Below are 57671 nucleotides of genomic sequence, written 5' to 3' on the forward strand. Positions count from 1 at the left end.
TGCGCAACGCTCTCATGCGGGTAAAATAGCGTGGCAAAACCAGGGAATTCCCGTGGCAATACCAAGGAATTTGCTTTGGCAAAACCAGGGATTTTTACTTGACAGAATACATATTTGGTATGCCGGGCATTGGTGGTCAAAAACCAACGTCCGCAGATGGGGCATTTCTTCGGCGCATGGCCTACACAAAGCCCTTCAAAGAGGTCGGAGCGGAACATCCCCACAAAGGACACATAGTGCATCCGCTTGACCAGTTGCGGCGTGTTGCTGCCGGGCTGTATCGCAGGTACATACTGCACGGAAGCGTTAGTCAGGGACATCCAGCTTCCATCCTCTTCCGACAAGCTGGGATTACTGGAGAAAAAGTCCCCAAAGGAAGCAGCATATCCGCTGGGCGACCGTTCCTGTTCTGCGGTATTGAGCGACTCCGCAAACTGGAGCATAGTATCCTGGAACTGTTCCAGAGAATAGCCCAAATGTGCCAGCACAGGGACAACTCGCAGAAGTGTCAGCGCCTTTTGATATTGAGGGTCTAGAGCATTCATCAAATTTCCGGAAGCAAGAGATTGGGCATACGCCATGGCATTTTCCAGATATTCATTCGAAAACACCTTCTGGATATGTGCTGTTATCCGCTTTTCCTCCAGATAGGAAAAGGGAGGAATATCTTTTAGTTTATGGACAATTTGCAAAGCACTTTCTCTGGCTGACGTAAACAATTCTGCATTGGCCATACCAAGCTGCATAGCTCCCATAAATAGATTCAAACTCCCACATAATTCCGTAATCTGTTTAATCAGAGCAGCGGGAATATTGAGAGCATCACATCCTATGGTACCGGACGGAAAGTTTTTTCCCTCATAGCTCACAGTGTCCTGCCAGAAATCTAGCGACAGTATCTGATGTTGTACCACGTCCATCCTTATGCCCTCCTCACTTTATTGTTCTAAAGTCTATTATAGCACGTTGTCCTGTTTTTTGAAATCGGTCTGTCCTGCCATTAGCCTGTTTTTTTGAAAATCCAACATAACCATGTCAGAGGGTAAAGAAAAGCCCTCTCTAATTGTAGGTGTAGGAGGGTACGAGGAGCTAAAACCCCTTCAAGAAAAACTAAATACTTTCAAATTCAAAAAACGTCGGGAGCTGTTCAAGCAAGAGCATGAAAGTGACTTCCGGCGTTTTTATTTGGCCAAACGCAAGCTCAAAGAAGCTGTGCCTGACGGCGAACCACCGGTAGATGTTTGGAAGAATGAAATGAGTCAATTGGAACAGGAATACCGCCAGCAATCAGCACAGGCCAGCCTGATTTGGAAAGAGAGCAAGAAACTACGGGAATTGCAGGTCCTGGTAAATGCGTTTGCAGCGTCATTCATCAAGGGCGTTTTGGATAATCCAGTTTATTGCGGAAAACTTGCTTATGGCAGACGGAAAAATGAGAAAATCCCCGGCAAACGCAATGCTTACCATATCGTCAAGCAGGATTCCTATATGCTGTATGATGGTATTCATGAAGCGATTGTGTCAGAAGAAATCTGGAACACTGCACACGACAGGCGATTAAGAACTGGGGTATGCTCGTTATAAACCTGAATTTCGTGATTCTTCAGGTCTACAAGGAACTTCACCTGAACGACCGGTGAGTATGTAATTGCCAGTTTGCTATCATCACCAGCCTCTATATCTGTCATCATCCGGAGATAAACCTGCGGATTCGGAATGTTCGGAGAGGCGAAGATAAAGTGTGGCTTAGGTGGCTTTTATCTTTGCTGCGTAGCAAACTTTGATGCAGCGCGGGCAGAAGTCGTATTTGGCAGAGGCAATAAGCAAGAAAACAAGGATGCCTTCGATAGCTTGTATACACATAAAGCAGAAATAGAATCTGCACTGGGTACGACGCTTCAGTGGAATCGTGGCGACGACATTAAATCGTCCAAGGTATTCATTCAGCTGAATAACGTCAGCATCGAGAATGAGACCGATTGGCTCCAGATGGCTAACTTTCACGCTGATTGGACGAAGAAGTTCTACGATGTGATTGTGCCGTTTATAAAACAATAAAGAAGGGGCGCATGATGAAAATAGGAAGAAATGATCCGTGTCCATGTGGAAGCGGAAAGAAATATAAGAATTGCTGTCTCCGAAAGGAAACAATGAGTATTCCTGACCGCATAAGAGAAGCTGTTAGGGAGAGGGGATACAAAGAAGACATCGGAGATGTGCTGTCGAGCATGTATCGGTATATGGAGAGGAAACAATGGTGGGGTGCTTGCCACGCCACATGCGCGGCATTATATGTCTGCCTAACAGAAATTGGATATACACCAGATCTGTGCATAGGTGAGGTTCTTGGGCAAGGTTTGTACTTTGATCACTCATGGATTAGCCTTGATGATAAAATGATTGATCTTGCGATAAGCATGACCTTGCTTGGAGGCGCACCGGCATCAGGAGTTATTGTTTTTGGTAAAGACATCAAAACAGGGTTGCCTCCTATATTGGATTATGGTGTTCCGGGCAGAGGCATCGAGGATCAGGCAAAGTTTGTGATGGAACTCCCGTTTAACCAGTATATGGATAGCTTCCCGGATGAAAAAGATGGTCTATGGGGCGTCGTTCGTGAAGTATTAGGTACTGATATCAACATCCCATCATTGCGTGAAAAATACAAGGACACTAAGAGAGTTCTTGTAAGACATGAATAATGGTAATGGTGTTGTATTTGAAGAAGGAGGCTTAGTTGTCCGTGAGTAATGATATAAAAGCAATTGAAACAGAATATGACGGACACCGATTTCGTAGTCGACTTGAAGCTCGCTGGGCAGTCTTTTTCAATGCAGTCGGTCTAACTTACGAATATGAAATCGAAGGATTCGAAATGGATGGAACCAGATATCTTCCGGACTTTTATATTCCAAACTTAAATAGGTGGTTTGAAATCAAGGGCAAACCGTTGAGCTTGGGCGAAATAAAAAAGTGTGAAGAATTCTGTCGTAGGCTTGATAATGAGAACATCAAGTTTTCAGTCCTTATTGGATCACCGAACTTATGCGCCGTTCGTACTGGAGATTTTTCTGGAATTTTGGAGTATGTATGGGAATGGCCTTCAGATAAGTATCCAGATAATTATCGCATTCAGGCACCTAAAGAACTCATTGAAGAAGAATACTATTCTCGGTTTATGAAGGGATTATGGGTTGTTCCAGATAGGACAGAAGAGGAAGTCGCTGTTGCTGCTATTGCAGCAGGAAAAGCAAGATTTGAATTTGGCGAAAAACCAGATGTATAAAATCTCTAAGGTCGAGTGGATAGGATTTCGGACTTGTTCCCTCAGAGCGTAGTCTTGAGACGGTCGGCAAATTTGCCCGGTTCTATATTATAAGTAGGGACAACCACATCGACCTGTTTCCGCATACGAGCGTGGTCGAAAAATGGCTATTTTGAGGTCAAAAAAGTCTTTGATATATTCCCGCGAACGAACGGCTCAATCCGGCGGACTTTTGACATCAATCTGGAGCAATCGAGCCACGTAGAGACGGTTGTTTTGCTCAGACGAGAGGGATAAAAAGATGAGCTTGTTCCAGGGATATGTGCTCCGGCGGATGGGTGTAGCCGGCGGCACATCCGCTTCCCGACTGGACAGAAGTATGGGATTGTGCTAAAATAAACTGATTTACTATGGATACTTGCGTATCTGGAATGTGAGAATGGAGAGAGATTGTCTATGGCGAACCAAAAGAAAACCCCCGGCGTGCATCGAAACGGGGGTTTTAGCTCCTCGGTGGGCTTTATCATTGCCTGTGTAGGCTCTGCGGTGGGGTTGGGAAATATCTGGATGTTCCCCTACCGCCTGGGAGAATATGGCGGCGCGGCGTTTTTCATTCCCTACCTTTTATTTGTATTCCTGTTTGGCTGGGTGGGCCTTTCCGCCGAGTTTGGCATTGGACGTTTGGCTGGAACAGGTACCATCGGCGCCTATGAGCGCTGCTTTCAGGAGCGCGATCCGAAGCTGAAGCGCCTGGGCGGCATCATCAGCTGGGTCCCTTTGATGGGCTCGCTGGGCATTGCCATTGGTTACGCCGTCATCATGGGCTGGGTGCTCAACAGTCTGGCGGGTTCTTTGTCTGGAGTGCTGCTCCAGTCTGACCCTTCGGAATTTTTCCAGGCGGCTGCTGTGGATTTTGGTAACCCCCTGTGGCATACGGTGGTAGTGCTCCTGGTCTGTCTGGTGCTGATGTTCGGCGTGACCGCCGGCATTGAAAAGGTGAGCAAAGTGCTCATGCCGCTGTTCTATGTGCTGTTTCTGCTCCTGGCTGTTTGGGTGGCTACCCTGTCTGGAGCGGGGGAGGGGTACCGCTTTTTGCTGATCCCCGACTGGTCAAAGCTGCTGGAGCCCTACACCTGGGTCATGGCTATGGGGCAGGCGTTCTTCTCCCTATCCATCACTGGTTCGGGCATGATTGTCTATGGGGCGTATTTGGACAAAAACGCAGATATTCCCAAGGCATCTATCCGTACCGCTATTTTTGATACCATGGCGGCTGTATTGGCGGCGCTTGCCATTATGCCCGCGGTCTTTGCATATGACCTGGATGTGGCTCGGGGCCCCTCTTTGATGTTCGTTACGCTGCCCACGGTGTTCCAGCAGATGCCTATGGGCCAGCTCTTTGCGGTATTTTTCTTTGTTTCGGTGATGTTTGCCGGCCTTACCTCCCTCATCAATATGTTTGAGGCAGTGGCGGAGAGTTGGCAGAGCCACTTTAAGCTGGGGCGGAAGGCGGCTGTGCTGATCTGCTCCGCACTGACCCTGGGCGTTGGCATCTTTATGGAAGCGGAGGCCCGTGTGGGAGCGTGGATGGACTTTATTACCATTGTGGTGGTGCCCATCGGAGCTGTGCTGGGTGCAATTTCCATTTACTATGTCCTGGGTTGGAAGAAGCTGCGGGGCGAACTGGAGTGCGGCAGGGATAAGCCTTTAAGCAAATGGTTTGGCCCGGTGGGCAAATATATCTATGTTCCTTTGACCATTCTGGTGGTTATTCTGGGGTTTGTGTTTAAGGGAATCGGCTGATTTGGCATAGCTTTGAGCCTGCATGGAAGGGAGAGATGAGGGTGAAGAAGCAATATCACATTGATATGTGCAGCGGCCCGCTGGCCAGTAAAATCCTGCTGTTCGCGGTACCGTTGATTGCATCCAGTCTGCTGCAGCTTTTGTTTAACGCCGCGGATGTGGTGGTGGTAGGTAAATTTGCCGGAAAAGAAGCGCTGGCGGCAGTGGGGTCCAATACGTCCCTCATCAATCTGCTCATTAACCTGTTTGTGGGCTTGTCGGTGGGCGCCAATGTAGTAGTGGCTCGGGACCTGGGTGCCGGGCGCAATGACCGGGTCCAAAAGGATGTGCACACGACCATTACCCTGGCGCTGATCAGCGGCGTGGCCATGATGGTTTTTGGCGTCATCATGGTCCGGCAGCTGCTGGAGTGGATGTCCTCTCCCACTGACGTGATTGATTTGGCCACCATCTACCTGCGGATTTATTTCTTCGGAATGCCGGCCAATATGGTTTATAACTTCGGCGCGGCGGTCTTGCGGGCTCAGGGAGATACCCAACGGCCCCTCTACTATCTGCTGTTTGCCGGAATCGTCAATGTGATCCTGAACCTGATCCTGGTCATTGTCTTTAACATGGATGTGGCTGGTGTGGCCCTGGCCACCATCATCTCCCAGTATATTTCCGCTATTTTGGTAATGCGGTGCCTTATGCGGGAGCAGGGGCCGCTCCATCTGGAGCTGAAGGAGCTGAGGCTGCAAAAGCTGGTGGTCATGCGGATTTTCCAGGTTGGCTTGCCCGCAGGATTTCAGGGTGTGGTCTTTGCCCTGTCCAATGTGGTGATCCAGTCTTCTCTGAATTCCTTTGACGATCCGGTGCTGGTGGCGGGGTCGTCGGCGGCAGCGAATATTGAGAGTTTTGTCTACGCCGCTATGAACGCCTTTTACCAGTCGGCCATCACCTTTGTGGGACAAAACTACGGCGCGGGCAAATGTGACCGGGTGGACCGGGTGGCGAAACAGTGCCTGATCTTTGTGGTGGCCACTGGGCTGGTGCTGGGAAACCTGGCCTATTACTTCGGTGATGTTTTGGCGGGTTTTTACGTTCAGGCGGGCGAGGATGATGTCATTGCCCAGGCAGTGATCCGACTTGGCTTTATTGCACGCTTTTACTTCATCTGCGGTATTATGGATACGCTGGTGGGTGTGCTGAGAGGTCTGGGCTATTCGGTGATCCCCATGATCGCTTCCCTGGTAGGGGCGTGCGGGCTGCGCCTTGTGTGGGTAGCCACGGTGTTCCCCATTTACACCACCCCTGCCAGCCTGTACATTTCTTACCCCATTACCTGGGCGATTACCGGGGCGGTTCACCTTGGATTCTTCCTATATGTAAGGAAGCGCGCTTACGCTAAGGTGAAGGGAAGCGGAAGCGCCGCTTATCTCAACACCGAGGGTGCACATCCTGAAATCAAGAAATAAGGCATAGGCGGGTGAGGGAAAACCTCACCCGCCTATTTCTTTGGGGTCATCGGGGATAAAGAACAAGCTCCTGAAGCAACTGCTTCAGGAGCTTGTTTTTTACTTATGTCACACAATGCGCCGGGCACCCACGTAACCGGAGGAAATGTAGGGATCGTTCAGATCGCTGATGATCACACCTACGCCGGGAGTGGAGGCATGCACGTACTGGTTGTTGCCGATGTAAACACCTACATGGGAAGCGGCCTTGGTGGAGCCGTTCTGACGGAAGAATACCAGATCGCCAGGCTGAAGCTGGCTCTTTTCCACAGACATCCCGTTGCTGAGCTGGTTAGAAGCGGTGCGGTTAATGCTGTAGCCGAACTGGGAATATACATAGCTGGTCAGGCCGGAGCAGTCAAAGCCCTTGGGGGAGCTGCCGCCGTATACGTAGGGATAACCCACAAACTGGAGGGCGTAGTTTGCAATTTCCTGTCCCTTGCCGGCCTGGGAAGCCGCGGAGGCGTCTACCTCTTTGACATACTCAGCGCTGACGTAACCGGAGTCAACCTTGTACCACCCGTTTTCCTCCACAGCCTGGAGGACCTGGCCGGAGCGGACGGTGCCGACCTTATCATAGTCGGTGCCGGGGCCGGAACGGACATTCAGGACGGAGACGGTGACCTGAATATAGGTGGGCTCGGCCTCTACGGGGAGGGAGGCGGCTTCGGCGGCGTCCACCAGCAGATAATCACCGGAGACATAGCCGGTGGTGTTATCCACATGGATCTGATACCAGCCGTTCTCCACACTGCTCAGGACCTCAACCGTGGTGCCGTGGGGCAGCTGGGCGAGAACGGAGCCGGTGGTATCGGCCTGAGAGCGGACGCGGAGGCTGGAGCCTTCGGTGTTGACAGTACCGGAAACGGCAAAAGCCGGGGTGATCATAGTACCGGCCAGAAGCAGACTGACGGCCATACGAGCGGCACAGCAAGGAACGTGCATGGTGGGTTGTCCTCCTTTTATCTCTGTATAGGTGGGGTGGATGGTGTGGGAGCGGCTTACTTTCCGCTCAAAGCCCGTTCCAGCCAGACGGAGGCCACATCCATGGCGGCGTACAGGCTGTCCTTTTCACTTTTCTTAACGACCCGGTCCCGGCTCTTCAGGTCGGGATCAGTGAGCTGGAGCTGTACGGAAACCTTGTCGGCGACAGGAAGGTCGCCCTGCTGCTTGGTGGAGAGCACCTGAAGCATGATAATATACTTTTCGGCCATGGTCCCGTAATAGATGAGGTTTCCCTTGCGGCGCAGGGGATGACCCTTATAGGAAAGAGGAATGTTTTCTGCTGACATGGGAGTCCTCCTAACGAAGTGATTACAAAACTTGTAACCGAATTGTAACATATCTGCCCGGAGATGTCAAATCATTTTGTAAAGAAAATGTAATATAAATTTAAGGAAAATTTTAGGAAGCAGCACATGAAAAAATGGGATGGGCCTTGACAACCCATCCCATACATGTTAAAATAAAATGCTTTCGTATCCGCAAAGAGAGTGAATACTCTCCCATGATTTGTATCGCTAGTCTAACATGTCCCCGGCGAAAAGGCAAGACAAGAGCCGAATAAAACGCCCACATGGCCGGGTGTGCGGAAAGACGAGGAACCGCCGAAATTGTGCACAATGACGGCAAATCCCCCGTTTTTCCTGACATCCGGCGAGGAAACGTAAGAACCAACCGTGAATTCAGAAGAAAGCGAGTGGATTTTTTAGCATGGTCGTTAAGGATGTAATGTATGGCAAGACCCCGCGAAAGAGTTTTGCCCGGTACCAGGAGATTCTGGAGATGCCCAACCTGCTGGAGGTCCAGAAAACTTCCTATCAGTGGTTTTTGGAGACCGGCCTGCGGGAGGTCTTCAAGGACGTCGGCGCCATTGTGGACTACGCCGGCAACCTGGAGCTGACCTTTGAAGACTTCTCCATGGATGAGAAGCCCAAGTACGATGTGGAGGAGTGCAAGGCCAGAGACGCCACCTACGCCGCCCCCATCAAGGTAAAGGTGCAGCTGCGCAACACCCAGAACAACCAGATCAACGAGCAGGAGATCTTCATGGGAGATTTCCCCATTATGACCCAGGCCGGCACCTTTGTCATTAACGGCGCTGAGCGTGTCATCGTCTCCCAGATCGTCCGTTCCCCCGGTATGTACTACTCCCGTACCGCGGATAAGGCGGACAACCTGACCTTTGCCACCACCGTGATCCCCTACCGGGGCGCCTGGCTGGAGTATGAGACCGACCTCAGCGACATCTTCTATGTGCGCATTGATAAGAACCGTAAGCTGCCCATCACCTGCCTGATCCGTGCCCTGGGTCCCCGCACCGATGCGGAGATCATCGAGCTGTTCGGCGAGGATGAGCGCATCCTGGCCACCCTGGAGAAGGACGCCTGCAAGAGCTATGAGGAAGCCCTGCTGGAGATCTACCGCAAGCTGCGTCCCGGCGAGCCCCCCACGGTGGATTCCTCCAAGACCCTGCTGGAGGCTACCTTCTTTGATCCCCGCCGGTACGACCTGAGCATGGTGGGCCGCTATAAGTTCAACAAGAAGATGGCCCTGTGGAACCGCCTGTCCGGCCACAAGCTGGCCCAGCCCGTGGCTGACCCCCGCACCGGCGAGATCATCGCCGAGGCCGGCGAGACCCTCACCCGTGAGCGCGCCAAAGAGCTGGACAACCGGGGTGTCAATGAGGCGATCCTGGATGTGGACGGCAAGCTCGTCAAGGTATTCTCCAACAACATGGTCCATCTGGAGGACTTTGTGGACTTTGATCCCGCCGAGGTGGGCGTGGATGAGATGGTGTTCTTCCCGGCCCTGTGCTCCCTGCTGGACCAGTTCTCCGGGGAGGAGCTGAAGGACGCCATCCGGGAGCACCTGGATGACCTCATTCCCAAGCACATCACCGTGGAGGACATCATGGCCTCCATCAACTACCTCAACTGCCTGGCTCACGGCGTGGGCACCCCCGATGACATTGACCACCTGGGCAACCGCCGCCTGCGCTGTGTGGGCGAGCTGATCCAGAACCAGTTCCGCATCGGCTTTTCCCGTATGGAGCGTGTCATTCGGGAGCGTATGACCACCCAGGACCTGGATGTGGTCACCCCCCAGAGCCTCATCAATATCCGTCCTGTCACCGCTGCCATCAAGGAGTTCTTCGGCTCCAGCCCTCTGAGCCAGTTCATGGACCAGACCAACCCGCTGGCTGAGCTGACCCACAAGCGCCGTCTGTCCGCTCTGGGCCCCGGCGGTCTGAGCCGTGACCGGGCTTCCTTCGATGTCCGTGACGTACACTACTCTCACTATGGCCGTCTGTGTCCCATTGAGACCCCTGAAGGTCCCAACATCGGCCTGATTTCCTACCTGGCCTCCTATGCCCGCATCAACCGCTTCGGCTTTATCGAGGCCCCCTACCGGAAGGTGGACAAGGAGACCGGCAAGGTCACCGACCAGATTGAGTATATGACCGCCGATGTGGAGGACGAGTACACCATCGGCCAGGCCACTGAGCCTCTGGACGAGAACGGCTGCTTTGTCAACGAGCGTATCACCTGCCGCCACCGCAATGAGACCATTTCCGTGGACCGCCGTCAGGTGGACTATGTGGACGTTTCTCCCAAGATGATGGTGTCCGTGGCTACCGCCATGATCCCCTTCCTCCAGAACGACGACGCTAACCGTGCTCTGATGGGCGCCAACATGCAGCGTCAGGCCGTGCCTCTGCTGCGGCCCGAGGCCCCCATCGTGGCCACCGGCCAGGAGCACAAGAACTGCATCGACTCCGAGGTCGCCATTCTGGCCGAGGGTCCCGGTACCGTCACCCGTGTGTCCGCCCGGTACATCACCGTGGCCTATGACAACGGCGAGACCAAGGAGTACCGCCTGACCAAGTACCTGCGTTCCAACCATACCACCTGTATCAACCAGCGTCCCATTGTGGAGGCCGGACAGCGGGTGGAGTTCCAGGACGTGCTGGCTGACGGCCCCTCCACCGACCATGGCGAGATCGCCCTGGGCCGGAACATTCTCATGGGCTTTATGACCTGGGAAGGTTACAACTACGAGGACGCCATCCTGCTCAACGAGCGCATCGTCCGGGATGACGTGTTTACCTCCATCCACATCGAGGAGTATGAGACCGAGGCCCGCGACACCAAGCTGGGCCCCGAGACCATCACCCGCGACATCCCCAACGTGGGCGAGGATGCTCTGAAGGATCTGGACGAGCACGGCATCATCCGTGTAGGCGCCGAGATCCGCGCCGGTGATTACCTGGTTGGTAAGGTCACCCCCAAGGGCGAGGCCGAGGCCACCGCGGAGGAGAAGCTGCTGCGGGCCATCTTCGGTGAGAAGGCCCGTGAGGTCCGTGACACCTCCCTGAAGGTGCCCCACGGCGAGGCCGGTATCGTGGTGGACGTGAAGGTCTTCACCCGCGAGGACGGCGACGAGCTGGGTCCGGGCGTCAACCAGGTGGTTCGCGTCTATATCGCCCAGAAGCGTAAGATCTCCGTGGGCGACAAGATGGCCGGCCGCCACGGTAACAAGGGTGTTGTGTCCCGCATTCTGCCCCAGGAGGATATGCCCTTCCTGCCCGATGGTACTCCCCTGGACATCGTGCTGAACCCCCTGGGCGTGCCTTCCCGTATGAACATCGGTCAGGTGCTGGAGGTCCACTTGGGCTACGCTGCCAAGACCCTGGGCTGGAAGGTGGCTACCCCCATCTTCAACGGCGCCACCGAGGAAGACATCCAGGAGTGCCTGAAGATGGCCGGCCTTGCCCGTGAAGTAGGCCGGGATGAGCCCCTCATCGGCAAGCAGCTCTATCTGGCCGACGAGAGCCAGGAGGGCGGTATGCGCGCCCTCACGGCCGAGGAGATGGCCGACGACAAGCAGGTTTCCGCCTGGCAGCAGGAGGGACTGCTGCGCCTGGTGGACGGCAAGAACTGGCTCTATGACGGCCGCACCGGCCGGCGCTTTGATAACCCGGTCACTGTGGGTTATGTGTACTTCCTGAAGCTGCACCACCTGGTGGATGATAAGATCCACGCCCGTGCCACCGGCCCCTACTCCCTGGTCACCCAGCAGCCTCTGGGTGGCAAGGCTCAGTTCGGCGGCCAGCGTTTCGGTGAGATGGAGGTGTGGGCTCTGGAGGCCTACGGCGCCGCCTATACCCTGCAGGAGATTCTGACCGTCAAGTCCGACGACGTCACCGGCCGTGTGAAGACCTACGAGGCCATTGTCAAGGGCCTGAATGTGCCTAAGCCCGGCGTGCCCGAGTCCTTTAAGGTTTTGATCAAGGAGCTGCAGTCTCTGTGTCTGGACATCCGGGTGCTGGATGAGCAGGGCAACGAGATCGAGCTGAAGGACGACGACGATGACGGTTACCAGCCCGTCCGGGACGACTACTACGACCGGGACGACGACTTCGGCTACCAGAGCGATGCCGATTTCGCTTCCGCCGGCGGTTTCACCTTCAAGGGCGAGAGCGACGACGACGATCTGACCATCGAGGCAACCGAAGAAGACTCCGACGAGACCATGTTTGCCTCGGAAGACGATTATAACTAAGAAAGGGAGGAGATTTTACAATGAGTTACGCTGAGTTTGACGCCATCCGAATTGGCATCGCCTCCCCCGAGCAGATCCGCGAGTGGTCCTTCGGCGAGGTCAAGCGCCCTGAGACCATTAACTACCGCACTCTGAAGCCCGAGAAGGACGGCCTGTTCTGCGAAAAGATCTTTGGCCCCACCAAGGACTGGGAGTGTAACTGCGGCAAGTACAAGAAGATCCGCTACAAGGGCAAGGTGTGTGACCGCTGCGGCGTGGAGATCACCAAGGCCAAGGTCCGCCGCGAGCGCATGGGCCACATCGAGCTGGCCGCTCCGGTTTCTCACATCTGGTACTTCAAGGGCATTCCCTCTCGCATGGGTCTGCTGCTGGACATCAGCCCCCGGATCCTGGAGAAGGTCCTCTACTTTGCCGCCTATATCGTCATTGACCCCGGCTTTACCCCCCTGTCCCGCAACCAGATCCTCTCGGAGAAGGAATACCGGGACATGCGGGAGAAGTATGAGGACGACTTTGACGCCGGCATGGGCGCCGAGGCTGTGAAGAAGCTGCTGCAGCAGATCGACCTGGAGGAGCTGAGCGAGCAGCTGCGCCGTGAGCTGAAGGATGCCTCCGGCCAGAAGAAGGCCCGCATCGTCAAGCGTCTGGAGGTCGTGGATGCCTTCCGTCTCTCCGGCAACAAGCCTGAGTGGATGATCATTGACGTGCTGCCGGTCATTCCTCCTGAGATCCGGCCCATGGTTCCCCTGGACGGCGGCCGTTACGCCTCCTCCGACCTCAACGACCTCTACCGCCGGGTCATCAACCGCAACAACCGTCTTAAGCGCCTCATCCAGCTGAAGGCTCCTGATATCATTGTCCGCAACGAGAAGCGCATGCTCCAGGAGGCTGTGGACGCCCTCATCGACAACGGCCGCCGGGGCCGCGCCGTCACCGGCGCCAACAACCGGGCGCTGAAGTCCCTGTCCGACATGCTCAAGGGTAAGCAGGGCCGCTTCCGTCAGAACCTGCTGGGTAAGCGTGTTGACTACTCCGGCCGCAGCGTTATCGTGGTTGGCCCCTCCCTGAAGATCTATCAGTGTGGTCTGCCCAAGGAGATGGCCATCGAGCTGTTCCGCCCCTTTGTCATGAAGAAGCTGGTGGACGACGGCCTGGCTAACAACATCAAGGCTGCCAAGAAGATGGTAGAGAAGGGCGAGGGTGCCGTTTGGGACGCTCTGGAGTTTGTCATCAAGGATCACCCCGTTATGCTCAACCGCGCGCCTACCCTGCACCGTCTGGGTATCCAGGCCTTCGAGCCCGTGCTGGTGGAAGGCCGCGCTATCAAGCTGCACCCCCTGGTGTGTACCGCTTTTAACGCCGACTTCGACGGCGACCAGATGGCCGTTCACGTCCCCCTGTCCGCCGAGGCGCAGACCGAGGCCCGTGTGCTCATGCTCTCCGCCAACAACCTGCTGCGTCCTCAGGACGGCGGTCCTGTCACCATCCCCTCTCAGGATATGATCCTGGGTGCCTACTACCTCACCTATGTCCGTGAGGAGCGGGATGTGAACCACGCCTTTGCCGACAAGGACGAGGCCATGCTGGCCTATGATGCCGGCGTGGTCACCCTCCACACCCCCATCCGGGTGCGGATGTTCCGGGAGATCGACGGTGTCATGCAGCACAAGCTGGTGGAGACCACCGTGGGCCGCCTCATTTACAATGAGGCCATTCCCCAGGACCTGGGCTTTGTGGACCGCACCAACCCTGAGACCATGTTCGACCCCGAAATCAACTTCGTAGTGGGTAAGAAGCAGCTGGGCAAGATCATCGACAAGTGTATCACCCGCCACGGCTTCACCATTGCCGCCGGTGTGCTGGACGCCATCAAGGACCTGGGTTATCACTACTCCACCCTGGGCTCCCTGACCGTCGCCATCGCCGACATGACCGTGCCTGCCAAGAAGTATGACCTGATCCGCGCCACTGAGCAGGAGATCATTAAGATTGACCGGCAGTACCGCCGCGGTCTCATTACCAACGACGAGCGCTACCGCCTGTCCGTCTCCGCCTGGGAAAAGACCACCAAGGACGTGACCGACGCCCTCCAGGAATCCATGGACCAGTACAACCCCATCTTCATGATGGCGGACTCCGGCGCCCGTGGTTCTATGGCTCAGATCCGTCAGCTGGCTGGTATGCGTGGCCTGATGGCCGATACCGCCGGCCGTACCATCGAGATCCCCATCAAGGCCAACTTCCGTGAAGGTCTGTCCGTTCTGGAGTACTTCATCTCCTCCAGAGGTGCCCGAAAGGGCATGGCCGATACCGCTCTGCGTACCGCCGACTCTGGTTACCTGACCCGCCGTCTGGTGGACGTGTCCCAGGAGGTCATCATCCGCGAGGACGACTGCGGCACCGACGACGGCATCGAGGTCAGCGAGATCGAAGAGCACGGCCAGGTCATCGAGACCTTCGCCGAGCGTGTCCATGGCCGTTATCCCACTGCCGACATTGTGGATCCCGCCACCGGCGAGGTTCTCTTCACCCGCGACACCATGCTGCGCAAGGATGACGCCGCCACGCTGGAGGCCCATGGCATCCACGCGGTGAAGATCCGCTCCGTGCTCACCTGCCGCGCCCGCAGCGGTGTGTGCGCCAAGTGCTACGGCATCAACCTGGCCATCGGCGAGCCTGTGGGCGCCGGCGAGGCCGTTGGTATCATTGCCGCCCAGTCCATCGGCGAGCCTGGTACCCAGCTGACCATGCGTACCTTCCACACCGGCGGCGTGGCCGGCGGCGACATCACCCAGGGTCTTCCCCGTGTTGAAGAGCTGTTCGAGGCCCGCAAGCCCAAGAAGATGGCCCAGCTGGCCGAGATCGGCGGCCGGGTGACCATCGAGGAGACCAAGCGCAACGTCATGTGCAACCTGACCATCACCGCCGACGACGGCGAAGTGGTCACCTATGCCCTGCCTTACTCCGCGGGCATCAAGGTCAAGCACGGCGATATGGTGGAAAAGGGCTTCCAGCTCACTGAAGGTGCCCTGTCTCCCCACGAGGTGCTGCGTATCCGCGGCCTGTCCGACTGTCACAACTACCTGATCCGCGAGGTTCAGAAGGTGTACCGTCAGCAGGGCGTTGATACCAACGATAAGCACATCGAGGTCATTGTCCGTCAGATGATGCGCAAGGTCCGCGTGGAGGATGCCGGGGATTCCACCCTGCTGTCCGGTTCCACCGTTGACATCATCGAGTTCCTGGATGCCGAGCAGGCCGTCAAGGACCGTATTGCGGCCGGTGAGAAGAGTGAGATGGGCGAGGAGCTGCGCCTGCCCACCTGCACCCGTCTGCTCATGGGTATCACCAAGGCCTCTCTGGCCACCGAGTCCTTCCTGTCCGCCGCCTCCTTCCAGGAGACCACCAAGGTGCTCACCGAGGCCGCGATCAAGGGCAAGGTGGACCACCTCCAGGGCCTGAAGGAGAACGTCATCATCGGTAAGCTGATCCCCGCCGGTTCCGGCCTTGCCCAGTACCGCAAGGAGGACATGATCGACGATGAGGGCAACCTTGTGGGCCAGCAGTCCGCTGCTGCCGAGTCCGCTCCCCGGATGGACCGGGATGAGGAGGACGAGGACGAGCTGGGCGGCCTGGAGCTGGACCTGTCCGACCTGGGAGAGATGGTGCTGGAGAGCAGCAACCAGGAGCAGGAAGTCTAAACAGAACGTGTTTTCTCCAACTGTAAAATCAGAAGCGGCCCGCCAGACGGCGGGCCGCTTTGTTTTTTCTTAGCTGAGTTCAATGGCGTGGACAGGGCAGCTCTCCGCCGCCTCCTGCACCTGGGGCTCCTGCTCCGGGAAGATTTCATCGCGGGCGGCGGCCACCCCCTCGTCGGTCATGGTGAACACTCCGCCGCACATGTTGGCGCACAGGCCGCAGCCAATGCAGCTCCCATTTACATGGGCAGTCATAGGGATCCCTCCTTTAAAATAGAGTTCTCCTAGTATGCCGTGGCAAAGGAGAGACTATTCAAAGGTACCCAGAAACAGCGGGATGCCGTTTTGCAGATCCACGATGCCGTAGAGGAAGGGGCGGTCAAACACCAGGATGATCCCGTCCTCAGGCGGAGCGGCCGAGCCGCTTCCTGCGGCGGCTACCGTGGCCGCCGCTGCCTCGGTGCCTTTTTCATTGACTTCCATTTTGGCGGCGTGGATGACCTGGGAGAGATAATATCCGTAGGGGTTGTCTCCCAGCAGGGAGAAATCGGCGGTATCCGGGTCAAAGGCACATTCCAGCCCCATACCGGGCAATATGTCCTGGAGTTCCCCGCTCCATTCCTGCTCAAATTTAGGCAGGCTCAGACGGAGAAATTTTGCGTCCTCCCCAGATAGAATGAGGGAAGCAAGTTCTGTGCCCTTCAGCTCTGCCAGCCACGTATCAAAGTCCGGCGCATCGGGGGAGAGCTTTGGCATCAGGGCAAAAAAGCCCAGCCGTCCGTCGTCATAGGGGAGGATAGCGCCTTCACAGGTTTCGTTGGAGAGATAGGGGAAGGACAGGGAGAAGTGATTCAGGTAGTGCAGCCGCTCTGTGGAGCCGTCCCCGTGGGTAAAGTCCCGAGGAGCGGTGTCCTGAGGGTCAAATTCAGTGGCCCAGGTGTTCTTCAGATACAGGGCATTGACCAGAAGAGCGGCGGTGTTTTTGTCAAAGGGCTGTGAAATAATCTGGGGGATCATTTTATTTGTATGCTGTGACACCCAGCCGTTGAGGTCTTTGACAATACCGGGGGCGGACAGGTCACCCTGAAAGATCTGGGCCTCAAAGAGACCTGCACACTTGCCGATAAAATCCTCCCGAACCTGCCCCTCCGGGTCTACCCAGAGACTGTTGGCAATGGAGCACTTGGTGGAGCCTCCCAGGCCATCGGAATAAACCCACATGAGTGATGCGAAGGCCGCGTTGATAGATTCCAGGGGCAGGCCGTCTCCCAGCACCTGCTGGAATTCTTCCAAAGTATCTCCATCCGCTCCATTTGCCGCCATGGCCAGAGCTATGGAGATAGACAGGGGAGAGACCAGGGTGCTTTCCTTCTGGCGCGTATTCTTGAGAAGATCCAGGCCAAAATCAGACAGAGCGGCGTGGGACTTTGGTGCGTCCGGATCATAGCGGGACAGGTCCTGGGTGGTGAGCTTCACCGGCTGGGCGGATAGTTCTTTCGCGGCAGAGGCAGCGGCGCAGCCTCCCAGCAGAGACAGGCACAGACCAGAGAGCAGGAACAGGGCAACAAGACGTTTCATGGAAATTCCTCCTTATGTCAACAAGTCGGGTGAAGAAAGGGGCTCTTTACCTATCAAGACGCAGAATTATCCCTGCGGTTGCGAAATAAACTTGAAAATTTAAAAGATTTTCTGGGAATTTTCCTTGACGCAAGGGCATGAAGATGCTATAATTTCAACTTGCGGTGGTAGGGGCAGTGTGCCCTTTTACCCGATGATGACTCTATTGGACGAGGAGGAGGGCGCCGAAATGATCCAGGAACTCAGCACACCCAATAAGGTGGTGGGGGCCAAGCAGGTGCGCCGCGCCTTAAAGGACGGACGTGCAGCACGGCTCTACATGGCCATGGACGCCGATCCCAGGCTCTTGCAGCCCCTGGTCCAGGCGGCAGTCAATCAACAGGTACCTGTGGAGCAGGTGCCCACCATGAAGGACCTGGGCGGTGCCTGCGGCATTGCCGTAGGAAGCGCTGTGGCAGCGCTGCTGAAATAATCCGCCGATTTTTTCCGGTTTTAGCAGAATCAGGAATAAATGTTCCTGATCTTGTTAAAATATATTACGCCCCCATGGGGCAGAAATTGAGAAAGGAGGAAATTTAATGCCTACTTTTAACCAGCTGGTACGCAAGGGCCGCGCTCAGGTGGCCTACAAGTCCACTTCCCCCGCTCTTCAGCACGGTCTGAACACTCTGAAGAACAAGAGCACCGATCTGCCCTCTCCCCAGAAGAGAGGTGTCTGCACCGCTGTTCGTACTTCCACTCCTAAGAAGCCGAACTCCGCTCTGCGTAAGATCGCCCGTGTGAAGCTGACCAACGGCATGGAAGTCACTGCCTATATCCCCGGTGTGGGCCACAACCTGCAGGAGCACTCTGTGGTCATGATCCGCGGCGGCCGTGTCAAGGACCTGCCCGGCGTGCGTTACCACATCATCCGCGGCACTCTGGATGCCCAGGGCGTCAACGGCCGTATGCAGGCCCGTTCCAAGTACGGTGCCAAGCGTCCCAAGGCCGGCAAGAAGTAATTTTACCCCGTAAGATTATTTCACACTGAATTGCATTGTGCGTTTGCGCAAGGCAAACCCGCCTTGCCGAGCGTTTACCTATATATTATATGGGCAGACCTCGGACAGGCATTACACGGAACAAAACTGTTTCGAGTACCTATGATTTCTAATTTTATAAGAAGGAGGGAAGCAAAGTGCCCAGAAGAGGAAATGTACCCAAGCGGGAGGTTCTGCCCGATCCGCTTTACAACTCCGTCCTGGTTACCAAGCTCACCAACAGCATCATGCTGGATGGTAAGAAGGGCGTGGCGCAGAAGGTTGTCTACGGCGCCTTTGACATCATCAAGGAGAAGACTGAGAAGGACCCCATGGAGGTCTACACTCAGGCTCTGGAGAACATCATGCCTTCCCTGGAGGTTAAGGCTCGCCGTGTGGGCGGCGCCACCTACCAGGTGCCTATCGAGGTCCGTCCCGAGCGCCGTCAGACCCTGGGTCTGCGCTGGCTGACCACTTACGCCCGTGCCCGCGGTGAGAAGACCATGAAGGAGCGTCTGGCTGGCGAGATCATGGACGCCGCCAACAACACCGGTTCCGCCGTGAAGAAGCGTGAGGACACCCATAAGATGGCTGAGTCCAACAAGGCGTTCGCACACTACCGCTGGTAATCCAGAAGGAGACGAAGTATGCCTAGAAAAGTTTCTTTGGAGAATACCCGTAACATTGGTATCATGGCCCACATTGACGCGGGCAAGACTACCACGACCGAGCGTATTCTGTACTACACCGGCGTCAACTACAAGATCGGCGAGACCCACGAGGGTACCGCTACCATGGACTGGATGGCTCAGGAGCAGGAGCGCGGCATCACCATCACTTCCGCTGCTACCACCTGTTACTGGCAGGGAACCAAGAAGCAGTTCCCCCAGACCCGTCTGAACATCATTGACACTCCGGGCCACGTGGACTTTACCGTTGAGGTCCAGCGTTCCCTGCGCGTGCTGGACGGTTCTGTCACCGTCATGTGCGCCAAGGGTGGCGTGGAGCCCCAGTCCGAGACTGTGTGGCGTCAGGCTGACGACTACAAGGTCCCCCGCATGATCTACGTCAACAAGATGGACATCATGGGCGCCGACTTCTATCATGTTCTGGACATGATCCACGACCGTCTGAAGTGTAATGCAGTGCCCATCCAGCTGCCCATCGGCAAGGAAGAGACCTTTAAGGGAATCATCGACCTGGTGGAGATGGACGCCGACATTTACTACGACGACCTGGGCCAGGACATGCGTGTGGAGCCCATTCCCGAGGATATGATGGAACTGGCTCAGGAGTACCGCACCAAGCTGCTGGACGCCTGCGCCGACATCGATGAGGAGATCATGGAGCTGGTTCTGGAGGAGCAGGAAGTTCCCCAGGATATGATCCGCCGGGCCATCCGCCGGGCCACCATCGACAACCTGATGGTTCCCGTGGTCTGCGGCACCTCTTACAAGAATAAGGGCGTGCAGAAGCTGCTGGATGCCATCGTGGACTATATGCCCTCTCCCATTGATATCCCCGCAATCAAGGGTGTCAACCCCGATACCGAGGAAGAGGAGGAGCGTCACTCTCAGGATGATGGCCCCTTCGCCGCTCTGGCCTTCAAGATCGCTACCGATCCCTATGTGGGCCGTCTGTCCTTCGTGCGTGTTTACTCCGGCGTGCTGAGCACCGGCACCTCCGTGCTGAACTCCACCAAGAAGCAGAAGGAGCGCATTGGCCGCATTCTGCAGATGCATGCCAACCACCGCGAGGACATCGAGTGCTGCTATTCCGGCGACATCTGTGCCGTCATCGGCCTGAAGAACTCCACCACCGGCGATACCCTGTGTGATGAGAAGCACCCCATCATCCTGGAGTCCATGGACTTCCCCGAGCCCGTAATCCGCGTGGCCATCGAGCCCAAGACCAAGGCCGGCCAGGAGAAGATGGGCATCGCCCTGATGAAGCTGGCTGAGGAGGACCCCACCTTTAAGACCTACACCGACGAGGAAACTGGTCAGACCATCATCGCCGGTATGGGCGAGCTCCACCTGGAGATCATCGTGGACCGTCTGCTGCGTGAGTACAAGGTGGAGGCCAATGTGGGCGCTCCCCAGGTCGCCTATAAGGAGACCATCAAGCAGACTGTGGAGCAGGATACCAAGTATGCCCGTCAGTCCGGCGGTAAGGGCCAGTACGGCCATGTCCGCATCACTGTGGAGCCCAACGAGTCCGGCAAGGGCTATGAGTTCCTCAACGAGATCACCGGCGGTGTCATCCCCAAGGAGTATATCCCTGCGGTCGACGCTGGTATCCAGGGTGCCATGCAGGCCGGTGTTCTGGCCGGTTACCCTGTGGTGGACGTAAAGGTCCACCTGACCTTCGGCTCTTACCACGAGGTCGACTCCTCTGAGATGGCCTTTAAGATCGCCGGTTCCATGGCCTTTAAGGAGGCCTGCCGCAAGGCGACCCCCATCCTGCTGGAGCCTATCATGAAGGTTTCTGTTATTGCTCCTGACGAGTATCTGGGCAACGTCATCGGCGACCTGAACAGCCGCCGTGGCCAGATCCAGGGCCAGGAGAGCCGTCCCGGCGCCACTCAGATCGATGCTCTGGTGCCTCTGGCCAACATGTTTGGCTATGCCACTGACCTGCGTTCCAGCACTCAGGGCCGCGGCCAGTACTCTATGGAGCCCCACAGCTATGTGGAGATCCCCAAGAGCATTGCTGAGAAGATCATTGCTGAGCGCGGCCGCAATCAGGACTGATCTGACGAAGGTCTCTTGAAAAATAGGGTTGCAATTATGACAGGAATAGGATAAAATACCTATGATATGTCATCGGCCCTATCTTTTCTGAAAGCATAATTGTAATATAAGGAGGAAATTCCAATGGCTAAGGCAAAATTCGAGCGTACCAAGCCCCATGTTAACATCGGCACCATCGGTCACGTGGACCACGGCAAGACCACTCTGACCGCCGCTATCACCAAGTATCTGGCTATGAAGGGCCAGGCTCAGTACGAGGACTACTCCAGCATCGACAAGGCTCCCGAGGAGCGCGAGCGTGGTATCACCATCAACACCGCCCACGTGGAGTACGAGACCGATGCCCGTCACTATGCCCACGTTGACTGCCCGGGCCACGCTGACTATATCAAGAACATGATCACCGGTGCTGCTCAGATGGACGGCGCCATCCTGGTTATCGCTGCTACCGACGGCCCCATGGCTCAGACCAAGGAGCACATCCTGCTGGCCCGTCAGGTCGGCGTGCCCGCCATGGTCGTGTTCCTGAACAAGTGCGACCAGGTTGATGACGAGGAGCTGCTGGAGCTGGTCGAGATGGAGGTCCGTGAGACCCTGTCCGGCTATGACTTCCCCGGCGACGAGATCCCCATCATCAAGGGTTCCGCTCTGCTGGCTCTGACCAACGAGTCCAACAACCCCGACGACCCCGACTTCGCCTGCATCAAGGAGCTGATGGACGCCGTCGACAACTATATCCCCACTCCTCCCCGCGATGATTCTCTGCCCTTCCTGATGCCCGTCGAGGACGTGTTCACCATCTCTGGCCGTGGTACCGTTGCTACCGGCCGTGTGGAGCGTGGCGTGCTGAAGGCTGGCGAGACCGTCGAGATCGTGGGTCTGTCCGACGAGAAGAAGAGCACCGTGGTTACCTCCATGGAGATGTTCCGCAAGACTCTGGACTTCATCGAGGCCGGTGATAACGCTGGCTGCCTGCTGCGTGGTATCGCTAAGACCGACATCGAGCGTGGCCAGGTTCTGTGTAAGCCCGGCTCCATTCACCCCCACACCAAGTTCAAGGGCCAGGTTTACGTCCTGTCCAAGGACGAGGGCGGCCGTCACACCCCCTTCTTCAACAACTATCGTCCTCAGTTCTACTTCCGTACCACCGACGTGACCGGCATCATCACCCTGCCCGAGGGCACTGAGATGTGCATGCCCGGCGATAACGTCGACATGGACGTGGAGCTGATCACCCCCATCGCCATCGAGAAGGGCCTGCGTTTCGCTATCCGTGAGGGTGGCCGCACCGTGGGTTCCGGCGTGGTTATCGAGATCAACGAGTAATTTCCACGGTGTTTCACACCGCAGGAAAAGCGTAGTTATCGAGAACAACGAGTAATTTCCACGGTGTTTCACACCGCAGGAAAAGCGTGGTTATCGAGATCAACGAGTAATTTTACTCTTTGATGTGGTTTAAAACCGCTCAGGGCGGACTCCGTTTGGAGTCCGCCCTTTTGATTTGCATTTAAGATTTGGAAAATCTTTTTTACAGTAAATGAAAAAAAGGCCTTGACAAGGGAAAAGACAGCGACTATAATAGCCCCAACAACCAAACAGCATTGAAACCTATGAGAAAGATTAGTAGCCGGTGCAGCAAACCTTCAGAGAGCCCTGGGTGGTGGGATCAGGGCGGGGAGCGGCCGAGTGAATGGACTTTCGAGGGCGGCTTGAACGGGCAACCAAGTAGATGCCGACGGGGACCCACCCGTTATCCATCGGGCACGCGTGATGGCGCGTGAAGCGAGCGGATGTTTTATACATCAATTTGGGTGGTATCGCAGGAGTAAAGCTCTTGTCCCATGTGGGGGACAGGGGCGTTTTTTTATTCCAAATCAGGCCGTTGGCAGCGGCCCCTCCATCACCCACCCAAACCAAATTAAGCCCAAATGGGCCAATAATGGAGGTAACTATTATGAAAAAGAACAACACCATGAAGAAAGTCCTGTCCCTGTCTCTCGCCCTGGCCATGACCCTCTCCCTGTGTGCCTGCGCTGGTGCAGGCAGCCAGAGTTCCGGCTCCTCCGCTGTTTCCGCCCCCTCCGGATCTGGCTCCGCTTCCGGGGATTCGGCCTTCAAGATTGCCGTGGTGAAGCAGATGGACCATCCCTCTCTGGATGAGATTTGCAACGCAGTGGTTGCCCGCCTGGACGAGATTTCCAAGGAGACGGGAACCCCTATCGAGTACGAGGTCTACTCCGGCCAGGGGGATGAGACGGTGCTCAATCAGATTGGTGCCCAGGTGATTTCCGATGGTGTGTCTGCCATCATTCCCATTGCTACTACCGCCGCCCAGCTGATGACGGTGGCCGCGGAGGAGACCAAAACCCCTGTTATTTACGCCGCAGTCAGCGACCCGGCTCAGGCGGAGCTGCTGGACATTGACTATGTGACCGGTACCTGTGATGCCCTGAATACCTCGTTTATTCTGGACATGATGCTGGCGCAGAACCCGGAGACGAAGAAGGTGGGGCTGCTCTATTCTCTGTCCGAGCCCAACTCCGTTACCCCCATTGCGGAGGCCAAGGAGTATTTGGACGGCAAGGGCATTGCCTATGAGGAGTTTACCGCCAACAGTGACGATGAGGTGGTGGCCGCTGCCGGCGCTCTGATTGCCGCTGGCGTAGACGCGGTGTTTACCCCCACGGACAACAAGATTCAATCTGCTGAGCTGGCTATCGCCCCCGATCTGATCGAGGCTGGGATTCCCCACTACACCGGGGCCGACTCCTTTGTTCGTAACGGTGCCTTTGCTACCTGCGGCGTGAATTACACACTCCTGGGTGCTGAGACTGCGGACCTGGCCTATGAAATGCTGACCAATGGTATGGAGGGCAAGGAGGACTACTACCTGTCCCAGGGCGGCATCATCACCGTCAACACGGAGACTGCCGCTGCCATGAACCTGGACTATTCGGTGTTCTCCGACATGGGCGAAGTGGTGGAAGTGGTTACCACCGAGAACTGAGTGATTGAAAAGACGAAGGAACAATGCCATTCCCCCGGCGCAAGCCGGGGGAATGGGCCTGAAAGGAAGAAAAGACGATGCTCTACATCATTCAGACTGCTCTGGAGCTGGGCTTTCTCTATGCACCGGTGGCTCTGGCCCTGTTTCTCAGTTACCGAATTCTGGACATTGCGGATCTGACCACTGACGGTTCCTTTACATTGGGGGCTGCGGTGTCTGTAACGGTATGTGCGGCAGGCCATCCTATTTTAGCCATCCCGCTGGCCATGCTCAGTGCGGCGGCGGCTGGGTTTGTCACTGCGCTGCTCCAAACGAAGCTGGGAGTCCCCTCCATTTTGGCAGGAATCATTACCAACACAGGTCTATATACCGTCAACCTGATGGCGATGGGCTGGACCTCCAATGCCAGCCTCATCAAGCAGAGAACCATTTTTCACATGTTCCGGGACCTGGGAATTGGAGGAAGCTGGTATGAGATCATCCTGGCCGGAGTGATCACGGTAGCTGCCGCTCTGCTGCTGGTGGCGTTTCTGGGAACCAGACTGGGCCTGTCCATCCGGGCAACGGGAGACAATCGGGATATGGTGCGGGCGTCCTCCATCAATCCCACCTTCACCATTACGGTGGGCCTGTGTGTGGCCAATGCCCTCACGGGACTGTCTGGGGCTCTGGTAGGCCAGGCGCAGCGCAGTGCCAACGTGAACATCGGAACCGGTATGGTGGTCATTGGTCTGGCCTGTCTGATTATCGGGGAGACCGTTCTGGGCCGGGGTTCTATGCTCCGGGGGGCGCTGTCTGTTTTCGTAGGCAGCATGATTTATCGGTTAATTTATGCCGTAGCCCTCAGCTCCAAGGTGTTCCCCATCGAGGCCATGAAGCTGGTCACCGCTATTATCGTGGCCCTGGCCATTGCGGCGCCCAGTATCAAAAAGTGGGCTGCGTTCCAGCGGAGAAAGGCAGCGGCCAGAGCCGGAAAGGGGGCGGAGTGATATGCTGGATATCCAAAACATCTCCAAAACATTTAATCCAGGTACCGTGAACGAGAAAAAAGCGTTGTCCGGGCTGTCCCTCCACCTGGAGCCGGGAGATTTTGTCACCATTGTGGGTTCCAACGGGGCAGGGAAATCCACCCTGTTCAATGCCATTGCCGGAGCATTTTATGTGGACGAGGGATCCATTCGGCTGTCCGGAGAGGATATTACCTTTAAGCCGGAATACCGGCGCAGCCGGGAGATGGGCCGCCTGTTTCAGGACCCCATGCGGGGGACCGCTCCTCATATGACCATTGGGGAAAATCTGGCCCTGGCCTATCTTCGTACCGCCAAAAACCAGCACGCCTACTTTAGCCGTATTACCAAAAAAGATCTGGCCTTTTTCCGGGATCAGCTGGCAAAGCTGGATATGGGACTGGAGGACCGGATGAAACAGCCAGTGGGGCTGTTGTCCGGCGGACAGCGGCAGGCGCTTACCCTGCTCATGTCCACCATGGTTCCCCCAAAGCTGCTTTTGCTGGATGAGCACACCGCCGCGCTGGACCCGGCTACTGCAGAGAAGGTGCTGAACATCACCCGTGACGTGGTGGCGGAGCACCACATCACCACCCTGATGGTTACCCACAATATGCATCAGGCGCTGGAGCTGGGCAACCGGACCCTGATGATGGATAATGGAAATATTATTCTGGATGTACAGGGAGAGCAGCGAAGCCATATGACAGTGAACGATCTGCTGGAGCAGTTCCGAGTGGGAGCAGGGAAAAATCTGGACAACGACCGCATTTTGCTGTCGTAACGTTTGGGCCGCCGGGTTTCGGCGGCTCAAATTTTTTACAGAGGAGTGGGATTTTTTGCTTCTGTCATGGATATTACTGGATGAAAGGCCTTTCCAAAAAGAGTTCCAAGGAGGTGGCAGCTGTGACAGACGAAACGTTTCGACAAGCGGCGCAGGCCTATGGCGATACCATTTATCGGGTCGCATATCATGCGGTCAAGAATCAGGCGGACGCTGAGGATATTATGCAGACGGTGCTGCTCAGATTGCTGGAATGTGACAAAGAATTCGAGAGCGAGGAGCATCTGAAGCACTGGCTTTTGCGGGTATCGGTAAATGAAAGCCGTAAGCTTTTACGCTCCTTTTGGCGGCGCACATCGGTTCCGCTGGAGGAGTGGCATGATCAGGCGGCGCCAGAGGATGGCCAGCGGGCCGAGCTCATGCGGGCGGTCATGGGTCTGGAGACCAAATACCGCCTGACCGTTTATCTCTATTATTATGAGGGGTGTTCGGTGGCGGAGGTAGCTGCTGCGCTCCGGGCCAACCCCTCCACGGTGCAGACCTGGCTGCTCAGGGCCAGGGCCCGTCTGCGTAAAGAGCTTTCTGACGATGGAGAAGGGGAGGGATCTCATTATGTTCGATCCGCAGGTTTATCGTGAAGCATGTGGGAAGATGACTGTCCCACAAGACAAATTGGAGGAAATGATTGTAATGACACAAGCCAAAGAGAAAAAGGTTCGCCGCCCGTTCCGGGCTGCTCTGATTGCGGCTGCCGCTGTGGCTATGATGGTGGTGGGGGTAGGTGCAGCCAACCCCGAGGCCGTGCAGGAGCTATTTGTACAAATCGCAACGGTTGTACGGGTAGATGAGTACCGCCAGGAAATGGTTACCAGCGAAGGCGAGTCCATCACAGTTTTAAGTATTCCTGAGGTGAATGTGGAAAACCGGGATGGGCAGGCGATCCTGATCGTGGATGAGGAAGAACGGGACATTACGCAGGCATTGGCAGAGCAGGGAACCTATGTCTATGAAAAGACCACTCCTCAGGATACTAAACTGTGTGTGGAAGTGACAGGTAGCGCAGAGCAGTGGGAAATCACAGTGTCCATGGAGGAGGAAGGCAAGCAGGTGGGATCTTTTACCACCAGCAGCGAAGAGAATGCACTGGCTCCGGGACAGGTGCAGGACAATTACAGCGTCAATGAAGGTGTGGAGATCTCCAAAGCGGGAGAGGAGCTGAACAAAGAGATCTGTGTCAGCGAATATGATGGAGAGACAGCCGCTGTGATTCCCGTGAAGTAAGAAATATTCCATACACAGCAAATAAGGAGGACATCCCAAAAGGGATGTCCTCCTTTTAAAATAGAGAACGGTGCAGAAAAAATGGAGACATACCAAATGGTACATCTCCATTGCATGGAGCGAGTGACGAGGCTCGAACTCGCTTCCGTACCCACAAAAGCTTCGCTTTTGTGGGGCCCCACCTCAGATTTAAAACTATGCGGCTACCCCGCATAGTTGGTGGAGGTAGCGAGTTCTCGGGGAAAAAGAAAAATGGAGACATACCAAATGGTATATCTCCATTACATGGAGCGAGTGACGAGGCTCGAACTCGCTACCTCCACCTTGGCAAGGTGGCGCTCTACCAGATGAGCTACACTCGCGGCGACAAACGATATTATAGCAGATATTTCTGCAAAGTCAACCCCTTTTTTCAAAAAATTATGCCGGCCTGAGGGAGGACAGTCCCGCCAGCAATCCCCGGTGCACAGGGGTCAGACATTGCATGGAACAAAAGTCTGCGGGGCGTACCAGAGTAGGCGGTTTTGGCAGTTCCACCGCATGGCAGGTTTCCAACAGGTCGGCCACAAACTGAGAGCAGAAGTAATGGCGGCGGCGCTGGAGCGGCAGATTCAAAAAACAGGCAAATGCCCCCAAGATGCTATAGTGGTAGTGTTCCTTCTGCCGGTACATGTTCCGCAGCCGTTTTTGGAGCTGAAAATAGGTTTGATCACTGACTTGTAGGGTAAATAGACAGCAGGGGATGCAGCGCCTGCCAGAGATCTGCTCTTCTACCAGCCCGGCGGGGAGGGCAAAGTGCGGATGTTTTCGGGCGAAGCTGTAAAAAGGTCCCTCTGGCCCCGCCAGACCGATGGAGGCGTGGGTATAGTCGTCCTGGGTGGCAAAATGGATGAGCCGGGAAAACCAGGTCCCGGACCGGGTCAACAGAATATAAACGGTACGTTCTGACATTGTGTTCCCTCCCCAATGAGCTTCTAATGGTATGATAGCGGGGGGAGAAAAAAGCGGGCTGAAGAGAAGATTAAGATTTTTATAAAATTGAGAAAAAATAGTTTGAGAAAGCTTGGGCGATTGCATTGGAACAGGGTTTTTGCTATAATATATTATCTATTGCTATGTCTGAATTCAGGAACTGACGCGAAGACAGACTATGTGTTTGCGGAAGATGCGAGGTGGCCTTTTTGTACTTAAAAGCATTGGAAATCCAGGGCTTCAAGTCGTTTCCCGACAAGACGGTGCTGACCTTTGGCGAGGACATCACCGCTATTGTGGGTCCAAATGGCTCGGGTAAATCTAATATCTCGGATGCCATCCGCTGGGTCATGGGGGAGCAGTCCACCCGTGTCCTGCGGGGCGGAAAAATGGAGGACGTCATCTTCGGCGGCACTGCCAAACGCAAGCAGACGGGCTATGCCGAGGTTTCCCTGGTGCTGGACAACACCTCCCATATCTTTGATATGGAGGAGTCTGAGGTGATGGTCACCCGGCGGTACTACCGCTCAGGAGAGAGCGAGTACTATATCAACCGCCGTTCCGTCCGCCTTAAGGACGTCAACGAGCTGTTTATGGATACCGGACTGGGCCGGGAGGGCTACTCCATCATCGGTCAGGGCAAGATTGATGAGATCCTGTCTGTCAAATCCGCCGACCGCCGGGAAGTGTTTGAAGAGGCGGCGGGAATCTCCCGTTACCGCCACCGGAAGGAAGAGGCGGAGCGCAAGCTGGAGCGGACGGACGAAAATCTGGTGCGCATCAACGACAAGATTTCTGAGCTGGAGTACCAGGTGGAGCCGCTCCGGGAGCAGAGTGAAAAGGCCAAGAAGTTTCTGGTCCTCCGGGATGAACTGCGGGGGCTGGAAATTTCCGTTTGGCTGGATACTCTGGAGCGTATCCGCACCAACAATATCAAGCTGGAAGCCGACTATCAGGAGGCAGTGCGTCAGCGGGAAGAGGTGCGGGTGGCGCAGGAGAAGGCCTACGCCGCCGCGGAACAATTCTCTCAGCAGATGCGGGAGAAGGATGTGGAGGCGGACCGGCTGCGCTTTGAGCTTCAGGGCCGCCAGGCCAGGATGAACGAGCTGGAGTCGGCCATTGCCGTTCTTCAAAGCAACATTGCCCACAACCAGGAGTCCGCGCAGCGCATCCGTGCGGACTTGGAGCAGCAGGAAGGACGAGAGGGATCTCTCTCCGCCCAGATCGAGCAGCGTCGGGAGCGCCTTTGCGAAATTGAACAGCAGCTGGAGCAGGGACGGTCTGCGCTGGAGGAGAAAAGCCGGGAGGCGGAAGAGGCTGCCCAGTCTGCCGGGACCCTGGCCCAGGAACTGGAGCAGCTGCGCAGCCAGGCGGACCTGGGAAGTGCTGGGGCTGCCGAAGCCAAGGCACTGCTCTCCGCCCTGGCCGCCGCCGCCCAGGAGGTGCTGGACCGGGATGAGAACGTGCGCCGGGAACTGAGCGAGTTGGAGCAGCGCCTGGAGCAGGCGCGGGGAGACAGCAAAGCCGCCCGGAAACGTTATGAGGATGCCCTGGAGGAGCGGGACGCGGTGAAGAACGTCATCAGCGGCTATCAGCTCCGGATGGATTCCCGGCAAAAGAAGGCGAACGAGGCCAAAGACCGCCATGTAAAGCTCCAGATGGAGGAAAACGCACTTACTTCCCGGATGAAGCTCCTCCGGGAAATGGAGCAGATGCACGAGGGCTATTCCAAAGCGGTAAAGCTGGTGGTGGGGGAGGCCCAGCGGGGGACCCTTCAACACATCCACGGCCCGGTGGCCGACCTTTTGAAGGTGCCTGACCAGTACACCGTGGCCATTGAGACCGCCCTGGGCGGCGCCATGCAGAATATCGTGGTGGACCGGGAGGAGGACGGCAAGGCCGTCATCCAATATCTGAAACGCCGGGATGCCGGCCGGGCCACCATTTTGCCCCTCAGCTCCATCCGTCCGGGAGAGCTGCGGGAGGGACAGAGCCTTCAGAGAGAGCCTGGCTTTGTGGGCGTAGGTGACCAGCTGGTCAGCTTCGATCCCCGATATAAAAATGTATTTTCCAACCTGCTGGGCCGGGTGGCTGTGATGGAAAACCTGGATAGTGCCATTGCCGTGGCCCGGAAGTACGGCTATAAATTCCGGATTGTCACCCTGGACGGCCAGGTGCTCAATCCCGGCGGCTCGATGACCGGCGGCTCCGCCAGCCGCAGCGCCGGTATTTTGAGCCGGGCCAACGAGCTGGAGCGGCTGGGCAAACAGCTGGAGGACATTCGAAGCCAAGTGGCCCAGGGAGGCCGGGATCTGGCCGAAGCAGAGCGGGAGACCACTGCCGCCCGCTATGAGCTGGAGACTGCCCAGAACCAGCTGCGCCAATGGGAGGATACCATTTTGAAGGCGGAGGGTGAGGTTTCCCACTGCCGCAGCGTGGTCGCCGACTTGGAGAGCCAGCAGGAGAGCCTGGGGGAGGAGCTGGAGCAGCTGAAGAGCCGCTCCGGCCAGATCGAAGAGGATACCCAGACCGCCCGGATTCGGATCCAGGAGCTGGAGGGAGAGGCTGCCGCCTTGAAGAGCGAGGCGGAAGGAAAGGCCAAGGGACAAAGTGATCTGCAGGAGCGTTCGGCCCGCATCGCACGGCAGGCCGCCGAGCTCACCGCCGCCCAGGCTGCCCTGGAGGCAGAACGGGAGGCCACCCGTTCGGGCCTTCACGAGCTGGAGAGCCTGAAGGCCAGCATGGCTGGGGACCGTACCCAGAGCCAGGCTCTCATGGCCGACTATGAGAGCAAAAATGAGAGCTTTGCTTTGGAAATTCAGGAAAAGCAGGCGGCGTTGTCCAACCTTCAGGAGGAGAACCGGGCCCAAAATGAGGCAGTGGCCCGACTGAACCAGGAGAAGCTGGCGCTGGAGGGAGAGCGGGTGAAGTCCACCCGAGAGAGCCAAAGCCTCAACGAGGAGCTGCTCCGGACCGAGGGCGAGGTCTCCCGTCTGGATCAGCGGCGGGTGTCCGCATCCATGGAGGAAAAGCAGCTGCTGGACAAGCTGTGGGAGAACTATGAGCTCTCTCACGAGGCAGCCAAGCAGCAGCGCATTGAGATCGAATCGGTTCAGAAGGCCAGCCGCCGCATTGCCGAGCTGAAGCGTTCTATTTCTGCCCTGGGCAATGTCAATGTGGGAGCCATTGAAGAATTCCAGCGGGTCAATGAGCGCTACACCTATCTCACCGACCAGCGGGATGATGTGGACCGGGCCAAAAAGGAGCTGGAGGAGATCATCACCGGAATTACCGCGGAGATGAAAACTATCTTTGCACGGGAGTTCAAGACCATTAACGAAGCCTTTGGACAGACCTTTGTGGAGCTCTTTGGGGGCGGCAAGGCCACATTGGAGTTGGAGGACCCGGATGACATCCTCAACTGCGGCATTGAAATCAAGGTCCAGCCTCCGGGCAAGGCCCTGAAGATCATTACCCTTCTCTCCGGCGGAGAGAAGGCCTTTGTGGCCATCGCGCTGTACTTTGCAATCTTAAAGGTACGCCCCACCCCCTTCGTGGTGATGGATGAGATCGAGGCCGCTCTGGACGACAACAATGTGGTGCGGTTTGCCCACTATATGCGCGCCATGTCGGATAAGACCCAGTTTATCGTCATCACTCACCGCCGCGGCACCATGGAGGAGGCCGATATCCTCTACGGCGTCACCATGCAGGAGCAGGGCGTAAGCCGAATGCTGACTATCAACCTGAACGATGTGGAAAAAGAACTGAATATTCGGTAATGTGCTCCAAGGAGGAAGGATATTGAACGAATCAGAACAAAAGAAGCAGGGTTGGCTGCCCATTGTGGGCCTCATCGCCCTGATCATCGTGCTGTTTGTAGGCATTAAGCTGGTGTTTGCCGCACTGGGTGCGGCCATCCCGCAAGAGCCTGCCGGCCACGGGGAACCTGCAGGTCCCGGAGGCCCCGGCCTGACGGAGCAGGTGGAAAAGCCGGGGCCCGCGCAGAATACTCCGGCCTTCTGTCCCTTCTGCGGGGAGGAATTGAACGATTCCTTCCAGTGGGGGCAGTACTGCCCCTATTGTGGGGAGAAAGTGGAACAATAAGGAGAGAAACAACCTATGGGCTTTTTTGATAAACTGAAAAAGATCAACATCTTTGCCAGCTTCGGCTCCGAGCTCAACGACGATTTCTATGATGAGCTGGAGGAGTCTCTGATTCTGGCGGATACAGGTATGGATGTGACCCTGGAGCTGGTGGAAGAGCTGAAAAGCCGGGTGCGCCAGCGGGGCATTAAAACCCTGGAGGAGGCCCGAAGCTGCATGGTGGAGGTCATTGCCGATGCCCTCAGCGCGGGAGAGACCGCTCTCAATTTGTCCACCCGTCCCTCCGTGGTGCTGTTTATCGGGGTGAATGGAGTGGGGAAAACCACCACCATCGGCAAGATCGGCCGCCAGCTGAAGGGAGAGCGGAAGAAGGTCCTCTTCTGTGCCGCCGATACCTTCCGGGCCGCTGCCGCCGAGCAGCTGACCATCTGGGCCGACCGGGCCGGGGTGGACATCATCAAGCAGCACGAGGGGGCCGACCCCGCCGCCGTAGTTTTTGACGCCATGAGCGCCGCCAAAGCCAGGGGCACCGATGTGGTGCTGGTGGATACTGCCGGGCGGCTGCACAATAAGCAGAATTTGATGAACGAGCTCAACAAGATCTCCCGAGTCATCGACCGGGAGCTGCCCGGCAGTGCACGGGAGACCCTGCTGGTGCTGGATGCCACCACCGGACAAAATGGTCTCATCCAGGCTAAACAGTTTAAGGAGGCCGCCGGAATTACCGGTATTGTCCTCACCAAGCTGGACGGCACCGCCAAGGGCGGCATCGCCATTGCCATCGCCAAGGAGCTGGGTGTGCCGGTGAAGTTTGCCGGCGTGGGCGAGGGCGTGGATGATCTTAAGCCCTTTGATGCCGCAGAATTTGCCCAGGCACTTATATAATTGAGGTGGGAGCCCGTGGAATACTGGAGCTGGCGGCTGTTTGCAATCCTTCTGGCCCTTCAAATTGTGCGCTGGATTCGCCGGGACGGTGTGAGAAATGTTCTGCGCTCTATGCGCCTGTGGGGTGAGGGTGTAAGTGTTGAACAGCGCCGGGAGAATTTAGCTGGACTTGGAATTTTACTGGTTCTTCTGCTTTTGGGCGTGCTGTTTGGACTGGCCGATTGAAAAGCCGACACAAGAACGGGAAAAATTCCCCCGTTTATTTACATTCTATCTATACCTTCCTGGGTCGAATTATGATACAATATGGGAAAAATTGCGGAGAGGAAGTCTTTTATGTCCAGAATTGATGGCCGGGCAGCCAATGAGCTGCGTCCGGTGGAGATCATTCCCAATATCAACAAGTTTGCTGAGGGCTCCTGCCTCATTCGCTGCGGCAACACCCATGTGCTGTGTACCGCCAGCGTGGAGGATAAGCCCCCCCGCCACGTCCCCGAAGGGGAGGGTTGGGTGACCGCTGAGTATTCCATGCTCCCCCGAGCTAACCGGGAGCGGTCCCGCCGGGACATCTCCAAGCTGAAGCTCAACGGACGCAGCGCCGAGATCCAGCGCCTCATTGGCCGGGCCCTTCGCTCTGTGGTGGATCGGAAGAAGCTGGGCCCCTGGAACATTACCATCGACTGCGATGTGCTCCAGGGAGATGGGGGCACCCGTACCGCATCCATTACCGGCGGCTTTGTGGCCATGATGCTGGCGTTCCAAAACATGATAGAGAAGGGCCAGCTCTCTGAGTACCCGGTCAGCGGCTATGTGGCCGCGGTGTCCGCAGGCATTGTGGACGACGTGCCCCTGCTGGACCTGTGCTATGAGGAAGACTCCGCCGCCATGGTGGACCTCAACTGTGTCATGGATGACCAGGGCCGTCTCATCGAGATCCAGGGCACCGGCGAGGAGCGCCCCTTCACCCTGGAGGAGCAGCAGAAGCTGGTGGAGCTGTGCCGCGAGGGCATTTCCAAGCTCCAGGCCATCCAGAAGGAAATTCTGGGCGCATAAGAGTAGGAGGGGAGCACATGAAACTGGTGCTGGCCAGCAAAAATAAAAAGAAGCTGGTGGAGATGAACGATATTCTCTCCCATTTGGGCATTGAGGTCTGCTCTGAGGCAGAGGCTGGTGTGGATGTGGAGGTGGAAGAGACCGGGACCACCTTTGAGGAAAACTCTCTGCTGAAGGCCAAAGCCGTGATGGAGGCCAGCGGACTGCCCGCCATTGCTGATGATTCGGGTCTATGTGTGGATGCGTTGGGGGGCGCCCCCGGCGTTTACTCCGCCCGGTACGGCGGGGAAGGTCTGGACGACGTACAGCGCTACCAGCTCCTGCTGGAGAATATGAAGGGCCAAATGCCGAGAACGGCCCGCTTTGTTTCGGTCATTACCTGCTGCTTCCCCAATGGAGATGTGCTCTCTGCACGGGGGGAGTGCGAGGGGACCGTCGCCTTTGCCCCTATGGGGGAGGGCGGCTTTGGGTATGACCCCATATTCTTCGTGCCTAGCTTAAAAAAGACCTTTTCTCAGCTGACTGCAGAAGAAAAGAACGCCATTTCCCACCGGGGAAAGGCACTGGAGGCCTTTCAGGTCAAGCTGAAGGAGTATTTGAACAAGAATTAGAAATTGGAATTAGGAGTACGAAATTATGTCAGAACTGACAAGCAAGCAGCGCGCTCAGCTGCGGGGCCTGGCCAACAGCATTGATACGATTTTAATCGTAGGAAAAGATGGCATCGGAGACAATCTGGTCAAACAGGCCAACGACGCTCTGGAGGCGCGGGAGCTCATCAAGGGGAAGGTTTTGGAGAATTCTCTGCTCTCCCCCCGAGAGGCGGCCGAGCAGTTGGCCCCTCTCACCCGCAGCGAGGTGGTGCAGGTGATCGGAACAAAATTTGTCCTGTACCGTCAAAGCCATAACAAGGACAAAAAAGACAAAATTGTACTGGTAAGCGACAAGAAAAGCAGGTAATCCGGGCAGTTGGCCCTTAAGATTATGTGATAAAGGTGGTACCGGTATGAAAATCGGCGTCTACGGCGGAACCTTTAACCCTCCCCATCTGGGGCATCTGGCAGCGGCACGGGCAGCGATTGAGGCCTTGGAGCTGGATAAATTGCTGCTGATTCCCGCGGCTGTCCCACCCCACAAGGACCTGCCCCAGGAGACGCCCATCCTGGAGCACCGGCTGGCTATGGTGGAGAAGATGGCGGATGCCCTCCGCCTTCCTCAGGTGGTGGAGGTGTCCCGGCTGGAAGTGGAGCGGTGCGGCAAGAGCTATACCTCCGACACACTGGAGGCACTCCATCAGCAATATCCCGATGCCCAGCTGTGGCTGCTTATGGGAACGGATATGTTTCTGACGCTCCACCAGTGGCACGACCCAGGAGAGATTTTGAAACTGGCCGGAATCTGTGCCTTTGGCCGGAAGGAACAGGACGGAGAGGAAATCTTTGCCCCCCAGCGGGCCTTTTTGGAAAAACAGTATGGGGCAAAGGTGGTTACCATGACCTTGCCGGACCTGGTGGAAATCTCGTCTACTCAGCTGCGGGAGCGGTTGGCCAGAGGAGAGGGCGGGGAATATCTCCATCCCTCGGTATACGGTTACATTCTGATGAATGGGCTCTATGGCACCCATGCCGACCTAAAACATTTGGAGGTTCCGGAACTGCGGGCCTGCTCCTATTCCATGGTAAAGGAGAAGCGGGTCAAACATATCCGAGGCACCGAGGAGGAGGCTGTCCGACTGGCAAAACGCTGGGGGGCCGATGAGACGATGGCCCGCCGGGCGGGGATCCTCCATGACTGCACCAAGTATTTGGAACTGGACGAACAGCTTGCCCTGTGCCGGCAATATGGGGTAGAACTGGATGAGCTGGAGCAGCGGGCAGTGAAGCTGCTCCACTCCAAAACCGGAGCCTGTATCGCCCGTGCGGTATTTGGAGAGCCGGACGAGGTTTTTTGGGCTATTTTCTGGCATACTACAGCCAAAGCAGATATGACCACGCTGGAAAAGATTCTATATGTGGCCGATTACATGGAACCAAACCGGGACTTTGACGGAGTGGAGCGGCTGCGGGAGCTGGCTTACCGGGATTTGGATCAGGCACTCCTTCTGGGCATCGAAACCACCATTCAAGAGATGAGGGACCGGAAACTCCCCGTACACAAAAATACCATCCAGGCGCAGACCTGGCTGAGAGAACACGGTGTAACAATAGAGGACTGAAACAAGATGACAGAAAAAAATATGCATGGAAAGCGTGAGGCCTCGGTGCGCCGGACCTCTCTGGGCAGCTACTGGCGCCAGCATAAGGCCTGGGTAGCGGGGCTGACCAGGGGACAAAAGATTAAATACCGCCTGTTTCAGGTATTGGTGGTACTGGCTGTTTTGGTGATCGCCGTCTTCCTGGCGGTTCGCGCCTGGGTCAGGCTGCCTGAGGTGCCCAATCTGCCCACGGGGGAGACCGGCTCTCAAACCGGAGAGGAACTGGGATATGACGGAGCGGAGCTGCCCAATGTGGCCAAGAGCGGACGAAAGGATGGGTACTACACCTTCCTGGTGGCCGGACAGGATGTGATCAGCGGGTCTACCGATACCATGATCCTTGTGAGCTATGACACCAAAAACAAGGAGATCCACGCCATCAGTCTGCTGCGTGACACGATGATCAACACCAGTGCAAGCAGCAAGCGCCTGAACTCGGTCTACACCCGAAACCGGGGGGACAAGAGCCTGCCGGAGGAACAGCGGGTAGAGAACGGCATGACTGCCTTGAAGAAAGAGGTCAGCAAGCTTACCGGCATCTACCCGGATTTCTATGTGATGGTCCAGTGGGAGGCCGTGGGCCAACTGGTAGACGCCATCGGCGGGGTCTATTTTGAGGTCCCCTTTGATATGGACTATGACGATCCTGCCCAGAATCTGCACATTCACCAGAAGGCGGGATACCGGCTGCTGGACGGAGAGGACGCCATGGAGGTGGTCCGCTTCCGCAAAAATAACGACTTCTCCATTTCTTTGGGCGACAGCGGCCGAACAGAAATTCAACGGGATTTCCTGGTAGCAGTGCTGGAAGAGTGTCTCCAGCCCGATGTGCTGTTGAAATTGCCTACCTTAGCCAACATTTTCCTGGAGAATGTGGATACGGATCTGAGCGTGGGCAATATCCTGGCCTTTGCCGAGCTGGCCGTTGGAATGGACCCGGAGAATGATGTGACCATTGTATCCATGCCCTGGACGGGGGTTTGGTATAACGGCGCGTCCATGGTCGTTCCGATTGAGGACGAACTGCTGACGATCCTCAACGACGGGATAAATCCTTATTTGGATGATATCCAAGCCAGTGACCTGCAGCTGATGTACAAAAAGAGCGACGGAAGCTTCGGCGTGACCAATGGCACCCTGGCCGATCCCAGCATGGGCCGGGCCCAGGTGTCTGTAAAGCCTGAGCCTGAGGTGCCCGAGGAGCCTATTGAGCCGGAGAATCCCGACCAGTCCGGTACCTCCAGCAGCGGAACGTCCACAGAGGATCCTGTTATTTCCGGAGACCCGTCAACGCCTGACGGAAGCGGCTCGGGGACGAGCAGCGGTGAAACAGGAAGCGGAGACGGAAACACAGGCGGAACTACTGGTGGGAACACAGGCGGAAATACGGGCGGAAATACGGGCGGAAATACGGATGGGAACACAGGTGGAAACGAGCCTTCCGGCGGCGAAACGGGCGGAGGAGAAAGCGGCCCGGTGGATCCTGTCGTCCCCGGCGAACCGGTGGTTCCTGGTGATGTGCCGGAAGGAAACGGCGGAGCAGCGTCCAGCTCATCCAATGCTTCCCAGGGCGGCAGCAATCCTCCCGCAGGAGGAGATACCAGCTTGAGCGAGGAAAATGCCGCCTAGTTTTCCGAAGTTGCCAATCTTCCGGCCGGGGGAGTTCCCGGCTATGAATCCCCCAAATGGGGAGAACATTGTATCAGAGACGAGAAAGGAGCGGACCGGATGAATTCCTATGAACTGGCGGCCCTGCTGGCAAAAGCCCTGGACAGTAAGAAGGGGCAGGACATCAAGGTCTTAAAGACCGAAGAGTTGACCACCCTGGCAGACTATTTCGTACTTTGCACCGCTACCTCCAACACCCAGGTGAAAGCGATGTCGGACGCCTGTGAGGAGGCAGCAGAGAAGCAGGGAGAGCATGCCCACCACATTGAGGGGCACCGGGATGGCACCTGGCTGCTGATGGATTTTTCCAGCGTAGTGGTCCATGTGTTCACCGATGAGGCCAGAAAGTTCTATGACCTGGAGCGGCTGTGGAGTGACGCCCAGGAAATGGATATGGCAGAGATCCTGAACTAAAGAAAAAACGCCCTGGCGTAAGCCAGGGCGTTTTTTATGCGCCTTGAATGATTTGCAGGGCCTTTTGCCGGTTGGTGATCACGTTGACGGGTTGGCTGCCGCCAAACTCACCGTCGATGGTCCACGGAAGGGGACGGTCACAGGTGAAGGTGAGGCTGCTGGCCTGGAACTGAATGAGTGCGCCCCCGTCGGCAGGGGAGAGATTGATCAGAGCTTGAAGCCCGTTGGCCAGATCAGCCAGGCTCAGAGGCTTTTTCACCAGGGTGACCTCAAATAAACCGTCGTCCAGTACAACCTGGTCGCTGTTGGGCGGTTTAATACCGCCAATGGAAAGAGAATTGCTGACCATCCCAAAGTAGAAGTCGTCCTCCAGCACATGGCCGTCGTATTCCACCTTGATGTGGTAGGGAGAGATGGTGGGCAGAGAAGCAATTCCCCCAAAAATGTAGGCCAGGTGGCCGAAGGTCTTTTTCAGATCCTGAGGAGTGTCGTAAGCTACATTCGTAAAGGCACCAAAGGCGGCCACATAAACAAAGGGACGGTCGTTGAGCAGTCCCATGTCGATGGAAGTGGGCTTTCCGGCACCGGCGGCCGCAAGAGTGGCGCGTTTGGTGCCCTTTGGCAAGTGGAGGGTGGCGGCGCAGTCGTTGGTGGAGCCAAAGGGAATGTAGCCCAGAGGCGGGGGAGCATCGATCCCCAGAAGCCCGCCGGAGACCTCGCTGAGCGTGCCGTCTCCCCCGGCGCATACGACCCGTTCAAACTGCGGCCCCAGTTCCTGGGCGGCACGGGCGGCGTCGCCTTTTCCCTGGGTGGGATATACCGTGGTAAGCCAACCTGCCTTGGTAAAGGTATCCAGAACGGTGGACAGTTCGCTGGCAATTTTGCCTGTTCCAGAGGTTGGGTTGTAGATAAAGAGAAGATGTTTCAACATAGCGGGAATCCTCCGTGTTATGCTCGCAGCGGACAGCGGGCAAATGCCCCCTTTACTTCGAGTAGAGAATATTATAGGTAGCTTTTCAAAAAAATCAAGGAGCAATCTGTAAAATTATCAATATCTTTATAAATATGTAACTGACAGAGGAGACAAGAGGGGGAAAAGGGGGTTGAAACCTGGAGAGAAAACAGGTAAAATGAGTGGAAATCTCTTAAGCTGATGAGGTGTGATATTCATGGATCGAAAGACCCTGGCCGCCGCTTTTCCGGCGACGGTTCCGGTTTTGATGGGCTATCTGGCCATTGGAATGGCCTTTGGCCTTATGCTTCAGACGGCGGGCTATGGTGTAGGATGGGCGTTTTTGATGAGCCTGACCATTTATGCCGGCTCTGGGCAGTATCTGGGAGTTTCCCTTTTGGCCACCGGCGCCCATTTGAGCCAGGTGGCTTTTTTGACGCTGATGATCAACTTTCGCCATCTGGTGTATGGACTGTCTATGCTGGAGAAGTTCCGGGGAATGGGTGTGCGAAAATTTTATATGATCTTTTCTCTGACTGACGAGACCTATGCCTTGCTCAGCGCGGCGAAGGTGCCGGAGGGGATTGACGAACATCGCTATTATTTTGCGGTAGCCATGCTGGACCACAGCTATTGGATCGCTGGTTCTGTGCTGGGCTCTGTGTTGGGTTCTGCCTTGGGCTTTGACACCACGGGGGTGGATTTTGCCATGACGGCACTGTTCCTGGTGATTGCAGTGGGGCAGTGGAAGAAGGCGGGCAGCCACCTGCCCGCACTTCTGGGCGCCGCAGCCACCCTGCTGAGTTTGTTGGTGGTGGGTGCAGATGATATGCTGCTGCCTGCCCTGGGAATGATCGTGATTCTCCTGACCGTTCTTCGTGGACGGCTGGGGGATGAGGAATGTGTCAATGTGAGAGAGGAGGAAGGATCATGCCGCTGAGCCCTTTGGAGACGCTGGCCTCCATTTTTGTCATGTCAGTGGTTACTTTTTTTACACGGGCACTGCCCTTCCTGCTCTTTGACCGGGGAGACCATCCGCCCAAAATCGTGCTCTACCTGGGCAAGGTGCTGCCCCCGGCCATCATTGCCATGCTGATCGTCTATTGCCTGAAGGGTGTGACCTTCACTTCCCTGGGCGGATGGCTGCCTACGCTGCTGGCGGGGGTAACGGCGGTGCTGCTGCACCTTTGGAAGGGAAATGACCTGCTGTCTATTTTTGGAGCCACCGGCCTCTACATGGTATTGGTGCAGGCCGTATTTGCGTGAGGGGTAAGAATGGAGAGACATGTGCTGATTACCGGGGCGTCCCGAGGCATTGGGGCGGCCACCGCCCGGCGTTTTGCTCAGGGAGGCTGGCAAGTGAGCATCCATTATCATAAGAGTCTGCCGCAGGCCCAGGCATTGGCAGAGGAGCTGACCAGGATGGGGAGCAGAGCCGTGCTGGTTCAGGGCGATGTTTCCGATCCAGAACAGGCCCGGCAGTTGGTTGAGCAGGCCCAGCAAGCCCTGGGCCCTCTGGACGCTGTGGTGTGCAACGCCGGAATCGCGTTGCCTATCCAGCTGCTTACCGATACCACGGATCTCCAGTGGCGGCAGGTCATGGGGACCGACCTGGACGGGGTGTTCCATGTCCTGCGGTCCGCAATTCCCGGTATGGTTTCCCGAAAAGCCGGGAGCATTGTCACGGTTTCCTCCATGTGGGGAGTAACGGGAGGCTCCTGCGAGGCGCCTTATTCTGCGGCAAAGGCAGGGGTGGTGGGACTGACCAGGGCTCTGGCAAAGGAGCTGGGTCCATCCCATATTCGGGTCAATTGCGTGGCTCCTGGAGCAATTGAGACGGAGATGACCGCCTTCCTGACCCAGGAGGACCGGGAAGCGCTGGCGGAGGAAACCCCTCTTGGAAGAATGGGAACTGCGGAGGAAGTGGCTGACGCCATTTATTTCCTGGCCGGAGAGCAAGCAAGATTTATTACCGGACAAGTGCTTTGTGTGGATGGCGGAATGGTTATTTAAGTCGGATGTAAGAAAAAAATAAAAGATTTTTAAAAAAATTGCGGTTGTCAGTGTGTGCAAAAGTTGCTATACTACCCATGTAATTGATAGTTTCAGACCAAATGTACCGGTTTTGTACAGGAATTGGAGGAAACCAAATGGGCTGGTCCGGCGGAAATTACGGTGGCTATCGAGGCCGCAGAACCCTGACCGATATTTTAAAGATCATTGCCATTGTTTTAGGGGTGGCGGTGGTCTTAGTTTTGGCGGGTTTGTTTTTGGCACAGGACTATATCGTCTATACGGATGAGGGACTGCGCCTGGAGCTGCCGTTTTTGCAGGAAGAGGAGCAGGCATCCGGCAAAAGCCTTTTGGACCCTGACAGCATCACGCTGAAGGAGCAGGATTGACGAAAGGGGATCCTGGAATTTGTCGGGCGTTCCGGCAAAAACCGGCCAAAGGCCATGAAAACGGGTAGGAAAATGGCCTGAGCTGTGAAAATAGAACCAAATAGAAAGAGCGTCCAGCTGCTGCGTGCAGTTTGGCGCTCTTTGTCTTTCATTCCATAAAATGTAAAAAATAGAAAATTATGTGTTTTTCCAAAACGGGGTAAAATAATTTAATAGAGACGCAACAATACTTCAAAAGCAACGGAATATGTAACGTAACAGGGAAAAACTGCACAAAAGATTGTGAAAGCTCAACAAAATAACACTTGCATTTTTTCACGAGATAAAATACAATGGACCATAAGCAAGCGCTTTATCGCTTTATTTGAAGGTGGTGAGACTATGGCGTTAGAGGCTATTCAGGAGGTAACTCAGGCAGAGGCTCAGGCAAAGGCTCAGTGTGAAGCGGCGGCCATTCAGTCAAAGCAGAAACTGGCCCAGGCTCAGAAGCAGGCTCGTCAGATCCTGGATCAGGCTCGGACTGAGGCGCAGGCGCAGGCCAGACAGATGATGGCCCAGGCCGAAGAACAGGCCGCTGAAGAGACCCGGAAGGCGCTGGCCCAGGCTGAGCTCGACTGCCAGAGCTTGAAGCAGCAGGCCCGTGGGCGGCTGGATCAGGCGGCCCAACTGATCGTAGAAAAGGTTGTGAATCGCTGATGGCTATTGTGAAAATGAAACATCTTCGCCTGGTAGCCATGGCGGAAGACCGGGAGGCTGTGCTTCGTCTGCTCCAACATATGGGATGTGTGGAAGTGGACGAGGCAGCCTTGCAGAAGGATGGCCCGGAAGCGGAGGCATGGGAGCAGCTGAAAGGACAGATGACCCGGCTGGATACCCAGGGCCTCTCCGCTGCCAGAGAGGAGCAGAGTCAGGCTGAGCGGGCGCTGGGTGTACTCAAACGCAGTGCTCCGGCCAAAGGCAGCTTCCTGTCCCCAAAGCCTGAAGTGGCCGAGGGAGAGCTCTTCGACGAGGCGGCCGCCCAACAGGCCCGTGGCTGTGTGGCGGAGATCAACCGGCTGGATGCCCGCCTGAGTGCGATCCATGCCGAGGAAGGAAAGCTGGCTGCCCAGCGGGCTGTGCTGGCCCCGTGGCTAGGATTGGACTTGTCTCTGGAGACCAGCTCGACCAGTCAGGTGACCATCCAGCTGGGGACCCTGCCGGGATCGGTTTCCCTGGAAGAGGCTCAGAGCGCCCTGCAGCAGGTGGGAGAGTTGGCGCAACTTACCCAGGTGTCCGCTGATCCTGAGTGGCGCTATTGTCTGTTCGTGTGCCATGATTCCCAGGCCCAGCAGGGACTGGATGCCCTGAAAGATCTGGGGTGGTCCCGAGCGAACCTGCGGGAGTGGACGGGAACCGCTGCGGAAAATGACAAACGCATCACCGATGAACTGGCAGACATGGCACGAGAGCGGGAGGAAATTGGGAAAAAGCTGGCCGGAATGGGCAGCAGCCGTCCCAATGTCCAGCGCCTTTGTGACCTGGCCCAGGTGAATGCCAGCCGGGAGGAGTCCCAGGGAAAACTTCTGAACACAGGGAAAACGTTCCTTTTGGAAGGGTGGGTTCCTGCGGAGAGCTGGCCTCAGCTGAAGCAGGCGCTAAGCGCCTACCCCTGTGCCTATGAAGTGGAGGACCCCGCCCAGGAGGAGTATCCTCAGGTGCCGGTGAAGCTGAAAAACAGCCCGCTGACCAGGCCGCTGAACATGGTGACGGAGATGTACTCCTTGCCCGCCTATGGTTCTCTGGACCCCAACCCCCTGATGGCCCCCTTCTTTATCCTCTTTTATGGGATCATGATGGCGGACATGGGGTACGGGCTTTTGATGTTCCTCATCGGGTCGCTGGTACTGTGGAAGAAAAAGCCCACAGGCACCATGGGTCACCTGTGCGGGCTGCTGGTATTGTGCGGAATCAGCACCTTTATCATGGGGGCGGTCACCGGTGGCTTCTTCGGTGATTTCCTGCCCCAGCTGATGAAGCTCATCAACCCCGACAGCACCTTCGCGCTGCCTGCCCTGTTTACCCCCCTGGAGGACACCATGATGATCCTGGTGGGCGCTATGTGCCTGGGCTTTGTCCAGATCCTCACCGGCATGGCCATCAGCTTCTATAAGAAGCTGCGGGACGGCCAGGTGATGGATGCCATCTGGGAAGAGGTCACCTGGTGGGTGGTCTTTGCCGGAGCGGCCCTGGCCATTCTGGGTGTGACCAACCTGGTGCTCATTTTGGGCGGCGTTATGGTTGTGGCCGGCCCTGTGATTACAGGAACGGGATTTGGAAAGATTACCGGGATTTTCGGTTCTCTCTATAATCATATCACCGGTTATTTCGGCGATATCCTCTCCTATTCCCGTCTTATGGCCCTGATGCTGGCCGGGTCCGTCATTGCACAGGTGTTCAACACACTGGGCGCGATTCCTGGTAATATCGTGATCTTTATCCTGATCTCCTTTGTGGGCAACGCCCTGAACTTTGCGCTGAACCTGCTGGGCTGCTACGTCCACGACCTGAGACTTCAGTGTCTGGAGTATTTCGGGAAATTCTACCAGGACGGCGGAAAACCCTTCCGTCCCCTGGATCTAAATACAAAATACTATAACATCGTCAAATAAAAGAGGAGGACGACACTATGGAGTCTATGGACATGAATCAATTGGTGGCAATTCAGCAAAGTTTGACCTTCCTGGGCAGCATCGGCGGCCTGGCCCTGGCCCTGCTGGGCGCAGGACTGGCGGCGGTGCTCAGCGGCATTGGCTCTGCCAAAGGTACCGGTATTGCCGGCGAGGCGGGCACTGGCCTTCTGTGTGAGGACCCCAGCAAGTTTGGTAAGGTTATGATCCTTCAGGTGATTCCCGGTACCCAGGGCCTGTATGGTCTGGTGGTATGGTTCTTCGCCGTGTTCCGCATGGGCCTGCTGTCCGGCACTCTGCCTGACCTGACGGTTGCCCAGGGTATGCAGTACTTTGTGGCCTGCCTGCCCATGGCGTTGGGCGGTCTGTTCTCCGCCATTGCCCAGGGCCGCGTGGCTGCCGGTTCCATCAACATTCTGGCCAAGAAGCCCGATGACTGGTCCAAGGGCATGGTCCTTTGTATCACTGTGGAGTTCTACGCCATCCTGTCTCTGCTGGCCTCTATGCTGATGATCATCAACATCAGCGCGTAAGGCGCAAGAAAGGAATCCGCCAATGGAAGGAATTGAAAAAATTACCGCCAAGATTGCCCAGGATGCCCAGGCGGAAGTAAGCCGCCTGGAGCGGGAGACCCAGGCACAGGTGGATGAAATGATTGCCCAGGCTCAGGCCCAGGCGGAGAAAGAAACCGCTGACACCCTGGCACGGGGCAAGAAGGTCGCCCATGAGCGGCTGGAGCGGCTGCAGTCTGCCGCTGGTATGGAGCGGCGCAAGCTGGAGCTTGCCGCCAAGCAGGAGGTGCTGGGCGAGGCCTTTGACCAGGCGCTGGAGAAGCTGTGTTCCATGCCGGAAGGAGAGTATGTAAAGCTGCTCACCGCTCTGGTGCTGGAGGCCTCCTCCACTGGAAAAGAACAGCTTATTTTCTCTGCGAAGGACCGTGCACAGATCGGTAAGCAGGTTGTGGTGGCCGCTAACGAGGCCCTGGCCAGCCAGGTAGCCCCTGAGCTGCCTGAGTCCATCACCGACTCCAAGGTGGGGGCCTTTGTGGGCAAGCTGGTCAATACCACCGCCGCTATGGTGAACGGTACCGCCATGCTCACCCTCTCCCAGGAGACACGGGAGATGAAGGGCGGCTTTATCATGGTGGATGGAGACGTGGAAATCAACTGCGCCTTTGAGACCCTGATCCGTCTGCAGCGGGAGAAGCTGGAAAAAGAAGTGGCAAACGTTTTATTTCCCCAATGAAAAGTGAGGTGAGATCCGTTGTCTCACAGAAAAGATACTGATTACCTGGCTATTTCCGCCCGGATTCGCGCCATGGAGAACCGGCTTTTGACGCGGGAGCGGATGGACCGGATGATCGACGCCCGAGATCAGAGCGAAGCCATGAAGGTCCTCTCTGAGTGCGGCTACAACGATGCGGCCGGACTGGATGCCGCCCTTTTGCAGGCCAGGGCAGAGGTGTTCCGGGATATGGAGCGCTCCGCCCCCGACCCCCGGCTTGTGGAAGTGTTTCAGATCAAGTACGACTACCACAATGCCAAGACCATCCTGAAGGCCCAGGCCATGGGCACCGATCCGGAGCGTCTGCTGCTGGGCGGCGGCCGGTATGAGCCGCGGGAGCTTTTGGAGATGTGGCGGCGGGAGGAGCTGAAGGGCTGTTCTCCCACCTTCACCCGTGCTATGGAGGCTGCCAAAGCACTCCTGGATGAGAGCCATGACCCCCAAAAGGCCGATCTGCTTCTGGACCGGGCCTGCTATGAGGAAATGGCTCAGTTGGCACGGGAGCTCCAAAGCCCCTTCCTCCAGGGCTATGTGCGCCTTTGTGTGGATGTGGCCAACCTCCGCGCTGCCGTCCGGGTGTACCGGATGGGCAAGGAGGGGGAATTCCTGCGGCAGGTGCTGCTGAGCGGAGGCAATGTCTCCGAGCAGTCCATCCTCTCTGCCCGGCGGGAGGCACTGGCGGACGTGTTCCGCTCCGGACCTTTGGCCGGGGCTGCAGAGCTGGGGGAAAAGCTGCTGCAGCCCGGCGGCGGTTCCCTGACGGAATTTGAGCGGGAGTGTGACAACGCGCTGACCGCCTATCTGGCCGCAGCCCGCCGTGTTCCCTTTGGAGAGGAGACGGTGATCGGCTACCTCTATGCCAAGGAACAGGAATTTACCGCGATTCGTTCCATTTTTGCGGGACGGGCGGCTGGGCTGGATGGAGACACCATCCGTGCCCGGCTTCGGGAGACCTATGTGTAAGGGGGTGGGTGGAAATGTATAAAATTGCTGTGATGGGTGACATGGACAGCGTCCTGGGTTTCAAGGCCCTGGGTCTGGAGGTGTGCCCGGTATCCACCCCGGAAGAGGGCCGGGAGGCCCTGCACCGCATGGCCAAGGAGAACTATGCCATCCTCTACATGACCGAGCAGCTGGCCGCCCAGATGGGGCCGGAAATTGCCCGGTATAAGGATGCCCTGACTCCGGCCATTATTCTGGTTCCCGGCAAGGAGGGATCCCTGGGGATTGGGATGGCCAATATCAAAACAGCGGTGGAACGCGCCGTGGGAGCTGATATTTTGTAAGCTTCCTCATCTGAGAAATTTACTTCGAAGGAAGGTTTAGCCTATGGGAAAGATCGTCAAGGTCTCCGGCCCGCTGGTGGTGGCCACCGGCATGGAGGAGGCCAACATGGCCGACGTGGTCCGTGTGGGCGAGCAGCGTCTGATCGGTGAGATCCTCACCATGACCGGCGGCTCTGCTTCCATTCAGGTCTACGAGGAGACCTCTGGCCTGGGCCCTGGGGCGGAAGTGGTCACCACTGGCGCCCCTCTGTCCGTGGAGCTGGGCCCCGGCCTGATTGAGAATATTTACGACGGCATCCAGCGCCCCCTGGAGGTCATCATGGAGAAGGTACAGGGGAATAACCTGCCCCGCGGTGTGGAAGTACCCGCCCTGGACCGGGAGAAGAAGTGGGAGTTTACTCCCACCGTGGAGCCTGGTGCCCAGGTGGTGGGCGGTGATGTGATCGGTACCGTTCAGGAGACCGACTCCATCCTCCACAAGATCATGATCCCCCCCAAGATGCAGGGCAAGATCGTCTCCATCCAGGGCGGGTCCTACACCGTCACCGAGACGGTGGCCGTGCTGGAGCAGCCCAACGGTACCAAGACCGAGCTGTCTCTCATGCAGAAGTGGCCCGTCCGTGTGGGACGCCCCTACAAGCATAAGTATCCTCCCACCATCCCACTCCAGTCTGGACAGCGGATCGTGGATACCTTCTTCCCCGTGGCCAAAGGCGGCACCGCCGCTATCCCCGGCCCCTTCGGCTCCGGCAAGACGGTGATGCAGCACGCCCTGGCCAAGTGGTCGGACGTGGACCTGGTGGTCTACATCGGCTGCGGCGAGCGCGGCAACGAGATGACCGACGTTCTCCGGGAGTTCCCCGAGCTGGTGGACCCCCGTACCGGCCAGTCTCTGATGAAGCGTACCGTGCTGATCGCCAATACCTCTGACATGCCTGTGGCTGCCCGTGAGGCCTCCATCTACACCGGCATTACCATTGCCGAGTACTTCCGTGACATGGGCTACGCCGTGGCCGTCATCGCCGACTCCACCTCCCGCTGGGCCGAGGCTTTACGCGAAATGTCCGGCCGTCTGGAAGAGATGCCCGGTGAGGAGGGCTACCCCGCCTACCTGAGCTCCCGTCTGGCCCAGTTCTATGAGCGTGCGGGCAGCGTGTCCTGCCTGGGCTCGGACGAGCGCCGGGGCAGCCTCACCGCCGTAGGCGCCGTATCCCCTCCGGGCGGCGACCTTAGTGAGCCTGTCTCCCAGGCCACCATGCGGATCGTCAAGGTGTTCTGGGCTCTGGATGCCTCCCTGGCCTACCGCCGCCACTTCCCCGCCATTAACTGGCTCAACTCCTACTCCCTGTATCTGGACTCTCTGAAGAGCTGGTATGATGAAAACCTGGGCAAGGATTTCCTCCAGAACCGGGAATGGGCTATGGCCGTGCTCCAGGAGGAGGCCAGCCTCAACGAGATCGTTCAGCTGGTTGGTAAGGATTCCCTGTCCGCCAAGGATCAGATCACCCTGGAAGTGGCCAAGATGATCCGGGAGGACTTCCTCCAGCAGAACTCCTTCGTGGACATCGACTCCTACTCTGAGTATGACCGTCAGGCCAGAATGCTGACCATGATCCGGGACTACGACGTTCAGTGCCGGGCTGCGGCGGAGAAGGGCGGCTCCCTGGCCGACCTCTTTGCCATTCCCGCCCGCGAGGGCATCGGCCGGGCTAAGTCTGTCCCCGCCGACCAGTATAAAGACAACTACGCCGCCCTGTCCGAGGAGATGGAGCGGGAGATCACTGCCATTGGAGAGAAAGGAGCGGATGCACTGTGATTCGGGAATATAAAACGATCCAGGAGATCTCCGGCCCTCTGATGGTGGTCAACCGGGTCCAAGGGGTCACCTATGACGAACTGGCCGAGATCGAGCTTTCTGACGGTTCTGTCCGCCGGTGTAAGGTTCTGGAGGTCAACGGCGACTCCGCCGTGGTGCAGCTCTTTGAGGCCAGCGCCGGCATTAACCTGCGGGATTCCAAGATCCGTTTCCTGGGCCACCCCCTCCAGCTGGCCGTCAGCGGCGATATGCTGGGCCGTGTGTTCAACGGCATGGGCCAGCCCATTGACGGCGGCCCCGCCATTTTGGCCGACGAGTACCGGGACATCAACGGCCTGGCCATGAACCCCGCCGCCCGGAACTACCCCAACGAGTTTATTCAGACGGGCATCTCCACCATCGACGGCCTGAACACCCTGGTCCGTGGCCAGAAGCTGCCCATCTTCTCCGGTTCCGGTCTGCCCCACGCCGCTCTGGCGGCCCAGATCGCCCGTCAGGCTAAGGTGCTGGACGGCGAGAGTAACTTCGCCGTGGTCTTTGCCGCCATCGGCATTACCTTCGAGGAATCCGAGTTCTTCGTCAGCGAGTTTAAGCGCACCGGCGCCATCGACCGTACCGTCCTGTTCACCAACCTGGCCAATGACCCCGCCGTAGAGCGTATCGCCACCCCCCGTATGGCCCTGACCGCCGCGGAGTACCTGGCCTTTGAGAAGAACATGCACGTACTGGTCATCCTCACCGACATCACCAACTACGCCGAAGCTCTGCGTGAGATCTCCGCCGCTAAGAAGGAGGTCCCCGGCCGGCGTGGTTACCCCGGCTACCTGTACACCGACCTTGCCACCATGTACGAGCGTGCTGGCCGTCAGGTGGGGAAGGAGGGGTCCATCACCATGATCCCCATCCTGACCATGCCGGAAGACGATAAGACTCACCCCATTCCCGACCTGACCGGTTATATCACCGAGGGACAGATCATCCTCTCCCGTGAGCTATACCGCCGGGGCGTCAATCCCCCTGTGGATGTGCTGCCTTCCCTGTCCCGTCTGAAGGATAAGGGTACCGGCGAGGGGAAGACCCGTGAGGACCACTCGGGCACCATGAACCAGCTCTTTGCCGCTTACGCCACTGGTAAGGAAAACAAGGAGCTCATGTCCATTCTGGGTGAGGCCGCCCTGAGTCCCACGGACCTGCTGTACGCCAAATTTGCCGACGAGTTTGAAAAGCGCTATGTCTCCCAGGGGACGGACGAGAACCGCTCGATTTTCGAGACCCTGGATCTGGGCTGGGAGCTTTTGAGCATCCTGCCCCGGAGCGAGCTGAAGCGAATCAAGCCTGAGCATATCGACAAGTATCTGCCCAAGAAGGATTAAGGGGGGATTTGAGTGCCTTCCACAACGATAAATCCTACCCGTATGGAGCTCACCCGCCTGAAAGGCCGCCTGAAAACTGCCCAGCGGGGTCATAAGCTCCTGAAGGACAAACGGGATGAGCTGATGAAGCAGTTCATGGACGTGGTCCGGGAGAACCGTGCCCTGCGCCGACGGGTGGAGGAGGGGCTAATGCGGGCCCACGGTGCCTTTACCGTGGCAGCTGCCCTTATGTCTCCGGAGATGCTGGAGCAGTCTCTGCTGTATCCCAAGCAGAGCGTGGAGCTGGACATGACCTTTGAAAATGTCATGTCGGTGGATGTGCCCCGGTATCAGTTCCACACCTCCAGCCAGGAGCCGGGGGAGATCTACCCCTATGGCTTTGCCCAGACCAGCGGTGAGCTGGACGATGCAGTAGACGCCATGGCCCAGGTCTTTCAGGATATGCTGAAGCTGGCGGAGGTAGAAAAGACCTCCCAACTGCTGGCTGAGGAGATCGAAAAGACCCGCCGGCGTGTCAACGCGCTGGAATATGTGAAGATTCCGGAGATGCAGCAGAACATCAAGTATATCACCATGAAGCTGGATGAAAATGAGCGTGCCAACACCATACGCCTTATGAAGGTGAAGGACCTCATCCTCAAGGAGGCCATCCAGGAGCGCCAGGAGGCAAATGCCAGGGCGATGGAGACCTTTGGCGGAGAAGCTCCCGGCACGATCTAAAGAGCAATTTCCACAAAAGTGGCGGTGCCAACTTGAGCACCGCCACATTTTTATTCTGTGGGACGATAAAACCGGCGTCAGGATAGCCTGCGCCAGCAGAATTGACCGGAGCTGGGATACAGCCGGCAGAGTGCTTACTGGTTCATTTTGGCCTTGACCAGATACTGGCCGTCGGTGACGCCGCCGAAGAGATATTTGCCGTCCGCGTTGGTTTTTGTGGTGGCGATCAGCACCTCACGCCCCTCGACCAGCTGGAAAAGTCCGACAAAGCATCCGGCTACTACATTGCCCTTCTGGTCACGGATAATGCCGCTGACGGTGCCGTTGTAGGTGCGGGAATCCACCACCATGGTCAGGTTGACATTGGCAATGGAACCGTTCAGGATGGTGACGGATGTGGGGGCGGTGGTGATGTGACCCACGGCGGAGGCAATCAGAGTGTAGATACCGTCAGCCACATCATAGAAGGCGAACTCACCGTCATCTACGGAGTAGGTGGTGGCAACGACTTCGCCGGCCAGGTTGCGCAGAGAGAGCTTAGCGCCGGATAGGGGAGCGGGAGTAAGATTGACCAGCGTCTGCACTACGCCGGCAATGGCGCCCAGGGAGAGTGAGGCATCGCGCGTACAGGTCAGGTCGATCTGGCTGGTATTGCCCTGAGTGAGGACAACGCCGATTCCAGTGCTGAGCAGATACCCCTCTTTGACTGCGGCCACGGTATAAGTGCCGGCCGGGATGCCTTCCAGAGTGTAGCCGCCGTCCGCATCTGTCACAGTGTGCTGATAGGGGGTTCCCTGGCTGTCAAACAGCTTGACCGTGGCGTCGGCAATGGGGGAAGCCCCGTCGGTGACGGTACCCATAAGGGTTGCGGTGGCAGCAGGGACAGGAGGCAGCGTCAGATTGATGTCCGCCTCTTGGGTTCCGGAAATGGGGAAACTTTGACTGTATTGCAGCTGCAGCAGATCCTGGGTGATATCGGCCATAAAAATTACCTCCTGAGACTTGAACAGTAACAGCCGGCGCAGGCCGGCTGCCGATATAATCTATGCTCTTCCCATGGGAAAGGTGCAGATAGAAAAACAGCAGCGCCAATTCGGCGCTGCTGTTTTTGTCTGTTCACATTAAAGCGGAGGCATTTGCTCATAGCTCTGGTTTTGACGGCAAAGTGTGTCATAAAAACCGGCCTGGGCCACAGCTGTATAGGGGATGACCCAGAGGGAAAGGGGAAGGACGATCAGATTGGAGAGAAGAAAGGCTGGGGCGCTGTTGATGACAGACTGATAAAACCACAAATTATCTGCGCTTATGGCGGTGGAGAAAGCGCCGTTTTGGATAAGAAAGAAAAGCAATACACCACCGGACAGCAGAGATTGCAGCAGATACCAGCCGATGAAGGAAAACTGCAGCTTGAACAGCTCCCATTTTTGTCCCCGCATCATCTCCACGCTGCGGCTCACCGCGGCACTTGCTCCGTCATCTGGAAAATCCGCCAGCAAGTAGGGTGCGAGCGCGTAACGGAGCATGATGACCACCACGGCAATATAGAATAGAAGGATGCCCAAAACATAGGCCGCAGGGACAGGGATCAAAAAGAACAGGATGGTCATCCCCATAGCAAGCAGGAATACCCAGAGGAACATGCGCAGGATAATCAGCATCTCCATGATAATGACCCGCCCGGCGATGGAAAAGCCCTGTATGAGGGCCCCGGCACCAGGATTCAGCTTGCGCCAGGTCCAAAGGGACCAGAGGTTGTAGCCAAAGTAGATGACCACATAGTACAGATTATAGAGGATCGTGCAGAAAAAGAGGAAAAAGCTGAATTCCGCCAAAACAGATCCCCTGAAGGAAGAAAGTTGGTGGATCAGGCCCTCCACTCCAGTGGTCAAAAGAAGGTATATCAGACAGACCGCCCAAAACCGGGGCCTGGTCAGTCTCATGGCCTCCCGAGCCTGACGCTTCAGACTCTTTCGATCAAATAACATCATAAAATAGTCTCCAATTACTCCCACTTGTCCATGATCTGGCGCAGCTGATCGGCCAGCTTGGCCAGATCCTTGTTGGAGCGTCCCCGGCTGCGGCTGATAAGGTCGGCCAGATCCCGAGAGACGTCCTGAAGCCGCAGGAAAGCGGGGGAAGGTGCGGAAGCACCGCCAGCGGTGCGCTTGGTCTCCAGAACAATTCCCTTAGCCAGCATACGATTTTCCAGCAGATCGTAGACCTCCTCATAGAGAGGAGCGTGGGCAGGGAGGCCCCGCTCATTGAGATCGGCGGCAAAAAGCTCTGTGACCTCCGAATCTCCGTGTACCACAAAAACCTGCTGCGGCTTGGGGGAGAAGTGCTCCACCCAGGAGAGCAGGTGGTCCCGGTCTGCGTGGGAGCTCAGTCCCTTAAAGTTGACGATCCGGGCCCGGACGGCAATCTCCTCGCCAAAGAGCTTGACCGATTTGGCCCCTTCCAGAAGCCGGCGGCCCAAGGTGCCCTCCCCCTGGTATCCCACAAAGACGACCGCACATTCCGGCCGCCAGAGGTTGTGCTTCAAATGGTGGCGGATGCGGCCCGCATCGCACATGCCGGAAGCGGAAATGATGATCTTGGGGGTGGGGTCCATGTTGAGGGCTTTGGACTCCTCGGTAGACTGGGTGAGGGTGAGGCCGGGGAAGGTAAACAGATCCTCTCCGCCCTGGAGCACGGCAATGGCCTCCTCGTCCAGGTAGCCGTGGAGGTCGCCGGCGTAGATCTTGGTGGCCTCGGCGGCCAGGGGGCTGTCCACGCAGACGGTGAAGTTGGGGACCGTCCGCACCATCCCGTTATTTTTGATCTCCCGCAGGAAGTACAAAAGCTCCTGGGTGCGGCCCACGGCAAAGGAGGGAATGACAATATTGCCTCCTTTGGAAAATACGTCGTCAATGAGGGCGGCCAAGGCCTCGGTGTAGCTCTCAGGCGGCTCGTGGTTGCGGTCGCCGTAGGTGGACTCCATGACCACATAGTCTGCCTGCTCTACAAAGGAGGGGTTGCGGATGATGGGCTGGTCCACATTGCCGAGATCTCCGGAAAAGACCAGCTTTTTGGTCACGCCGTTTTCCGTAGCCCAGATCTCCACCGCGGAGGAGCCCAGCAGATGCCCCGCATCACAGAAACGGGCTTTCACACCTTCACACAGGTCAAAGATCTGGCCGTACTCGTGGGTGTGCAGCAGTTGAAGGGCAGCTTCCGCATCGGCCAGAGTGTACAAAGGTTCGACCTCATCCCGGCCGGCTCGCTTTCCTTTTTGGTTCTGCCACTGGGCATCGCTTTCCTGAATGTGGGCGGAATCCCGGAGCATAATGGACAGGAGCTGGGCCGTGAGGCGAGTGGCAACGATCTGGCCAGAAAAACCCTCTTTTGCCAAAAGAGGGAGACGGCCGGAGTGGTCAATGTGGGCGTGGGTGACCAAAACATAGTCAATATAGCTGGGGGCGAAATCCAGAGCGTTGTCGTCGTGCTCATCCCGACCCTGCTGCAGGCCGCAGTCGATCAGGATTTTTTTACCTCCAACTTCCAGACAGTGGCAGCTGCCCGTAACAGCATGGGCGGCGCCGAAAAATGTGAGTTTCATATAGGAACCTCCTGTTTACAGTTTGGAAGGATTGATCTTATTGTACACTGTTTCTCCAGGAAATTCCACTCTAATTTGTTAATATTGTAAAAACATGCCTCAGGGCAGCAGGCCAAAATGTTCCAGTGCGGTAACCACACCGTCTTCGTCTACCGTACCGGTGACATAGTCGGCCTGACTCTTTACAAAGTCACTGGCCGAGCCCATAGCGATTCCAGTTCCGGCGTGGACCAGCATGGACAGGTCATTTTCTCCGTCTCCAAAGGCCATGGTATGTTCCAGGGGAATAGAGAAATGCTCCAATATGGCATCCATTCCCTTGTCCTTCCCGCCGGTGGTGGGGATCACATCCAGAAAATAGGGGTGCCACCGGGTGGTTTTCAGGTGGGGAGCCCGGTCCAGAAGCAGCCCCTCGTTCTCTTTGGTAAGGAAGGTGATGGCCTGATAGATGTCCCGGCCCAGGGCCCGCGTTGGATCGGCGGTGGGAGGGAGGGGAAGGTGCAGGTCGTCCATGAACTGGACCGTATACTGGTCAGAGTAGTTGATGTAGATGTCCTTTCCCTCCAAAAAGATGCAGGAGAAGGCATTGGAGCCGGCGGCGGCTACCAGTTCCTCTACGGCAGCGGGCTCCATGGGGTTGCTGCGCAGTACCTTGTCCCCGCAGTAGCAGTACTGGCCGCTGAGGGTCACATAGCCGTCAAAGGGGAAAGCGGAGCGGACCGCGTCCAGCATAAGAGGATGCCGGCCGGTGGATACGAAAAGCTTGATCCCCCTGGCCTGGAGGGTGTGCAGGGCAGAAAGCACACGGGGAGAGATCTGGTGGGTTTGAAAGCTGACCAGGGTTCCGTCAATGTCAAAGAAAATCGCCTCAACCATGATTGGACCTCCGAACGAGAATGTTTGCTCCATTGTACAACAGGGGCGGGAGCATTTCTATGTGCGATTTGGACAATCTTCATTCCCAATTGGGGAAAGCAGGCATAAAAAGGAGGGAGAAGGCCATAAAATGGACCAGTGGAAGGGGGTCTTACCATGGACTACGAGACGGACAGAGGCAGGATGGAGATGAGCCATCATGTCATTTTGGAGGAACGGGAACAGCTGGTGATTTCCGGGGTAGAGGAGGTGGAACGCTTTGATGAGAGTTCCATTCTGCTTACCACCGCCCAGGGAGAGTTGGAAATCCAGGGGGAGGGGCTCCACATTGAAAAGCTGTCCCTGGATGGAGGAGACCTGAAGGTGGAAGGGCGGGTGAACGCCCTGATCTATGAGACAGAGGAGGGCCGCAGGGGAGGGCTGTTTGCCCGGCTGCTGGGAGGATGAACATTGACACCATAGAGCAGGGCCGGGCCCTGTGCCAGGCTCTGCTGCTGGGCGGGGCCATGGGAGTGGGTTATGACGTTCTGCGTATTATCCGGGTACGGCTAAGACTGCCGCTGCTGGGCCCCATCCTGGATTTGGCCTTCTGGTTAGGAGCAACGGGAGCCCTGTTTGTTTGGTCCCAGAGCGCATGGGGCGGGCAGGTCCGACTGTATGGAGCGCTGTTCTGCCTGTTGGGTGGTGCGGCCTATTTCTGGGCAATCAGCCCCTGGATGTTGAAATTTGGCTATCTTTTGGCAGATCTTGTCACCCAGTTATGGGAAATTTTAACACTTCCATTGGGGTTAACCGGAGCTTTTTTAAAAAAAATCAGAGAACTTGCAAAAAACATCTTCCTTTCCGGAACGAAATGGTATAAAATAAAGCAGAATACGAGACAGTTGGATGCGGTACAGCGCCGCCGTTTGCTGCGGGAAGGGAGTGTGGTGGATGGTACGATTCAAACGGGCCGGAATTTTGACCAAGCTGGTCGTGCTGGTCCTTCTCATCTACATGGCCACTTCCCTTATGGACCTGAGGGGGAAAATCCAAAGCGTGGAAGAACAGCGCGACGCTTTGGTTCAGCAGGTGGCCAACCAGCAGCTGCGCAACCAAGAGCTGCAGGACGCCATCGAAAACAGCGACGACCCTGATATGATGGAACAAGTGGCCCGTGACAAGGGCTTCGTCCGCCAGGGTGAGGAGCTGTATGTAGACGTGGCCAACTGACCCGGCCGCTGCTCCGGCCAGGGAATGTGTGTCCCCGGACGGAGAATTTTACAAGGAGGATATTTCGGTCGCTTATGGAGTTTGGAGTTGGGGCCGTCGTAGACGGCAAGGTTACAGGTATCACAAAATTTGGGGCTTTTGTTGCACTGCCGGAGGGAAAGTCCGGTCTGGTGCATATTTCCGAGATTGCCTATTCCTATGTGAATGAGGTCTCTGACCATCTGCACGAGGGGCAGGAGGTCAAGGTCAAGATCATCGGCATCGACCAGGCAAACCGGATCAATCTATCCATCAAGCAGGTAGAGCCCCCACCTCAGCGTGCCCCCCGGCAGCAGGGAGGCGGCGGACAGCAGCGCTTTAATGGCGGCGGCCGTCCCCACCAGAACAGTGCCCCCCGCCCCATGGGCTTTGTGCGCCAGGCTCCAAAGGAACCCACTGATTTTGAGGACCGGCTGAAGCAGTTCATGCAGTTCTCGGACAGCAAGCTGTCTGAGCTGCGCTACATCGAAAAGAAGGGCGGAAACCGCCGGGGAGGCGGCCGCCGGTAACAGGGCCGGAGATTGAGCTTACACCGTCGTTGTCCAGGGCCGCCGCTTATGCGGCGGCCCTGTTTTTGCAGAAAAAAACGCCCCCATTTGGGGGCGTCCAGAGTGCGGGGAAGCCCCCGATTGGTTGAGCCAAAGAGAGTATACGATACAAACAAGATAAGGTCAACGGGAAACCTGTCGTTTCCCGAAACGGAGGAACAAAACCATGCTGATCATCAACGGAACCGTCCACACCATGGACGGACTGACCATTCCCAACGGCTATGTGGCCGTGTCCGGGGACAAGATTGCAAAAGTGGGCCCCATGGAAGAGTGCCCCGACCACTGGG

General features: G+C 56.8%; 55 protein-coding genes, 1 tRNA gene, 2 pseudogenes and 1 other annotated feature (1 of these 59 running past the window's edge). Of the genes and pseudogenes, 46 read left to right on the forward strand and 12 right to left on the reverse strand.

The genetic code is table 11. From position 1 onward, the window contains the following. Nucleotides 1–920: DUF6076 domain-containing protein (locus ACTQ3R_RS08555; RefSeq protein ID WP_441778714.1), on the reverse strand; the 920-nt coding region annotated here is incomplete at its 3' end. 112 nt (nt 921–1032) lie between these two features. On the opposite strand from ACTQ3R_RS08555, the gene ACTQ3R_RS08560 reads away from it, so the two are divergent. From ACTQ3R_RS08560 to ACTQ3R_RS08585, 6 genes and pseudogenes are all read left to right on the forward strand, one after another. Then, nucleotides 1033–1584, forward strand: coding sequence for a recombinase family protein (locus tag ACTQ3R_RS08560; protein ID WP_441778715.1), 552 nt, complete (start codon nt 1033–1035; stop codon nt 1582–1584). Between the two features lie 132 nt (nt 1585–1716). After that, nucleotides 1717–2058, forward strand: a complete 342-nt coding sequence (locus ACTQ3R_RS08565) for a DUF4268 domain-containing protein (RefSeq protein ID WP_441778716.1) — start codon at nt 1717–1719, stop codon at nt 2056–2058. Between the two features lie 14 nt (nt 2059–2072). Next, nucleotides 2073–2144, forward strand: a pseudogene (locus ACTQ3R_RS08570) (SEC-C metal-binding domain-containing protein); the annotation flags it as partial. A gap of 599 nt (nt 2145–2743) precedes the next feature. Further along, on the forward strand, nt 2744–3286 hold the full coding sequence (locus ACTQ3R_RS08575) for a hypothetical protein (RefSeq protein WP_441778717.1): 543 nt from the start codon (nt 2744–2746) through the stop codon (nt 3284–3286). A 435-nt stretch (nt 3287–3721) separates the two neighbouring features. Next, on the forward strand, nt 3722–5068 hold the full coding sequence (locus ACTQ3R_RS08580) for a sodium-dependent transporter (RefSeq protein ID WP_441778718.1): 1347 nt from the start codon (nt 3722–3724) through the stop codon (nt 5066–5068). Between the two features lie 35 nt (nt 5069–5103). Next, nucleotides 5104–6525 carry an MATE family efflux transporter gene (locus ACTQ3R_RS08585; protein ID WP_441778719.1) on the forward strand — a complete coding sequence of 474 codons (1422 nt, stop codon included), beginning with the start codon at nt 5104–5106 and terminating at the stop codon, nt 6523–6525. Between the two features lie 108 nt (nt 6526–6633). On the opposite strand, the gene ACTQ3R_RS08590 is transcribed toward ACTQ3R_RS08585, so the two are convergent. Continuing rightward, entirely contained in the window at nt 6634–7509 is an 876-nt protein-coding gene (locus tag ACTQ3R_RS08590; RefSeq protein WP_441778720.1) for a C40 family peptidase, read from the reverse strand. Between the two features lie 56 nt (nt 7510–7565). Then, a complete protein-coding gene (locus ACTQ3R_RS08595; RefSeq protein WP_441778721.1) occupies nt 7566–7856 on the reverse strand; it encodes a hypothetical protein in 291 nt (96 codons plus the stop codon). Between the two features lie 421 nt (nt 7857–8277). On the opposite strand from ACTQ3R_RS08595, the gene rpoB reads away from it, so the two are divergent. Together rpoB and rpoC are read left to right on the forward strand one after the other, a co-directional pair. Next, nucleotides 8278–12129, forward strand: coding sequence for a DNA-directed RNA polymerase subunit beta (rpoB, locus tag ACTQ3R_RS08600; RefSeq protein ID WP_441778722.1), 3852 nt, complete (start codon nt 8278–8280; stop codon nt 12127–12129). Nucleotides 12130–12149: 20 nt separating this feature from the next. Then, entirely contained in the window at nt 12150–15830 is a 3681-nt protein-coding gene (rpoC, locus tag ACTQ3R_RS08605; protein ID WP_441778723.1) for a DNA-directed RNA polymerase subunit beta', read from the forward strand. Nucleotides 15831–15899: 69 nt separating this feature from the next. On the opposite strand, the gene ACTQ3R_RS08610 is transcribed toward rpoC, so the two are convergent. Then, nucleotides 15900–16082: a ferredoxin gene (locus tag ACTQ3R_RS08610; protein WP_441778724.1), complete on the reverse strand. Its 183-nt coding sequence runs from the start codon at nt 16080–16082 to the stop codon at nt 15900–15902. Nucleotides 16083–16136: 54 nt separating this feature from the next. Further along, a complete protein-coding gene (locus tag ACTQ3R_RS08615; protein WP_441778725.1) occupies nt 16137–17405 on the reverse strand; it encodes a serpin family protein in 1269 nt (422 codons plus the stop codon). A gap of 229 nt (nt 17406–17634) precedes the next feature. Here ACTQ3R_RS08615 and ACTQ3R_RS08620 point away from each other — a divergent pair, with 229 nt between their 5' ends. The 10 genes from ACTQ3R_RS08620 (at nt 17635) to ACTQ3R_RS08665 (ending at nt 27256) form a co-directional block, all read left to right on the forward strand. Further along, nucleotides 17635–17877, forward strand: coding sequence for a ribosomal L7Ae/L30e/S12e/Gadd45 family protein (locus ACTQ3R_RS08620; RefSeq protein WP_441778726.1), 243 nt, complete (start codon nt 17635–17637; stop codon nt 17875–17877). 106 nt (nt 17878–17983) lie between these two features. Beyond that, nucleotides 17984–18406, forward strand: a complete 423-nt coding sequence (rpsL, locus tag ACTQ3R_RS08625) for a 30S ribosomal protein S12 (RefSeq protein ID WP_441778727.1) — start codon at nt 17984–17986, stop codon at nt 18404–18406. Nucleotides 18407–18582: 176 nt separating this feature from the next. Continuing rightward, nucleotides 18583–19053 carry a 30S ribosomal protein S7 gene (gene rpsG, locus ACTQ3R_RS08630; protein ID WP_441778728.1) on the forward strand — a complete coding sequence of 157 codons (471 nt, stop codon included), beginning with the start codon at nt 18583–18585 and terminating at the stop codon, nt 19051–19053. A gap of 18 nt (nt 19054–19071) precedes the next feature. Beyond that, nucleotides 19072–21177 carry an elongation factor G gene (gene fusA, locus ACTQ3R_RS08635; RefSeq protein WP_441778729.1) on the forward strand — a complete coding sequence of 702 codons (2106 nt, stop codon included), beginning with the start codon at nt 19072–19074 and terminating at the stop codon, nt 21175–21177. Between the two features lie 123 nt (nt 21178–21300). Further along, complete coding sequence (tuf, locus tag ACTQ3R_RS08640; protein WP_441778730.1) at nt 21301–22503, forward strand: elongation factor Tu; 1203 nt, start codon at nt 21301–21303, stop codon at nt 22501–22503. Nucleotides 22504–22778: 275 nt separating this feature from the next. Further along, nucleotides 22779–23022, forward strand: a binding site (T-box leader). A gap of 109 nt (nt 23023–23131) precedes the next feature. Continuing rightward, the gene (locus ACTQ3R_RS08645; RefSeq protein WP_441778731.1) at nt 23132–24184 is read left to right on the forward strand and encodes an ABC transporter substrate-binding protein; all 1053 of its coding nucleotides are present in this window, start codon (nt 23132–23134) and stop codon (nt 24182–24184) included. Nucleotides 24185–24261: 77 nt separating this feature from the next. Continuing rightward, nucleotides 24262–25173, forward strand: coding sequence for an ABC transporter permease (locus ACTQ3R_RS08650; RefSeq protein WP_441778732.1), 912 nt, complete (start codon nt 24262–24264; stop codon nt 25171–25173). A 1-nt stretch (nt 25174) separates the two neighbouring features. Beyond that, nucleotides 25175–25975 (forward strand): ABC transporter ATP-binding protein, encoded by an 801-nt coding sequence (locus tag ACTQ3R_RS08655; RefSeq protein WP_441778733.1) that lies wholly within the window; start codon nt 25175–25177, stop codon nt 25973–25975. A gap of 122 nt (nt 25976–26097) precedes the next feature. Further along, the gene (locus ACTQ3R_RS08660) at nt 26098–26613 is read left to right on the forward strand and encodes an RNA polymerase sigma factor (protein WP_441778734.1); all 516 of its coding nucleotides are present in this window, start codon (nt 26098–26100) and stop codon (nt 26611–26613) included. A gap of 52 nt (nt 26614–26665) precedes the next feature. Further along, complete coding sequence (locus tag ACTQ3R_RS08665; protein ID WP_441778735.1) at nt 26666–27256, forward strand: hypothetical protein; 591 nt, start codon at nt 26666–26668, stop codon at nt 27254–27256. Between the two features lie 286 nt (nt 27257–27542). On the opposite strand, the gene ACTQ3R_RS08670 is transcribed toward ACTQ3R_RS08665, so the two are convergent. Continuing rightward, nucleotides 27543–27618: transfer RNA gene (locus ACTQ3R_RS08670), tRNA-Gly, on the reverse strand. Between the two features lie 58 nt (nt 27619–27676). After that, on the reverse strand, nt 27677–28207 hold the full coding sequence (locus ACTQ3R_RS08675) for a hypothetical protein (protein WP_441778736.1): 531 nt from the start codon (nt 28205–28207) through the stop codon (nt 27677–27679). A gap of 230 nt (nt 28208–28437) precedes the next feature. On the opposite strand from ACTQ3R_RS08675, the gene smc reads away from it, so the two are divergent. The 10 genes from smc (at nt 28438) to rsfS (ending at nt 38609) form a co-directional block, all read left to right on the forward strand. Continuing rightward, complete coding sequence (gene smc, locus ACTQ3R_RS08680) at nt 28438–32010, forward strand: chromosome segregation protein SMC (protein ID WP_441792694.1); 3573 nt, start codon at nt 28438–28440, stop codon at nt 32008–32010. A 22-nt stretch (nt 32011–32032) separates the two neighbouring features. Further along, nucleotides 32033–32335 (forward strand): zinc ribbon domain-containing protein, encoded by a 303-nt coding sequence (locus ACTQ3R_RS08685; RefSeq protein ID WP_441778738.1) that lies wholly within the window; start codon nt 32033–32035, stop codon nt 32333–32335. A gap of 15 nt (nt 32336–32350) precedes the next feature. Next, nucleotides 32351–33220: a signal recognition particle-docking protein FtsY gene (gene ftsY, locus ACTQ3R_RS08690; protein WP_441778739.1), complete on the forward strand. Its 870-nt coding sequence runs from the start codon at nt 32351–32353 to the stop codon at nt 33218–33220. Nucleotides 33221–33235: 15 nt separating this feature from the next. Further along, entirely contained in the window at nt 33236–33445 is a 210-nt protein-coding gene (locus ACTQ3R_RS08695; protein WP_441778740.1) for a hypothetical protein, read from the forward strand. A gap of 111 nt (nt 33446–33556) precedes the next feature. After that, nucleotides 33557–34273: a ribonuclease PH gene (gene rph / locus ACTQ3R_RS08700; RefSeq protein WP_441778741.1), complete on the forward strand. Its 717-nt coding sequence runs from the start codon at nt 33557–33559 to the stop codon at nt 34271–34273. 17 nt (nt 34274–34290) lie between these two features. Beyond that, entirely contained in the window at nt 34291–34884 is a 594-nt protein-coding gene (locus ACTQ3R_RS08705) for an XTP/dITP diphosphatase (protein WP_441778742.1), read from the forward strand. A gap of 25 nt (nt 34885–34909) precedes the next feature. Further along, nucleotides 34910–35233, forward strand: coding sequence for a YhbY family RNA-binding protein (locus tag ACTQ3R_RS08710; RefSeq protein WP_441778743.1), 324 nt, complete (start codon nt 34910–34912; stop codon nt 35231–35233). 46 nt (nt 35234–35279) lie between these two features. After that, the gene (gene nadD / locus ACTQ3R_RS08715; protein ID WP_441778744.1) at nt 35280–36488 is read left to right on the forward strand and encodes a nicotinate (nicotinamide) nucleotide adenylyltransferase; all 1209 of its coding nucleotides are present in this window, start codon (nt 35280–35282) and stop codon (nt 36486–36488) included. A 6-nt stretch (nt 36489–36494) separates the two neighbouring features. Further along, nucleotides 36495–38156 carry an LCP family protein gene (locus ACTQ3R_RS08720; RefSeq protein ID WP_441778745.1) on the forward strand — a complete coding sequence of 554 codons (1662 nt, stop codon included), beginning with the start codon at nt 36495–36497 and terminating at the stop codon, nt 38154–38156. Between the two features lie 99 nt (nt 38157–38255). Continuing rightward, nucleotides 38256–38609: a ribosome silencing factor gene (rsfS, locus tag ACTQ3R_RS08725; protein WP_441778746.1), complete on the forward strand. Its 354-nt coding sequence runs from the start codon at nt 38256–38258 to the stop codon at nt 38607–38609. 34 nt (nt 38610–38643) lie between these two features. Here rsfS and ACTQ3R_RS08730 read toward each other — a convergent pair whose 3' ends face one another. Then, nucleotides 38644–39540, reverse strand: coding sequence for a diacylglycerol/lipid kinase family protein (locus tag ACTQ3R_RS08730; RefSeq protein ID WP_441778747.1), 897 nt, complete (start codon nt 39538–39540; stop codon nt 38644–38646). A 238-nt stretch (nt 39541–39778) separates the two neighbouring features. On the opposite strand from ACTQ3R_RS08730, the gene ACTQ3R_RS08735 reads away from it, so the two are divergent. The 13 genes from ACTQ3R_RS08735 to ACTQ3R_RS08795 all read left to right on the forward strand — a co-directional run bounded on the left by ACTQ3R_RS08735 (nt 39779) and on the right by ACTQ3R_RS08795 (nt 51108). Continuing rightward, complete coding sequence (locus ACTQ3R_RS08735; protein ID WP_441778748.1) at nt 39779–40501, forward strand: AzlC family ABC transporter permease; 723 nt, start codon at nt 39779–39781, stop codon at nt 40499–40501. Beyond that, nucleotides 40492–40827, forward strand: a complete 336-nt coding sequence (locus tag ACTQ3R_RS08740; protein ID WP_441778749.1) for a branched-chain amino acid transporter permease — start codon at nt 40492–40494, stop codon at nt 40825–40827. The genes ACTQ3R_RS08735 and ACTQ3R_RS08740 overlap by 10 nt, the downstream gene beginning before the upstream one ends. 9 nt (nt 40828–40836) lie before the next feature. Then, on the forward strand, nt 40837–41574 hold the full coding sequence (gene ymfI / locus ACTQ3R_RS08745; RefSeq protein WP_441778750.1) for an elongation factor P 5-aminopentanone reductase: 738 nt from the start codon (nt 40837–40839) through the stop codon (nt 41572–41574). A gap of 137 nt (nt 41575–41711) precedes the next feature. Beyond that, entirely contained in the window at nt 41712–41963 is a 252-nt protein-coding gene (locus ACTQ3R_RS08750) for a hypothetical protein (RefSeq protein WP_441778751.1), read from the forward strand. Nucleotides 41964–42344: 381 nt separating this feature from the next. Further along, on the forward strand, nt 42345–42659 hold the full coding sequence (locus ACTQ3R_RS08755; RefSeq protein WP_441778752.1) for a hypothetical protein: 315 nt from the start codon (nt 42345–42347) through the stop codon (nt 42657–42659). Then, complete coding sequence (locus ACTQ3R_RS08760) at nt 42659–44611, forward strand: V-type ATP synthase subunit I (protein WP_441778753.1); 1953 nt, start codon at nt 42659–42661, stop codon at nt 44609–44611. The genes ACTQ3R_RS08755 and ACTQ3R_RS08760 overlap by 1 nt, the downstream gene beginning before the upstream one ends. A gap of 26 nt (nt 44612–44637) precedes the next feature. Next, nucleotides 44638–45162, forward strand: a complete 525-nt coding sequence (locus tag ACTQ3R_RS08765) for a V-type ATP synthase subunit K (protein ID WP_441778857.1) — start codon at nt 44638–44640, stop codon at nt 45160–45162. Nucleotides 45163–45184: 22 nt separating this feature from the next. Beyond that, nucleotides 45185–45874, forward strand: coding sequence for a V-type ATP synthase subunit E (locus ACTQ3R_RS08770; RefSeq protein WP_441778754.1), 690 nt, complete (start codon nt 45185–45187; stop codon nt 45872–45874). 18 nt (nt 45875–45892) lie between these two features. Then, a complete protein-coding gene (locus ACTQ3R_RS08775) occupies nt 45893–46876 on the forward strand; it encodes a V-type ATPase subunit (RefSeq protein WP_441778755.1) in 984 nt (327 codons plus the stop codon). A gap of 14 nt (nt 46877–46890) precedes the next feature. Beyond that, nucleotides 46891–47199 (forward strand): V-type ATP synthase subunit F, encoded by a 309-nt coding sequence (locus ACTQ3R_RS08780; RefSeq protein WP_441778756.1) that lies wholly within the window; start codon nt 46891–46893, stop codon nt 47197–47199. A gap of 43 nt (nt 47200–47242) precedes the next feature. Then, nucleotides 47243–49015: a V-type ATP synthase subunit A gene (locus ACTQ3R_RS08785; RefSeq protein WP_441778757.1), complete on the forward strand. Its 1773-nt coding sequence runs from the start codon at nt 47243–47245 to the stop codon at nt 49013–49015. Continuing rightward, nucleotides 49012–50388 (forward strand): V-type ATP synthase subunit B, encoded by a 1377-nt coding sequence (locus ACTQ3R_RS08790; protein WP_441778758.1) that lies wholly within the window; start codon nt 49012–49014, stop codon nt 50386–50388. Before ACTQ3R_RS08785 ends, ACTQ3R_RS08790 begins: the two co-directional genes overlap by 4 nt. 12 nt (nt 50389–50400) lie before the next feature. Beyond that, entirely contained in the window at nt 50401–51108 is a 708-nt protein-coding gene (locus tag ACTQ3R_RS08795) for a V-type ATP synthase subunit D (protein WP_441778759.1), read from the forward strand. 134 nt (nt 51109–51242) lie between these two features. Here the strand turns inward: ACTQ3R_RS08795 and ACTQ3R_RS08800 are convergent, their stop codons facing one another. From ACTQ3R_RS08800 to ACTQ3R_RS08815, 4 genes are all read right to left on the reverse strand, one after another. Continuing rightward, the gene (locus ACTQ3R_RS08800) at nt 51243–52091 is read right to left on the reverse strand and encodes an MSCRAMM family protein (protein ID WP_441778760.1); all 849 of its coding nucleotides are present in this window, start codon (nt 52089–52091) and stop codon (nt 51243–51245) included. Nucleotides 52092–52229: 138 nt separating this feature from the next. Then, on the reverse strand, nt 52230–53096 hold the full coding sequence (locus ACTQ3R_RS08805) for a DUF975 family protein (RefSeq protein WP_441778761.1): 867 nt from the start codon (nt 53094–53096) through the stop codon (nt 52230–52232). Between the two features lie 14 nt (nt 53097–53110). Next, a complete protein-coding gene (locus ACTQ3R_RS08810; RefSeq protein WP_441778762.1) occupies nt 53111–54706 on the reverse strand; it encodes an MBL fold metallo-hydrolase RNA specificity domain-containing protein in 1596 nt (531 codons plus the stop codon). Nucleotides 54707–54805: 99 nt separating this feature from the next. After that, nucleotides 54806–55582, reverse strand: a complete 777-nt coding sequence (locus ACTQ3R_RS08815; protein ID WP_441778763.1) for a Cof-type HAD-IIB family hydrolase — start codon at nt 55580–55582, stop codon at nt 54806–54808. A gap of 156 nt (nt 55583–55738) precedes the next feature. On the opposite strand from ACTQ3R_RS08815, the gene ACTQ3R_RS08820 reads away from it, so the two are divergent. The 5 genes and pseudogenes from ACTQ3R_RS08820 to ACTQ3R_RS08840 all read left to right on the forward strand — a co-directional run. Then, nucleotides 55739–56029 (forward strand): YabP/YqfC family sporulation protein, encoded by a 291-nt coding sequence (locus ACTQ3R_RS08820; RefSeq protein ID WP_441778764.1) that lies wholly within the window; start codon nt 55739–55741, stop codon nt 56027–56029. Further along, a pseudogene (gene yabQ / locus ACTQ3R_RS08825) lies at nt 56026–56283 on the forward strand (spore cortex biosynthesis protein YabQ); the annotation flags it as partial. The gene ACTQ3R_RS08820 and the pseudogene yabQ, both read left to right, overlap by 4 nt. Before the next feature lie 232 nt (nt 56284–56515). Further along, nucleotides 56516–56794, forward strand: coding sequence for a septum formation initiator family protein (locus ACTQ3R_RS08830; RefSeq protein WP_441778765.1), 279 nt, complete (start codon nt 56516–56518; stop codon nt 56792–56794). 74 nt (nt 56795–56868) lie between these two features. Further along, the gene (locus ACTQ3R_RS08835) at nt 56869–57342 is read left to right on the forward strand and encodes a S1 RNA-binding domain-containing protein (RefSeq protein WP_441778766.1); all 474 of its coding nucleotides are present in this window, start codon (nt 56869–56871) and stop codon (nt 57340–57342) included. 205 nt (nt 57343–57547) lie between these two features. Further along, nucleotides 57548–57671: the start of an amidohydrolase gene (locus ACTQ3R_RS08840; RefSeq protein WP_441778767.1), read on the forward strand. 1037 nt of this gene lie beyond the right edge of the window; the window shows 124 of its 1161 coding nt (coding positions 1–124); the start codon lies at nt 57548–57550; its stop codon lies off the right edge, out of view.

Source organism: Lawsonibacter sp. LCP25S3_E2, from assembly GCF_052117285.1.
Classification (GTDB): domain Bacteria; phylum Bacillota; class Clostridia; order Oscillospirales; family Oscillospiraceae; genus Lawsonibacter.

Bases quoted from the DNA above. Each gene is read 5' to 3' on its own strand.
- ACTQ3R_RS08560 (WP_441778715.1), top strand. From the start codon at position 1,033: ATGTCAGAGGGTAAAGAAAAGCCCTCTCTAATTGTAGGTGTAGGAGGG.
- ACTQ3R_RS08565 (WP_441778716.1), top strand. From the start codon at position 1,717: ATGTTCGGAGAGGCGAAGATAAAGTGTGGCTTAGGTGGCTTTTATCTT.
- ACTQ3R_RS08580 (WP_441778718.1), top strand. From the start codon at position 3,722: ATGGCGAACCAAAAGAAAACCCCCGGCGTGCATCGAAACGGGGGTTTT.
- ACTQ3R_RS08585 (WP_441778719.1), top strand. From the start codon at position 5,104: ATGAGGGTGAAGAAGCAATATCACATTGATATGTGCAGCGGCCCGCTG.
- ACTQ3R_RS08590 (WP_441778720.1), bottom strand. From the start codon at position 7,509: ATGCACGTTCCTTGCTGTGCCGCTCGTATGGCCGTCAGTCTGCTTCTG.
- ACTQ3R_RS08595 (WP_441778721.1), bottom strand. From the start codon at position 7,856: ATGTCAGCAGAAAACATTCCTCTTTCCTATAAGGGTCATCCCCTGCGC.
- rpoB (WP_441778722.1), top strand. From the start codon at position 8,278: ATGGTCGTTAAGGATGTAATGTATGGCAAGACCCCGCGAAAGAGTTTT.
- rpoC (WP_441778723.1), top strand. From the start codon at position 12,150: ATGAGTTACGCTGAGTTTGACGCCATCCGAATTGGCATCGCCTCCCCC.
- ACTQ3R_RS08610 (WP_441778724.1), bottom strand. From the start codon at position 16,082: ATGACTGCCCATGTAAATGGGAGCTGCATTGGCTGCGGCCTGTGCGCC.
- ACTQ3R_RS08615 (WP_441778725.1), bottom strand. From the start codon at position 17,405: ATGAAACGTCTTGTTGCCCTGTTCCTGCTCTCTGGTCTGTGCCTGTCT.
- ACTQ3R_RS08620 (WP_441778726.1), top strand. From the start codon at position 17,635: ATGATCCAGGAACTCAGCACACCCAATAAGGTGGTGGGGGCCAAGCAG.
- rpsL (WP_441778727.1), top strand. From the start codon at position 17,984: ATGCCTACTTTTAACCAGCTGGTACGCAAGGGCCGCGCTCAGGTGGCC.
- fusA (WP_441778729.1), top strand. From the start codon at position 19,072: ATGCCTAGAAAAGTTTCTTTGGAGAATACCCGTAACATTGGTATCATG.
- tuf (WP_441778730.1), top strand. From the start codon at position 21,301: ATGGCTAAGGCAAAATTCGAGCGTACCAAGCCCCATGTTAACATCGGC.
- ACTQ3R_RS08645 (WP_441778731.1), top strand. From the start codon at position 23,132: ATGAAAAAGAACAACACCATGAAGAAAGTCCTGTCCCTGTCTCTCGCC.
- ACTQ3R_RS08650 (WP_441778732.1), top strand. From the start codon at position 24,262: ATGCTCTACATCATTCAGACTGCTCTGGAGCTGGGCTTTCTCTATGCA.
- ACTQ3R_RS08655 (WP_441778733.1), top strand. From the start codon at position 25,175: ATGCTGGATATCCAAAACATCTCCAAAACATTTAATCCAGGTACCGTG.
- ACTQ3R_RS08665 (WP_441778735.1), top strand. From the start codon at position 26,666: ATGACACAAGCCAAAGAGAAAAAGGTTCGCCGCCCGTTCCGGGCTGCT.
- ACTQ3R_RS08675 (WP_441778736.1), bottom strand. From the start codon at position 28,207: ATGTCAGAACGTACCGTTTATATTCTGTTGACCCGGTCCGGGACCTGG.
- ftsY (WP_441778739.1), top strand. From the start codon at position 32,351: ATGGGCTTTTTTGATAAACTGAAAAAGATCAACATCTTTGCCAGCTTC.
- rph (WP_441778741.1), top strand. From the start codon at position 33,557: ATGTCCAGAATTGATGGCCGGGCAGCCAATGAGCTGCGTCCGGTGGAG.
- ACTQ3R_RS08705 (WP_441778742.1), top strand. From the start codon at position 34,291: ATGAAACTGGTGCTGGCCAGCAAAAATAAAAAGAAGCTGGTGGAGATG.
- ACTQ3R_RS08710 (WP_441778743.1), top strand. From the start codon at position 34,910: ATGTCAGAACTGACAAGCAAGCAGCGCGCTCAGCTGCGGGGCCTGGCC.
- nadD (WP_441778744.1), top strand. From the start codon at position 35,280: ATGAAAATCGGCGTCTACGGCGGAACCTTTAACCCTCCCCATCTGGGG.
- ACTQ3R_RS08720 (WP_441778745.1), top strand. From the start codon at position 36,495: ATGACAGAAAAAAATATGCATGGAAAGCGTGAGGCCTCGGTGCGCCGG.
- rsfS (WP_441778746.1), top strand. From the start codon at position 38,256: ATGAATTCCTATGAACTGGCGGCCCTGCTGGCAAAAGCCCTGGACAGT.
- ACTQ3R_RS08730 (WP_441778747.1), bottom strand. From the start codon at position 39,540: ATGTTGAAACATCTTCTCTTTATCTACAACCCAACCTCTGGAACAGGC.
- ACTQ3R_RS08735 (WP_441778748.1), top strand. From the start codon at position 39,779: ATGGATCGAAAGACCCTGGCCGCCGCTTTTCCGGCGACGGTTCCGGTT.
- ACTQ3R_RS08740 (WP_441778749.1), top strand. From the start codon at position 40,492: ATGCCGCTGAGCCCTTTGGAGACGCTGGCCTCCATTTTTGTCATGTCA.
- ymfI (WP_441778750.1), top strand. From the start codon at position 40,837: ATGGAGAGACATGTGCTGATTACCGGGGCGTCCCGAGGCATTGGGGCG.
- ACTQ3R_RS08750 (WP_441778751.1), top strand. From the start codon at position 41,712: ATGGGCTGGTCCGGCGGAAATTACGGTGGCTATCGAGGCCGCAGAACC.
- ACTQ3R_RS08755 (WP_441778752.1), top strand. From the start codon at position 42,345: ATGGCGTTAGAGGCTATTCAGGAGGTAACTCAGGCAGAGGCTCAGGCA.
- ACTQ3R_RS08760 (WP_441778753.1), top strand. From the start codon at position 42,659: ATGGCTATTGTGAAAATGAAACATCTTCGCCTGGTAGCCATGGCGGAA.
- ACTQ3R_RS08765 (WP_441778857.1), top strand. From the start codon at position 44,638: ATGGACATGAATCAATTGGTGGCAATTCAGCAAAGTTTGACCTTCCTG.
- ACTQ3R_RS08770 (WP_441778754.1), top strand. From the start codon at position 45,185: ATGGAAGGAATTGAAAAAATTACCGCCAAGATTGCCCAGGATGCCCAG.
- ACTQ3R_RS08780 (WP_441778756.1), top strand. From the start codon at position 46,891: ATGTATAAAATTGCTGTGATGGGTGACATGGACAGCGTCCTGGGTTTC.
- ACTQ3R_RS08785 (WP_441778757.1), top strand. From the start codon at position 47,243: ATGGGAAAGATCGTCAAGGTCTCCGGCCCGCTGGTGGTGGCCACCGGC.
- ACTQ3R_RS08800 (WP_441778760.1), bottom strand. From the start codon at position 52,091: ATGGCCGATATCACCCAGGATCTGCTGCAGCTGCAATACAGTCAAAGT.
- ACTQ3R_RS08805 (WP_441778761.1), bottom strand. From the start codon at position 53,096: ATGATGTTATTTGATCGAAAGAGTCTGAAGCGTCAGGCTCGGGAGGCC.
- ACTQ3R_RS08810 (WP_441778762.1), bottom strand. From the start codon at position 54,706: ATGAAACTCACATTTTTCGGCGCCGCCCATGCTGTTACGGGCAGCTGC.
- ACTQ3R_RS08815 (WP_441778763.1), bottom strand. From the start codon at position 55,582: ATGGTTGAGGCGATTTTCTTTGACATTGACGGAACCCTGGTCAGCTTT.
- ACTQ3R_RS08820 (WP_441778764.1), top strand. From the start codon at position 55,739: ATGGACTACGAGACGGACAGAGGCAGGATGGAGATGAGCCATCATGTC.
- ACTQ3R_RS08830 (WP_441778765.1), top strand. From the start codon at position 56,516: ATGGTACGATTCAAACGGGCCGGAATTTTGACCAAGCTGGTCGTGCTG.
- ACTQ3R_RS08835 (WP_441778766.1), top strand. From the start codon at position 56,869: ATGGAGTTTGGAGTTGGGGCCGTCGTAGACGGCAAGGTTACAGGTATC.